Genomic DNA, 53913 nt, shown 5'->3' with positions numbered 1-53913 from the left:
CTTGGGGGTACCGCCGCAGCGGCGCCGGTGACCTGTGTGTCGCCTCCTTCTGCCAACGACATCCTGGTGTCCGATACCGCCAGCTGCGGCGCCACCGCCGAGGACGCCTTCGCTCGCGCGTATGCCGCCGACAGCGGCACCGCGGTGTCGGTCGCCGAGTCGACCGGTGCCGCCGAAGCCCACGCGACGGGCTTCGGCACGGCGCTCAGTGCAGCCCGTGACGGCGGCCGGTCGTTCGCCTACGCGCTCGGCGGCGGACTGAGCCACTCGTGGGCTCAGGGTCCGGCGACGACCCTGTCGGTGGCCGGCTACGGGTCGGGCGCCACGGCCGACACCACCGGCGTCACGTGCGTCGGAGCCCAGTCGTTCGCGGTCAACACCGCGACGGGACAGTGGTGCGCCGTGGGGGTCGGCTCGACGCCGCGTTGAGCGAGCGCGGCACCGATGATCCGGACGACCGTGTAGTCGGTCTTTCGCGGATTTCGTGACGGGGGTGGCAGGTGCCGGTAGTCTTGCACTCGCCACCCCCGAGTGCTAAAAATGCACTTAGCACTCGCAACACGTGAGTGCCAGGTCGGTAGGGTGAGACCGGGTTTTCGACACCCCTGGTCGTCCGTCGCGGGCACTGCTTCCGGCCGAAGGCGTACATGGAGCGATCCGACGAGCGATCGCTCCGGTGTCACCCCCATACCCGGAGGATCACTTCGCAATGGCCAAGATCATCGCGTTCGACGAAGAGGCCCGTCGCGGCCTCGAGCGGGGCCTCAACAGCCTCGCCGACGCAGTCAAGGTGACGTTGGGCCCCAAGGGTCGCAACGTCGTTCTCGAGAAGAAGTGGGGCGCCCCCACGATCACCAACGATGGTGTGTCCATCGCCAAGGAGATCGAGCTCGAGGATCCGTACGAGAAGATCGGCGCCGAGCTGGTCAAGGAAGTTGCCAAGAAGACCGACGACGTCGCGGGTGACGGCACCACCACCGCTACCGTGCTCGCCCAGGCGCTCGTCCGCGAGGGTCTGCGCAACGTTGCTGCGGGCGCCAATCCCCTCGGCCTGAAGCGCGGCATCGAGAAGGCCGTCGAGGCCGTCACCGCCAAGCTGCTCGACACCGCCAAGGAGGTCGAGACCAAGGAGCAGATCGCCGCCACCGCAGGCATCTCCGCCGGCGACCCCGCGATCGGTGAGCTCATCGCCGAGGCCATCGACAAGGTGGGCAAGGAAGGCGTCATCACCGTCGAGGAGTCCAACACCTTCGGCCTCCAGCTCGAGCTGACCGAGGGCATGCGCTTCGACAAGGGCTACATCTCCCTCTACTTCGCCACCGACGCAGAGCGTCAGGAGGCCGTGCTCGAGGATCCCTACATCCTGCTCGTCAGCTCCAAGATCTCCACGGTCAAGGACCTGCTGCCGCTGCTCGAGAAGGTCATCCAGTCGGGCAAGCCGCTGCTGATCATCGCCGAGGACGTCGAGGGTGAGGCTCTGTCCACCCTGGTCCTCAACAAGATCCGCGGCACCTTCAAGTCGGTCGCCGTCAAGGCTCCGGGCTTCGGCGACCGCCGCAAGGCCCAGCTCGCCGACATCGCCATCCTCACCGGTGGCGAGGTCGTCAGCGAAGAGGTCGGCCTCTCCCTCGAGACCGCCGGCATCGAGCTGCTCGGCCAGGCCCGCAAGGTCGTCGTCACCAAGGACGAGACCACCATCGTCGAGGGCGCGGGCGATCCCGACGCCATCGCCGGTCGCGTCAACCAGATCCGCGCCGAGATCGAGGCGTCGGATTCGGACTACGACCGTGAGAAGCTGCAGGAGCGCCTCGCGAAGCTGGCCGGCGGCGTCGCCGTCATCAAGGCCGGTGCCGCGACCGAGGTCGAGCTCAAGGAGCGCAAGCACCGCATCGAGGACGCCGTCCGCAACGCGAAGGCTGCCGTCGAAGAGGGCATCGTCGCCGGTGGTGGCGTGGCCCTGCTGCAGGCCGCTCCGGTTCTCGACGACCTCAAGCTCGAGGGCGACGAGGCCACGGGTGCCAACATCGTCAAGGTCGCTCTCGAGGCGCCGCTGAAGCAGATCGCCTTCAACGCCGGCCTCGAGCCCGGCGTCGTCGCCGAGAAGGTCCGCAACCTCGAGGCCGGCCACGGCCTCAACGCTGCGACCGGCGACTACGAGGACCTGCTCGAAGCGGGCATCAACGACCCGGTCAAGGTCACCCGCTCGGCGCTGCAGAACGCTGCGTCGATCGCGGCTCTGTTCCTGACGACCGAGGCCGTCGTCGCCGACAAGCCGGAGAAGGCCGCCGCTCCCGTGGGCGACCCGACCGGCGGCATGGGCGGCATGGACTTCTGATCCGCCCCTGCGGGCGGAGAGGACTTCTGATCCGCCCCTGCGGGCGGAGAGGACTTCTGATCCGCCCCTGAGCCACACGAGGCCCGATCCCACTCCGGTGGGGTCGGGCCTCGTGCTGTTCCCCGACGATTCCGGCCTCCGGTACGGAACGATCACATATTCGTTACGAAAGGGGCTCCGCGGACGATGAATGTCACGAAAGTGTCACTTCATCCGGTTCCGGAGGTTCGTGCCGATCCGCAACCGGTCCGAGGTGCGCAGCCAGACGGATCGACGAGGGGAAGAGAATATGCGGTCGTCCTGGTTACGGCGGGTACTGCTCACGGTGGCGATGGGAACGTCGATGGTCCTCGCGGCTCCCGGAGGCGCTCTCGCGCAGTCGGTAGAAGCCGACGATCAGCGACCGGTGGGAGAGCTGACCTCTGTCGAGCACGAGAGCGACCGCACCGTCATCGCGAACGTCTACTCACCGTCGATGGACAAGGTGATCCCCCTCCGGATCCGGACGCCCGCCGACTCGAGTGAACCGCGTCCCACCCTCTACCTGATCAACGGCTCGGGAGGCGGGCAGGGGATCGCCACCTGGGAGAAGCAGACCGACGTCGAGGACTTCTTCTCGGACAAGAACATCAACGTCGTCACGCCGCTCCTCGGCGGCTACAGCTACTACACCGATTGGCGCAACGACGATCCCGCACTCGGCCGCAACATGTGGACGACCTTCCTGACGCACGAACTCCCGCCGGTCATCGACACGGAGTTCGGGACATCGGGACGCAACGCCATTGCGGGAGTGTCGATGTCGGGGACGTCGGTGCTCGGCCTCGCCACGACGGCCCCCGAGCTGTACGAGGCGGTCGGGGCGTACAGCGGATGCGCCGAGACGAGCACGCCGCTGGGGCAGTCCTACGTGCAGGCCGTCGTACGCGTCAAGGGTGGCGACCCCGAGAACATGTGGGGCCCGGTCGGTGATCCGGCCTGGATCGAGAACGATCCCTACCTCCAGGCCGAGAAGCTCCGCGGTATCGACCTGTACATCTCGTCGGGTTCGGGTCTGCCCGGGCAGTACGAGCGGCTCGGATCGCGGTCGGTGAACAACGACCCGATCGGGCTCGTCGGGCAGGTGGTCGTCGGCGGCAGCATCGAGGCGCCGGTCCACCACTGCACCCAGCGGATGGCCCAGCGACTCGAGGAGTTGGACATCCCCGCCCGGATCGACCTGCGTCCGGCGGGTACGCACTCCTGGGACTACTGGGAGGACGATCTGCGCAACTCGTGGCCGCTTCTGTCGCAGGCGGTCGGACTGTAGAGGTCCCGCACAATCCACCGGAAATGCCCGATTCGATCCCGGTCGAATCGGGCATCTTCTTTCGGTCGTTATTCAACCGATAGATCGGTCGATTCGCCGTAATCGGTCGGTGAACGGGATGAATCGGGCCGAACGGAAATATCGAATTCAAACAGAAATAAATGGGTACGGACGTTCCGTTTTCTTTCCTTGACGCTGTGAGCTGGTCATATGCGGGCTCGTCCTAGCTTCCCTGCGAGTGTGAATGTCATCACATCCTGATTTGCGCACTCTCGGGTCGCGCATACACGTCGAGTGTGTTGAGAATTGATGCGAGCCCGACGGAATTCCGATCGGAATTCCGGGTAGGCGAAAAGCAATCGGACGAGACCCGTCCGGTATGTGATCGGACGAAGGAGATTCACATGGACGTCATCGAACTCATCGGCTCTGCCCTCGAACTGCTCGGCGGCACCGAACTGCTCGGCACCCTGCTCGAGACCGGCAGTGCCGTTCTCGGCCTCGGCCAGTAGTTCCTGCTGAGCTGAACAGCTGTGCCGCTGCCTCGCAGCGGCATACGACACCCCCGGCGGATCTCCGCCGGGGGTGTCGTCGTCTCGGCCGACCCCGTGACCCGGATCAGTTCTCGGGGATCAGCATCCACAGGGCGAGGTAGAGCAACACGGCGGTGCCGCCCGTGACGAAGGCTGCGAGGACTGCGCCTGCACGCACGAGGTTGAGGTCGACGTTGAAGTACTCGGCCAGTCCGGCGCACACACCACCGAGCATGCGCTGGGACGAGGAGCGGGTGAAGGGACGGGGAGCCTGGTTCTCGAAGTTCATGTATTCATCCTGTCGCCGTAACGGTCTCGGCACATCCGGGAACGGCCCGGATCTTCACCCTGATCTTCGTCTCGGGGTCGGTCGGACGAGCCGGCCCGAACAACGCAGAAATCACGCTGAGGGCAATGCTCGGCGACCGGGGCGCGAGGAGGCAGACTCGACCGTCGGTACTGCCGATCAAAAGGAGATCTCCCGTCATGACCGACGTCGTCCTGGACGAACAGCTCGCCGCACTGCGCCGCAGGTACGGCACCCGGGCCGCCGAGCAGGTGGCCGGACGCGGTGGCTCCGGCGCGTGGAACGACGTCATCGCTCTCCAACTGGCGCATCGCTCCGTGCGAAAGTTCCTTCCCGAAGCGGTATCCGAGGATGATCTGTGCGCGATCGTGGCCGCGGCTTCGTCCGCCGCGAGCTCGAGCAACCTGCAGTTGTGGAGCGTCGTGGCCGTCACCGACCGCGACCGGCTCGCCCGGATCGCGACTTTCGCCGGCAACCAGCCGGCGGTGCGTGACGCTCCACTGCTGCTCGTGTGGGTGGCCGACCTCGCCCGGGCGGCGCGGGTCGCCGAGCAGCACGGCAAGGATCTCGTCAACGTCGACTACGTGGAGTCCGCGCTGCTCGGGGTGGTCGATGCCGCGCTCGCCGCACAGAATGCGGTGCTCGCCGCGGAATCGCTCGGCCTCGGCACCGTCTACATCGGGGCCATCCGCAACCATCCGCGTGACGTGGCCGCAGAACTGGCTCTGCCCGACCACAGTTTCGCTGTGGTCGGGCTGGTGGTGGGCCGTCCCGATCCCGAGGTGGAGTCGGAGGTCAAGCCGCGGTTGGGTCAGGACGTGGTGCTGCATCGCGAGCAGTACTCGACCGAGGAACGGGATGCCGGCCTCGCCGCCTATGAGGAGGAGATCTCCGGCTTCTACCGCGATCAGGGTCTGGCGGAGAGCTGGGTCGAACGTGTACTCGGGCGCTTCGCGTCGCCCGGCGCGCTCGGGAGCAGGGAACAGATGCGGGAAGCTCTGCGGGAGCGCGGTTTCGGTCTGGACTGACCGCAGGGAGGCGTCAGCGGCACACGACCGTCAGGCCGACCCCGCGCCACACCTGACGTTCGACACGATCGAACTCGTTGTCGTCACTGTCGTATTCGTACTCGACCTCGGTCCGGTATCCCCGGTCGCGCTGAGCGGTCACGGTGCAGTCGCCGCCGGCGGAACCGGACCGGTTGACGATCGAGTACGGCACACCCTCCGCGGCGAGCACGGCGACCGCGGCCTGCTCGCTCAAGCCGACCACACCGGGCGCGGGTTGTGCTGTGGCAGCTCCTGTTCCGAGCAGTACTGCGGCGGTGCCGAGCGACAGGACGGCGGCGGTCGCGAGACGGGAGCGGGTGACAAGAGTACGCATGGGTTCCTCCGAAAGGGTGCTGGACCGGACATTTCGATCGTCCGCCGCGACCCGGCCCGAGCACATCCGGGCACGACCCCCATCCCGACCCTGAATTCCGGACTCGGGGTGGCAGGGACACTGGGGAAACCGGCACCCGCCGCGTCCGGATCGGCCTAGTCTGGGCCGGTGGAGACCGTACCGATCCAGCTTCCCGGGGGCACCACGGCCCCGGTGCGCCTCTTCGCGGGACCCGACCACGAGCACGAGACACGCCGCGACGCCTCCCGCGCCGTCGTGGTGATCGTGCCGGGGCTCGGCATCCCTGCCGGTTACTACGAGCCGTTCGGGCAGGCGATCACCGAGCACGGATTCGACGCGGCGATCTGTGAACTGGCCGGCCAGGGCGACAGCCGTCCGAGGCCCGGACCCGACAGCACCTACGGCTACCACGAGATCGTCGCGACGCACTTCCCCGCTGTCTTCGAGGTGATGCGGGAGCGCTTCCCCGACTCGACGCCGTACCTTCTCGGCCACTCCATGGGCGGCCAACTCGGGGTGCTCTACGCCGCGCGCATCCGCGGCCGGCTCGGCGGACTGATCCTCGTCACCTCGGGCACGCCCTACTACCGCCAGCACGTGGGCATCCGCGGGCCGGGACTGTGGCTCGGGTCGACGGCGATGTCGCTGACCGCCGCGGTGGCCGGTTTCTGGCCCGGTGATCGCATCGACGTCGCCGGTTTCGGCCGGCAGTCGCGCGTGCTGATCTCCGACTGGGCGCGACTGGCCCGCACCGGCCGGTTCGAACCGGCCGGTGCGGACATCGACTACGAGGAACGGGTCGGGCGTCTCACGCTGCCCGTCCTGTCGATCACGATCGAAGACGACGACCTCACCCCGGTCGCGTCGGCGCAGCACCTGCTCGAGAAGCTGCCCTCCGCCGACGTCGCCCGGTGGCACAACCCGCGGGCACTGGGCCACAACGGATGGATCCGCGACAACAACGACACCGTAGCGAAGATCGTGGCCTGGCTACGCGACCGCTGATCCCGCGCGGGCAGCAGCGGCGAGCCGGACGTGCGCGTTGGGGGAGCCGTATCCGGTGTAGCCGCCGCGCCGTTCGAGGAGTTCGACCTGGAAATTGCCCTGCACCGGGAGCGTGTAGGCGTGCAGGAATTCGCCGCCGTCGTCGTTGCGATCGTAGAGCAGGCCGTTGTCCTGCAGGACGGCGAGCAGGGCGGGGTCGAGCACGAACCGCGCGTCGAGATCCGCGTAGTAGTTCGCGGGCGGCCGGAGGAACTCCACGCCGCGCGCACGTGCGTGGCGTACCGAGTCGACGACGTCGGCCGTGGCGAAGGCCAGCTGGGTCACACCGTGCAGCTGGGGCGCAGCACCGGTCTCGGAGACGTTCAGCGCGACCCGCAGGTCACCCTTCTCCGCGCGCAGTGCACGGATGCGCAGGCGGCCCTGCGGCTGGATGTACTCCTCGGGGTCTTCCGGCCGCAGTCCGAACAGGGTGCGGAAGAACGACAGCTCCTGGTTCAGGTCGTCCGCCGCGACCGTCACGTCGACATGGTCGAGACCGAGCCATCCCTCGTCGGCCGGGGGAGTGGCTGCCGCGTCGTCGGACACGAAGTCGTTGTGCCAGTCGTCGGTCTGCCCCGGCTCGGCACTGACGAAGATGTGCAGACCGGAGGGCGAGGTGATGCCCGGCAGGCCTGCTTCACCCTCCCCTCGGGTGCGGTCGACCGCGGGCCACAGCAGGTTCGCGGCGCGTTCGGCCACCGCGGCGACGTCGGGGGCGACGAGACCCAGCGCGGTCGCGGCGGGGCCCGGCGCGGGCTCCTCGTTCAGGACGACGTTCGCGCCGCCGTTGCGCCACCACACGACGGGCTTGCTGCGGTGCCGGCCGGCGACATGGAATCCGAGTCCGGTGAGCAGCGCCGGGTAGTCGGTGCGGTCGGGGTCGGCGAGTTCGACGAACGCCGCGTCGGTGTGCGCCGGAAGCGGCGGTGCGACCGTCACCTTCTCGCGTGCGGGCCCGGTGACCCGCGCACCGAGCCGGTCCTCGAGGAACAGCAGCGACCGCATCGCGTCGCGCGCGGTCACATGCGGATCCGCTTCGCGCACCACGTCGCTGAAGACCTCGAGCGAGAGCGGACCGTCGTAACCGGCGTCGAGCACGGCCGCGACCACCCCGGAGACGTCGAGCATGCCCTGCCCCGGGAAGCACCGGAAGTGGCGGCTCCATTCGAGGACGTTCATGTCGAGCACCGGGGCGTCGGCGACCTGCAGGAAGCCGATGCGTTCGCCGGGGATGCCGGCCAGGGCGCGTCCGTCGTCGCCGCGTGCGAGCATGTGGAAGGTGTCCACGGCCAGCGTCACGGCCGGGTGGTCGGCGCGTTCGACGAGATTCCACGCCTGCCCGACCCGGTTGACGTGGCGTCCCCAGGCGAGGGCCTCGTAGGCGAAGGTGACCCCGTGCGAGGCGGCGAGATCGCCGACGGCGCGCAGCTGTTCGGCGGACAGTTCTGGATCGTCGATCGCGGTCGGCAGCGCGTTCGAGCACGCCAGGAAGGTCGTTGCGCCGAGCTCGTTCATCACCTCGAGCTTGCGGCGGACGCGGTGCAGGACGTGGGGGAATCGCCGCGGGTCGACGCCCTCGATGTCGCGGATCGGCTGGAACAGGTCGATCGACAGACCGAGATCGGCGCAGCGCCGCGCTACCTCGGCGGGTGACAGCGGCGACGCGATGAGGTCGTTGTCGAAGATTTCGATCCCGTCGAATCCTGCAGCGGCGATCGCGTCGAGTTTGTCGGCGAGAACACCGGAGAGCGAGACGGTGGCGATTCCGCGGCGCATCAGCTGGTCAGCTCCTCGAAGTGTCGGACCATTCGTTCGGCGTCGGGTTCGACGCCCGTGAAGTACTCGAAGGCACCCACGGCCTGGAAGACGGCCATGCCGCCACCGGGCACCACGCGGCATCCGCGGGAGCGGGCGAGGTGGATCAGTTCGGTCTCGAGCGGGAAGTACACGACGTCGGAGACCCACAGGTCCTCGCGGACGAGCTCGGCGGGGACGGGCAGGCCGGGGTGGCCGGTCATTCCTGTGGGGGTCGCGTTGACCAGACCCTGCGCCGAGGCCAGAGCGCCGGCGAGATCGGTGGTCGCGCGGACCCGGTCGTCGCCGAAGCGTTTGGCCAGGCGGGTCGCGCAGGCCTGCGCCTTCTCGACGTCGACGTCGACGATGGACACGTGCGCGGAGCCCTGTTCGAGCAGCGCGTACCCGACGGCCGAACCGGCACCGCCGGCCCCGACCAGCACGGCGCGGTCGGAGACGGCCTCGGGCAGCCGGCGGCGGAACGCGCGCCCCCAGCCGGACCAGTCGGTATTGCGGCCGAGTGCGCGACCGTCCCGGAACACCACCGTGTTGACCGCGCCGAGATCGTGGGCGTCGTCGGACAACTCATCGAGCAGAGGGATGACGACCTGCTTGAAGGGGTGCGTGATGTTGAGCCCGTCGAAGCCGAAACGCTGTGCCCAGTCGAACATCTCGGCCAGGTTCTCGGCGCCGTAGCCGAGGCGCTCGGCGTCGACGAGGCGGTAGGTCAGGTTCAGTCCCGAGGCGAAGCCCTCCCGTTCCTGCATGGCCGGGGTGAGCGAACCGTTGATCCCGGCGCCGAACAGGCCCAGCAGGAAGGACGTACGTGCGGGCGCTGCGGTGGTCATCGGGAGCTTTCCTTCTTCTCGGTATCGAGTGCGAGTGCGGCCAGGTGACGGACGGCGAACTCGTATCCGTCGGGGCCGCATCCGGCGATCACGGCCTTTGCGACGGGAGCGACGAACGAACGGTGCCGGAACTCCTCGCGGGCGTGGACGTTGGTCAGGTGCACTTCCACGATCGGTGCCGCGACGGTCACGAGCGCGTCGTGCAGTGCGACCGAGGTGTGCGTGTAGGCCGCGGCGTTGACGACGAAACCGGCTGCCGATTCGCGGAGTTCGTGGACGGCGTCGATGAGTGCGCCCTCGTGGTTGCTCTGCCGGAAGTCGATGTCGAAGCCCAGGTCGTCGGCGGTGCGGCGGCACGACTTCTCGATGTCTGCCAGCGTCGCGGTGCCGTAGAGATGAGGTTCGCGCGTGCCGAGCAGGTTGAGATTGGGCCCGTTGAGCACGGCGATGATGGGACGCGCACTCACGATGCGGCTCCGGCGGGGACCGGCGTGGTGTTGCGGTCGTGGGGGAGCAGGCCGATCTCACGGGTGGGGACCTTGTGGGTTCCGGACGGTCCGGTGGCCACCGCGATCAACGAGATGACGACGGCGCCGACACAGAACAGGGCCACGCGGTACCAGTTGTCGGCGTTGCCGTCCATGAGCGACCCTGCGATGGCCGGGGTGAAGCCGGCGAGCGCGAAGCCGAACTGGGTGCCGATCGCCATGCCCGACAGTCGGACGCTGGTGGGGAAGTACTCGGCATAGGTCGCGGGCCACACCGCGTTCGGCATGCTGTAGATCACGCCGGCGAGAAGGATGCCGGTGACGAGGACGAGCGGCACGTCGCCCCGCGAGATCGACCACAGGAAGGCCGTCACCATCACGGCGCTGCCGATCAGGCCGGAGACGAAGACCGGTTTGCGGCCGATGCGGTCGGACAGCATGGCCCACAGTGGGATGGTGCCGACGGCGATGATGTTGGCGACGATTGCCAGCCACAGCATCGTGGTGTCGCTGATGCCGATGCCGTACTCGTCGGCTGTGGCGAAGTTGAGGGCGAACACCTGGAAGGCCGTGTTGACCATGGCGATGAAGGCCGCGAAGAAGACGCGCAGGACGCCGGTCCAATGGTGGCGGAAGAGCACGGCCAGCGGTGCCTTGGGGGCCTCGTCGTGCGCCTTCTCGGCGTGGAACTCGGGGGTCTCGTCGAGGCTGCGCCGGATGAGGAAACCGACCAGCACGATCACGGCGCTGATCCAGAAGGGCACTCGCCAGCCCCACGACTGCAACTGCTCCTCGGACAGCAGGGCGATCACCGGCAGGAACATCAGCGGTGCGAGCACCTGGCCGCCCTGCGTGCCGCTCAGCGTCCAGCTGGTGAAGAAACCACGCCTGTCGTCGGGGGCATGTTCGAACGACATGGAGTTCGCGCCGGCCTGCTCACCCGCGGCGGACAGTCCCTGGAGCAGTCGCAGCACGACCAGCAGGATCGGTGCGAGCATGCCGATCTGTCCGTAGGTCGGCAGGCAACCGATGAGGAATGTCGAGACACCCATCAGCAGCAGCGTGCCGACGAGGATCAGCTTGCGGCCGAAGCGGTCGCCGATGTGGCCCATCAGGATGGACCCGAACGGGCGCGCGACGTAGGCGATGCCGAAGGTGGCGAGCGACGCGACGGTCGCGACCGCCTGGTTCCCTTCGGGGAAGAAGATCTTGGGGAAGACGAGCGCAGCGGCGGTGCCGTAGATCGCCAGGTCGTAGTACTCCAGTGCGCTGCCGCTCCACGCGGCGAGGGCCGCCTTGCGGGGCGTGCGCTGCACCGTGGTGTTTTCAGTCATCGGATGCCTCGGGGGGTGGGTCTTCAGTATCGGATACACGGACGTTATGGGTGTGGCGCAGCCCACGACAATCGTTTGCCATTTTTTGCCATACTGTCCGTATGTCGGCCTCTCCGCGTTCACGGAAACGCGCCACCATCACCGATGTGGCCCGCGAGGCAGGGGTCGCGGCGTCGACGGTCTCGCGCACGTTCACCAAGCCCGGTCGCGTCAACGCCGCCACTCGCGACCACATCCTCGAGGTCGCCGACCGGCTCGGCTACGCACCCAACCCCGCGGCCCGCGCCCTCGAATCGGGACGCACCAACACCCTGGCGCTGCTGGTCCCCGACATCACGAACCCCTTCTTCTCGGGCGTGATCAAGGGGGCCGAACGCGCCGCCGTCGCCTCCGGCCGGACCCTCGTCCTCGCCGACACCCAGGAGAGCGCGACCACCGAAGCGCACATCATCCGGCGGCTGGGGCCGGCCGTCGACGGTTTCGTCCTGGCGGCCGCCCGTATGCCGGACGACGAGCTGCGGCGCGTCGCCGAATTCGACGCCGTGACCCTGGTGAACCGGGCGATCCGCGGAATCTCCTGCGTTGTCGCCGATTACGAGACGGGCACGCGGCAGATCGTCGACCACCTCGCGTCGCTCGGGCACCGCTCGTTGCTGTTCCTCGGCGGTCCGCCCGAGTCGTGGTCGGGAGCGCGGCGCTGGGCCGGTCTGCAGGCCGCGGCGCAGGCTCACGGCATCGCGATGCGTCGCTTCGGCCCCTACTCGCCGACGCTCGGTGGCGGTGCCGCCGCGGCCGACGCCGCCGTGGCGGCCGGTGCCACCGCGGTGGTGTGCCACAACGACATGCTCGCCATCGGGGTGCTGCGCCGGATGCGGGAACGCGGGGTGTCCGTCCCGGAGCACGTGAGCGTGGTCGGATTCGACAACATCTTCGGCTCCGACCTGTGCCGGCCGTCGCTCACCACGCTCGCCGAACGCACCGAGGACGCCGGGGCGCGCGCCATCGAGATGCTCGCCCGGCAGGCCTACGAGCGGGTCGCGGTGGCCGACGAACTCGTGCTCCCGACGCAGCTCGTCGTCCGCGAGTCCACCGGACCGGCGAGATGAGGGAGGTTGTGTGCGTCTTTCTCGACGAGAACGCACACAGCCTCCCCGAAGTTCACCGGTTCGCGAGCTTGTCCGCCAGGAAGGTGAACGTCAGCGCCGACTTGAACGCCGCCTGGGCGTTGTCGGCAGCGCCGCCGTGGCCGCCCTCGATGTTCTCGTAGTACCGGACCTCGTGACCCTGCTCTTCGAGCCGCGCCACCATCTTCCGCGCATGGCCGGGATGCACCCGGTCGTCGCGCGTCGACGTGGTGACGAGGATCGGCGGGTAGTCGGCATCCGGGTCGGTGTTCTGGTACGGCGAGTACTTCGACAGGAACTCCCACTCCGCGGGGTTGTCGGGGTCGCCGTACTCGGCCATCCACGACGCACCGGCGAGCAGCAGGTGGTAGCGCTTCATGTCGAGCAGCGGCACCTGGCACACGATCGCCCCGAACAGTTCGGGACAGCGGGTGAGCATCACGCCCATGAGCAGACCGCCGTTGCTGCCGCCCTGGGTGCCGAGCTGCTCGGCCGTCGTGATCCCGCGCGCGACGAGATCCTTCGCGACCGCGGCGAAGTCCTCGAAGACCTTGTGCCGGTTTTCCTTCAGGGCCTGCGTGTGCCAGCTGGGTCCGTACTCGCCGCCACCGCGGATGTTCGCGATGACGTAGGTGTAGCCCTTCTCGAGCCACGCCCGCCCGACGCCGCCGCTGTAGGCCGGCACCATCGAGTTCTCGAACCCGCCGTACCCGTACAACAGTGTGGGCGACGGGGTTCCGGTGTTGCTGCCGACCACGAAGTAGGGCACCTGCGTGCCGTCGTCGGACGTCGCGAAGAACTGCTCGACGGTGATGCCCTCGGCGTCGAAGAACGACGGGGCCTGCTTGATCGCCTCCACCGGGCCGCCGACCGTCCCCGACAGCAGGGTCGCAGGGATCGTGAAACCGCTGGAGTTGAGGAAGAAGTCGTCGCTGTTGAGCGGATCGACGTCGATGATCGAAGTCGACGTGGCATCGGGGACGTCGGGCAGTTCCTCGTCCGACCAACCGTCCTCACCCGGTGTGAGCACCCGCACGCGGGTCTGCACGTCGCGCAGTGTGACGACGAGCAGGTGATTCTGCGTCCACGCGTACTGCTCGAGCGAGGTGTGCTCGTCCGGGGCGAACAGCACCGTCACCTCACGCGAGCCGGCGAGGAAGGCCGGATAGTTCGCGGCGAGCAGCGTGCCGGCGGGATGGCCGAGCCATTCGGAGCGGGTGCGCACGAGCAGGTGGTCGCGGTACACGCTCACCCGCGCGTCGTCGGGAACATCCAGTTCGACGAGCTCGCCGTCCGCGGTGAGTTCGAAACGCTGCGCCCGGTAGAAGTCGATCGCGCGGTCGACGAAGCTGCGCTCGTATCCGGGGGTGTTGTCGTACCAGGCGGAGACAGCGACATCGGTGCGCTCACCTTCGAAGACCGTCTCGGCCTCATCGATCGGAGTGCCGCGCCGCCAACGCTTCGCGAGTCGCGGATAACCCGAGTCGGTGAGCGACCCGTCGCCGAAATCGCTTCCCACATAGACGGTGTCGGAGTCGATCCACCCGATGTCCGTCTTCGCCTCGGGTAGTTCGAAACTGTCCGGGCCCGAGACGAATCGTCGCTCGACGAGATCGAACTCGCGGATCACACTCGCGTCGGCACCACCGCGCGACAAGCTGATGAGCGCGCGGGTCTGATCGGGCCGCAGCACCTGGGCACCCGACCACACCCAGTTCTCGCCCTCTTCCTCGGCGACGGCGTCGAGGTCGACGAGGACGTCCCATTCGGGTTCGTCGCGCAGGTACTGCTCCATCGTCGTGCGACGCCACAGGCCGCGTACGTGCTCGGCGTCCCGCCAGTAGTTGTAGAGGTACTCGCCCCGCCGACGCGCATAGGGGATGCGGGCGTCGGTGTCGAGGATCTCGCGGATGCGGGATTCGAGGTCGGTGAAGCTCTCGGTGCGGGTGTACTCCTCGACCGTTCGGTCGTTCCGGGCACGCACCCAGTCGAGTTGTTCCTCGCCGGTGACGTCCTCGAGCCATAGGTACGGATCGGTCGTGTCGTCGCTCATGATCCATTCATACCCGCCCCGCACGTGCCTCCGGCGGCAGGCAGACTGTGACCTCGTGCAGATGCATCCGTCGGACGCGCGCCGGGAATGGCTCGGCGACCGCATCCCGGGCGACCTGTTCGCCCTCTACTGTTTCGACGCCCCCGCGACTCCGGTCGCCGACGTGCTCGACGAACTGCGGTCGCGGGCGGCGGTGATGGGGGAGCTGCAGGTACGGATGGTCGAGGTACCCGCGGGTCTCGACTATCCCTACTGGGCAGCGCACACCCCAGCAGAAGACCGGTTCGTCGTCCACGAATCCGGCAGCTACGAACAGATGCTCGTCGCGCTGTCCGGGCTCGTCGCGACCCGCGTCGACGTCACCGTCTCGCCGTGGCGACTGCACGTCTTCCCACATGTCACGGGTGCTCCGCGCGGGAACGGTCCCGCCCTCGTGGTCGTCCTGCAGATGTCGCACGCCTTCGCCGACGGGGTGCGCACCTCCGCGCTCGCCCGCGATCTGCTGGCGGGCACCGCGACACCCACGACACCGCCGCGCGCCCTCTCGCCCGCCGGGATGCTTACGCGTGCCGTCCTGCGGCTGCCGTTCTCGATTCCACGGGTGATCGCCGACGGGCGGCGGTCGGTGGATGCGGCGCGACAGCTCGCCGACCCCTCGGTGCCGCCACCCACCCCGGGGAGGCCGCTGGTCGCTGTGAACACCGCACCCGGGCCGCGGCGGACGGTCCGCACACTCGTGTTCGACTCCGCCGCCCTGCGCGGCGTCGGCACGGTCACCATCGGCGCGCTCACGGCCATCGGCGCCGCCCTGTCGCAGCTCCTCGGCGTCGACGAACTGTCCGCCGAGGTGCCGGTCGCGGTGGCGCCGGGCACGGCCCGCAACAGCTACCGCAACGTCGGCGTCGACCTGCACTGCGCGCTCCGCGAACCGCACGAACGTGCCGCGGCGATCGCCGCCGACCTGGCGTTGCAACGGATCCGTGCGCGGCACCCCGCCATGGCGATCCGGGTCCGCACCGACGACCACGTCCCCGCACCGTTGCTGCGGTTCGGTACCGACCGACTCGACCTGTCCGTCGTCCCACCCACCGTCACGGGCAACACCGTCGTGTCGAGCGTCTACCGAGGTCCGGCCGACCTGGAACTCGGTGGCGGGCGGGTGCGGTTCACCTCGGGCTTCCCGGGCCTGTCGCCCGTGCAGGCGCTCACCCACGGCGTGCACGGGATCGGCGACACCGTGACCCTGTCGGTGACGACCTCCCCGGATGTCCTCGACGCGGCAGGTCTCGCTCGGTACGTCGCCCTGCTGCACGAGGCGGTCGCCTCGCTGTAACGTGCCCCGAATCCAACGATGGAGGGGCACATGGCGGCTTATGCGGTGACGGGTGCCGCCTCGGGAATGGGCCGGGCGAGCGCGGAGCGGCTGCGGGCCGCCGGGCACACGGTGATCGGCATCGACCTGAAGGACACCGAGGTCACGGCGGACCTATCCACTCCGGAGGGTCGTTCCCACGCCGTCCGGGCCACGCTCGAGCTGGCGGGCAGCCGTCTCGACGGTGCCGTGCTCGCCGCGGGCCTGGGCCCCACCCCCGGCAAGGAGGAGATCATCGCGCAGGTCAACGTGCGCGGCGTGATCGACCTGCTTGTCGGATGGCGAGCAGCTCTGGCCGCCTCCGCGAACAGCAAGGTCGTGGTGTTCGGATCCAATTCGACGACCACGACTCCCGGCGTGCCGAACTCGGCGGTGAAGGCCTTCCTCGCCGGCGACATGGACAAGGGCGTCGTGCGCACCACCCGCATCTCGCAGGCGGGCCCGCCGTTCACCTATGCGGCGTCGAAGATCGCCGTGACCCGATGGGTGCGACGCGCCGCGGTCACCCCCGAGTGGGCGGGTGCCGGCATCCGCCTCAACATCCTCGCGCCCGGAGCGATCTCCACCCCGCTGCTCGACGCGCAACTCGAGAGCCCCCTCGGGAAGGTGGTGGAGAGCTTCCCCGTTCCGCTCGGGGGCTTCGGGAAGCCCGACGAGATCGCGCAGTGGGTCGAATTCATGCTGTCCCCGGCGGCGGACTTCATGACGGGCAGCGTCGTGGTGGTCGACGGCGGCACCGAGGCGTACTTCCGTCCCGACGACTGGCCGGTGCGGGTCCCGTTCCGGTCGATCCCGCGCTACCTGCTCGGCATGCGCAGGTTCGGGCGCCGCAAGTGAGGGTCCGCGCAGCGCGGACCCCCACCGCGCTCCCGTATCAGGCAAAGTAGTCGCCGAAACCGTAGATCGCGTCGAACGCGCTGGTGGGCAATACATCCACCGCGTTCACGCGGTAGGACGAGTACGAGTCCTGCATCAGGTCGCGCACGAACCGCAGGGCGTGGATCGCGTCGACGGCGTCGACGGTGATGATGAGCTGGGCGCGACCGTTGTCGCTGCGGCCCACCGCCCCGTGGTGCGGGACGATCGGTTCGATGAGGTCGACGGTCTCGTCGTCGGTCAGGAGATCGAGGTCGGCGTCGATTTCGATCATTGCGTTGTATTCCATGTGGGTTCTCCCGGTTCGAACACCCGAGCGGCCTCGCGCCGCGCGGGTTGATCTCGACGGGGAACACGCACGGCGACATCATGCCCGAACCGGATGACCCTCGCCATCATCCGATCGGGGGACATCCGATCGAGACGGACGGACGATGTGCGGGACCGGTGCTCCGCGCGACGCTCGATGCATGCCGATCGTCGAAGTGAACAATCTGCACAAGTCGTACGGAGGTCGCGCCGTCGTGGACGGCGTGAGCTTCGAGATCCACGAAGGTGAGATCTTCGGGGTCCTCGGTCCGAACGGGGCCGGGAAGACGACCTCCGTCGAACACATCTCGGGTCTGCGAAAACCCGATGAGGGCACCGTCCGCGTCGCCGGCCTCGACCCGGTCCGCGACCACCGGGCCGTCACCGAACTGCTCGGCACGCAGTTGCAGCAGAGTGAGCTGCAGCCGAAATTGACCGTGCGCGAGGCCCTCCGGTTGTACGCGGCCTTCTACGCCCGACCCGCGGACGGCGATGTGCTCGCCGAACGCCTCGGGCTCGGCCGCATGCTCGACACCCGGTTCACGAAACTGTCCGGGGGCCAGAAACAGCGGTTGTTCATCGCACTGGCACTCATCGGTTCACCGCGCGTCGTCGTCCTCGACGAACTCACCACCGGACTCGACCCGCGTGGGCGCCGTGACACCTGGGAACTGATCGAGGAGGTGCGTGATTCCGGCGTCACCGTCCTGCTCGTCACACATTTCATGGAAGAGGCACAACGCCTCTGCGACCGTGTCGCGGTCTTCGATTCCGGGCGCATCCGTGCGCTGGGGACGCCGGCCCAGCTGATCGGGCAGTCGTCCGCAGCGATCGTGGTCTCGTTCCACCCGTCCGGTCCGCTCGACCCCGCGCTCCTCGAAGCCCAGCCCGGCGTCGTCTCCGTGCACACCGCCCGGGAACGGGTGGCCGTCGAAGGCGGTGAGGAGTCGATCCACGCGGTACTCGGCCTGTTGGCACGCCTCGGCGTCACGGCCGAACGCCTCCGCATCGCCGAAGCGACCCTCGACGACGCCTACCTCGATCTCACCGACACCAGGAGCACGTCATGACCGACCCGACCGTCCGCACCAGGCTCGTCGAGACGTCGACGACGAGCACCCCGACGATGTCCGCATCGACCGCCGTTCTGCGTACCGAGGCACGACTGTTCACGCGGGAACCCGGGGCGCTCTTCTGGATCCTCGTCTTCCCCACGCTGTTGCTCGTGATCCTCGGCCTGATTCCCGGTTTCCGGGAACCGGATCCGGACCTCGGTGGTCTGCGGGTGATCGATCTGTACGTCCCCGTGGCGATCCTCCTCGCGATGATCGTGGCCGGTGTCCAGACGATGCCCGCGGTGTTGTCGTCGTACCGAGAACGGGGAATCCTCCGCAGGCTCGCCGTGACCCCGGCGAGTCCGTCGCACCTGCTGACCGCACAGATCGTGGTGCACGCGATCGCGGTCCTGGCGTCGGTCTTCCTCGCACTGATCGTCGGTCGGGCGGCCTTCGGAGTCGCCTTCCCCGCCCAGCCGTGGGGATACGCACTCGCGGTACTCGTCACTCTCGCTGCGGCACTGAGCGCGGGAGGGACACTGGCTGCGGTGGCACCTTCCGTGCGGATCGCTCAGACGCTGGGCACGATCGTGTTCTTCCCGTTGATGTTCAGTGCGGGCGTATGGCTTCCGGTGCAGGCGATGCCCGAGCTGCTGCGACGGATCGTGGAGCTGACACCCTTCGGTGCCGCAGCGCAACTGCTCGACGAGACCGCCGCGGGCGGCCTGCCGAATCTCGGTGGCATCGCGGTCGTGGTGGGTTGGACCGTCGTCCTGACCGGCGTGGCGATCCGGTGGTTCCGTTGGCAGTGACGGCGTCGACCGTCATCCTGGAAGCCATGACGGCACCGACGACCACCGACGATCCGTGGCTTCGGACCTACAGATGGGCGCCGGTGGGGATGCTCGCGACCGGCACCGTCCTGTCCGTCGGCACCGCGACGTTGTTGATGAGTCCCGCCGAGCGGTACACGGCAGCGGTGCTCACCGCGGTGGCGGTGGGTCTGGAACTGTGGCGCGGTCGCCGCCGCCGGTCGATGCCGGAGGGCGACGCGGTCTACTACCTGCTCCGGTCCGCCCTGGCGTTCGTCCTGAGCTGGCTCAACCCGTTCTTCGCGATCTACGCGGCCTCCGGCTACTTCGATGCCCACGCGATGCTGCCGGACCGCTGGATCCGGTTCGGGCTGATCGTCACCGCCGTGACGGTGGCGGGTTCGCAGGCGGGTGGTCTGCCGCCGGAGGACACGACGATGTGGATCGCGTTCGGGCTCCTCGTCGTGCTCAACGCCTCGATTTCCATGCTGATGATGAGGCTCGCCGAACGCGACGAGCAGCGAAGTCTCGAACGGCTCGCTGCGATCACCGAACTCGAACGCACCAACGTCCGACTCGAGAACGCGCTGTCCGAGAACCAGGCCCTGCACGCGCAGCTGCTGGTGCATGCCCGGGAAGCGGGGATCGACGACGAGCGCCGCCGGCTCGCCGCGGAGATCCACGACACCCTCGCCCAGGGCCTGGCCGGGATCGTCACGCAGTTGCAGGCGGCACAGGACACCGCCGATCCGGAGGCGGCGCGGCGCCACGTCGAGAGGGCCACGGACCTTGCGCGACGCAGCCTCGGCGATGCCCGCCGCTCGGTGCGCAATCTCGCTCCCGAGGCACTCGAGCACCGCACGCTCGACGACGCGCTGGCCCACGAGGTGGAGAGATGGTCGGCCGAACACGGGATCCGGGTCGATCTCACGGTCACGGGCACCACCGAACCGTTGCACGACGACATCGGCGTGACGTTGTTCCGCATCACCCAGGAGGCCCTCGCGAACGTCGCCAAGCATTCCTCCGCACACCGTGCCGGTGTCACGGTGTCCTATATGGACGACGAAGTGAGTGTGGACATCCGGGACGACGGATGCGGTTTCGATCCGTGCGCGACACCGGGCGACGGATTCGGGTTGCGGGGCATGCAGTCCCGTGCCGACCGGATCGCCGGCGTCGTGGACGTCGAGTCCGAACCGGGTGTGGGGACCGCGGTCTCGGTGCGGGTGCCGCTGATCAGGGCCGGGAGGATGTCGTGACCGACGCGGACGAGATCACCGTGCTGATCGTCGACGACCACCCCGTCGTGCGGGACGGCCTGCGCGGAATGTTCGCCGCATCCCCGGAATTCGACGTGGTCGGAGAGGCTGCCTCCGGTCCGGAGGCCGTGACCCTCACGCTCGAACTCGACCCCGACGTGGTGCTCATGGACCTGCGGATGCCGGGAGGCGGGGGAGTGCAGGCGATCACCGAACTCGTCGCGCGAGGTGCGCGCAGTCGCGTCCTGGTGCTGACGACCTACGACACGGACGCCGACACCGTGCCTGCGATCGAGGCCGGCGCGACCGGCTACCTGCTCAAGGACGCTCTGCGGGACGACCTGTTCGCCGGGGTGCGGGCCGCGGCGGAGGGACGGACCGTCTTGTCGCCGGTGGTCGCGTCGCGGTTGATGAACCACATGCGGACACCCACCGCCCCGCAGGCGCTCAGCGCCCGGGAGCGTGAGGTGCTGGCGCTCGTCGCGAAGGGCACCTCGAACCGGGCCATCGCCCAGGAGCTGTTCATCAGCGAGGCGACCGTGAAGACCCACCTGACCCACGTCTTCGCGAAGCTCGAGGTGAAGGACAGGGCGGCCGCGGTCGCAGTCGCCTACGACCGCGGGATCCTGGGTTAGCCGAACAGCAGGGTCAGCCGAACAGCAGGGTCAGCCGAACAGCAGGGTCAGCCGAACACCGCACGCTCGCGGCGTCGTTGCCGACGGGAGAAGACCGCGACCATCAGTCGCACCGGAAGGGGCAGTTCGCGGCGGACCCGCTCGGTCTCGTCCTCGGTCATCACGGCGAAGAAGCGGGTGAGGTCGAAGTCGGCCCGGCCACCGCGCTGGGCGTCCTTCTCGAACCGCTGCCACGCGTCGGCGGAGACGTGCCCGGTGATGAGCGGGAAGACCGTTCGCTCCTCGTCCGCGATGTGCTCGTGGAGGTGCTCACTCAGCGTGCGGAGGGTGCGTGCGAAGCCGGCCACTGCCGCGGGGTCGGGGAGCCCGCGGGTGAATTCGCCGAGTTCGTCGAGGAGCGGGTCGAGTTCGTCGTGGTCGTCGGTGAGTTCGGTGAAGTCGACGTGGGGTCCGGCCGACGCGGTGATCAGCGGCCAGAGTGCGAGGTCCTCCACGTTGTGATGGTGGTAGAGACTCGCGACGAACAGTCCGACATAGTCGGCGGTCGCCGCGTAGCGGGCCCTGTCGAAGCTCGACGGATCTGCGAGCATCCGGTCCGCCAGTTCGCGGAGCCGGGTGACGTCGCGGAGGATCACGCGGTACGCGAGCCGCATTCCGAGCAGGTCGTCGTCGGTGGTGAGGCGCGGGGTGAGGGATGCGGAAGTCATGTCGGTAGCGTGCGCGGCCGGACTTGGAACCGGCTTGGTGCCGAGCGGGCGCCGGAGATCGTCGCGCACCAAGTGGTCGCCAAGAATGTCTCCGCGCGCTCGGTCCGTGATCATCACTCCGGCACTTGCAGGGAGCCGACAGCTGATGTCAGCGGGTCGGCGCGATGCCGAACAGGAGCGCGTCGATGCCGGCGCGGAACGCACGGTCGTTCGCATCGGATCCGTCGTCCGCACCGCTGCGGCTGTCCGCATCTGCGACATCACCTGCGGATCCTCCGGCGGACGCGCCGGTCATCAGGGCGGTGAGATGCGGGTAGTCGCCGTGCTCGAGCATCGCGGCGATGTGCGCGGCTCCGCCGCCGGCCGCCCCTGCAGACATCCCGGCGGCCTCCTGCGCGGCGAAGTTGGTGACCCACCCCGACAGGAGGGCGACTCCGGTCATCGTCGCGGTCGGGTCGAGTCCGGCGGGGGCGAGGGCGCCGACGAGGTGGTCGAGATACCGCATCGAGTTCGGGCCGAGCGTCGATGCCGTGACCTGGCTCAGCCAGGGATGCCGGCGGTGGATTGCGCGGGACTGTTCGGCGACGTCGAGTACGTCGGCGCGCACGTCACCGGTCAGCGGAGCGAAGCGGTATTCGGCTCCGGCCCGGTCGACCATGAGGTCCACGAGATCGGTCTTGCCGGAGACGTAGCGGTAGAGCGACGCGGGGGCGGTGCCGAGGGCGTCGGCGAGCCTGCGCATGGACAGGGCGCGGATGCCGTCCTCGTCGGCGATCCGCACGCACGCGTCTGCGAGCTGATCGAGCGTGTAGGCCGGTCGCGGGCCGGGGCGCCCGGTGTCGGACCGCAGCCAGATCGAGTCGGAGACCGTCATGCAGGACAGCATGCCCCCTCGAACGGGTTGCGAACGATGTTCGCAGATGCGTACCCTCGAACTGCGAACGGTGTTCCCAATCGAGAGGTGGATCGTGATCGAGATGGCACTCGAGGCGGAAGGCCTCACCCGGGCGTTCGGCGATCGCATCGTCGTCGACGACGTCCACCTGCGCGTCCCGCCGGGGCGCGTCCATGCGCTCCTCGGTCCGAACGGATCGGGGAAGACCACCATCGTCCGGATGCTCGCCACCCTGCTGCGGCCCACGGCCGGACGTGCCCGCGTACGCGGCTTCGATGTGGTGCACGACGCGACCCGCGTGAAGCGCTGCATCGGCTTCGTCGGCCAGTACCACGCGGTGGATCTACGACTGACCGGTGTCGAGAACCTGATGATCGTCGCTCGCCTGCACGGTCTGGCCGGCCGCGCCGCCCACACCCGCACGGTCGAACTGCTCGACCGCTTCGGCCTCGCCGATGCTGCGAACCGGCAGGCGAGCACCTACTCCGGCGGCATGCGCCGGCGGCTGGATCTGCTCGCCGGGATGCTCGTGCGACCCGACGTGCTCTTCCTCGACGAACCGACCACCGGTCTCGACCCGAGCAGCCGCAACGAGATCTACGGGATGGTCGGCGAACTGGTCGCCGAGGGCACCGCGGTCCTGCTCACCACGCAGTATCTCGACGAGGCCGACCGGCTCGCCGACGACATCACCATCCTCGACGCGGGCCGGACGATCGCGACCGGCACTCCCGCCGAGATCAAGGAGGCGGTCGGCTCCGGACTCGACCTCGTCCTCCCCGGTGCCGCCCACATCGACGAGGCCGTCGCCGTCATCGGCGCATTCGGCTTGCGCCACAACGGCATCCAGGTGCCGGTCGAGAACGGCTCGGTCCGGCTGTCCTTCACGACCGACGCCCACTCGGTGCCACTGCTGCCCGTGCTGCGCGCCCTCGACGACGCGGGTGTCCCCGTCGACGACATCGGCCGTCGTCGAGTCGGTCTCGACGAGGCATTCCTGACCCTGACCGGACGCGAGCGAATCGAGGAGTCCGCATGACCACCATCCACGAGTCCGGCCACGGCAGTTCTGCCCTCACCGGCACCCGGACGTTGCTGCATCGCGTCCTGCTGACCTACCGGCACTCGCCGGCCCTGCTGTTCGTCACCCTCGCCGCACCGCTGGGCATGATGCTGCTCTTCGGATTCGTCTTCGCCGGCGCCCTGTCCGGTGGCGAGGGCGCCGCCTACCGCGCATACCTGATGCCGGGTGTGCTCGTCCTCGTGGCGGCCATGGGCCTCGCGACCACCGCCGCCACCGCGAACGCCGACATGCGCAGCGGACTGTCGGATCGCTTCCGGACCCTGCCCACCTCCCCGGTGGCCGCGCCCGCCGGACTCGCCTTCGCCGAGACCCTGACGTGTGCGGTCACGCTGGCGCCGATGGTCGGCATCGGATATCTCGTCGGCTGGCGGATCGAAGCGGGCGCCGGGGAGATCGCCCTCGCCGCGGTGGTGCTGCTGTTGTTCCGGTTCGCATTCTCGTGGGCAGGTGTGTGGCTCGGCGTCTCGATCCGGGACGAACAGGTCCTGCAGCAGTGCGCACCCATGATCTTCGGCACGATCATGTTCTCGAACATCTTCGTGCCCACCGACACGATGCCGGTGGTCGTCCGACAGATCGCCGAGTGGAATCCCGTCAGTGCCGTCGTAGGTGCGCTGCGCGAGCTGCTCTCGGCGTCCGCGCCGGTACCCGCGGATGCGGCGTGGCCGCTGCACCATCCGGTGTGGTCGGCGTTCGGCTGGTGCGTCGTGCTGCTCGCCGTGACGGTCCCGCTCGCCGTGCGCCGATACACGGCCGATCACCGGATCCGGTAGCTACCGGCCGGTAACCGGACCATCGGCAGACACCGGAATCGGGCGGGACTACCCTGTATATCCGTGACCTCACACTATGACGTCGTTGTCCTCGGAGCCGGTCCCGGTGGGTACGTCGCTGCTATCCGCGCGGCACAGCTGGGACTGAGCACCGCCATCATCGAGCAGAAGTACTGGGGTGGTGTCTGCCTGAACGTCGGCTGCATCCCCTCGAAGGCACTTCTCCGCAACGCCGAGCTGGCACATCTCTTCAACAAAGAGGCCAAGACCTTCGGCATCTCGGGAGACGTGTCCTTCGACTTCGGTGCCGCCTACGACCGCAGCCGCAAGGTCGCGGACGGGCGCACCAAGGGCGTGCACTTCCTCATGAAGAAGAACAAGATCACCGAATACGACGGTAAGGGCTCGTTCGTCGACGCCAAGACCATCGAGGTGACCCTCACCAAGGGCGGCACCGAACAGGTGACCTTCGACAACGTCATCATCGCCACCGGCTCCGTCACCAAGCTGCTGCCGGGCACCGAGCTCAGCGACAACGTCGTCACCTACGAGGAGCAGATCCTCACCCGCGACCTCCCCGAGTCCATCGTCATCGTCGGTGCCGGTGCCATCGGCATGGAGTTCGGCTACGTCCTGAAGAACTACGGGGTCGACGTCACCATCGTCGAGTTCCTCGACCGCGCACTGCCCAACGAGGACGCCGACGTCTCCAAGGAGATCGCCAAGGCGTACAAGAAGCTCGGCATCACCATCAAGACCGGTGCCGCGGTGCAGAAGATCTCGGACGACGGTTCGAAGGTGACCGTCGAGATCAAGGACAACAAGTCCGGCAACGTCGAGACCGTCACGGTCGACAAGGTGCTGCAGTCGGTCGGCTTCGCGCCGCGCGTCGAGGGCTACGGCCTCGAGAACACCGGCGTCGAGCTCACCGACCGCGGTGCCATCGCGATCGACGAGCGCATGCGCACCAACGTCAAGGGCATCTACGCCATCGGCGACGTCACCGCGAAGCTTCAGCTCGCGCACGTCGCGGAGGCGCAGGCCGTGGTCGCGGCCGAGACCATCGGCGGTGCCGAGACCCTCGAGCTCGGCGACTACCGCATGATGCCGCGTGCGACCTTCTGCCAGCCGCAGGTCGCCTCCTTCGGTCTCACCGAGGAGCAGGCGAAGGCCGAGGGCTACGACGTGAAGGTCGCGACCTTCCCGTTCACCGCCAACGGCAAGGCGCACGGTCTGGGCGATCCCAACGGCTTCGTCAAGCTCATCGCCGACAAGACCCACGGTGAGCTCATCGGCGGCCACCTCATCGGCCCCGACGTCTCGGAGCTGCTGCCCGAGCTGACCCTGGCCCAGAAGTGGGACCTCACGGTCAACGAGCTCGCGCGCAACGTCCACACGCACCCGACTCTGAGCGAGGCGCTGCAGGAGGCCATCCACGGTCTCGCAGGACACATGATCAACTTCTGAGGATGCGGGGCCGACCCGAGGCCCCGCGTTCACCCTTCTTCCGTGTGGGCGGATCCCCGCTCGGATGTACCGGCTCAGCCCGTGACGACTCGACCGTCGTCGCGGGCTGACGTCGTTCCGCCCTTCTCCGGGCGCAGCACCAGCTGCACGAGACAGTTACCGTCCTGCGGGTCGGGCCGGACGTCGACGGCGTAGCGGCTGCGCAGCAGGTCGGCGTGGTCGTCGAGGACACGCTGGATCAATCCGCGTTGGATGCCGCGCACCACTTCGGGATTCGTGCGGGCGATCTCCGCGAGCGGGCACGTGCACAACGTGAGGCTGTGGGTGCCGAAGGCGTTCGTCGCGCTCTGCGTCTCGAAACCCAACTGCTGCAGGGCGTCGATGACGAGCGTGCCGGCGTCGACGGTCGGCGCGGGTGCGAGGGCGAGCATGCCCGCCCAGTCCGAGCCCACCTCGAACGCCTTGTCCTCGCGCTCGGTGGGGGTGCCCCCGATCCGCGCGGCGAGCAGCGCGACGAGATCGGTGTAGGACGGTTCCTTCACCGCGACGTAGCCGAGGCGCGGGCGCCCGACCCGCTCGATCGGAAGTTGCCGGGTGCGGACGAGACCTTCCTCCCCGAGGCCCGCGAGATGGAAGCGGACGGTCGTGACGTGCAGGTCGAGCGTGGCGGCGAGATGATGGGCGTCGACCGGGCCCGAGGACTCCCGCAACAGGCCGAGAATCCGCTCGCGTTGCTTCACCCGCCGTGCCAAGTCCGCTCTCCCGTCGCGCCCGCGGTGACTCTCAGGTGAGGGTCACCTTATTAAAAGGAGGAAAATCCTCTATAGTCGGCGCCATGGAGGCGACAACCGACGCACCGTCCACGTTACGACCGGTCCGGAGAGCCTCGGAACCGTAGCCACCCTTGCCCTCGCGAGAAGGAGTGCAGAACATGGCGGACAAGCGCGCATCGGAAGACGCTCTCCCCCTTGCGGGTAGGGACACCGCCCACCTGCCGGGACACTGGCTGCTCGCCCGCCTGGGCAAGCGTGTGCTGCGGCCCGGCGGTAAGGAACTGACGGCACGCGTGCTCGCCGACGCGAGGTTGCGTGGCGCGGACGTCGTCGAGTTCGCGCCCGGCCTCGGCCGGACGGCGCAAGAGATCCTCGCGTACTCGCCCGGCAGCTACACCGGAGTCGAATCCGACGAGACGGCAGCCGAACTGACGCGCAAGGCCATCGCCGGCGGAGGCAGTGTGGTCAGCGGCGAGGCATCGAAGACCGGACTCGACGACGAGGTCGCCGACGTCGTGGTCGGCGAGGCGATGCTGACCATGCAGACCGACAGGCACAAGGCGGAGATCGTGCAGGAGGCCCGCCGGGTGCTCCGTGTGGGCGGCCGGTACGCCATCCACGAACTCGCGATCGAACCCGACGAGGTCGATGACGAGGTCAAGACCGAGATCCGCACGTCGCTCGCGCGCTCGATCAAGGTCAACGCCCGCCCGCTCACCGCGGCGGAATGGCGGACCCTGTTCGAGGAGAACGGATTCGAGGTCGAGAAGATCGGCTTCGCTCCCATGGCGCTGCTCGAACCCAAGCGCATCCTCGCCGACGAGGGCCTGCCCGGCACCCTGAAGTTCGTTCGCAACGTCCTTCGCGACTCCGACGCCCGCAGCCGGGTGCTCCAGATGCGGTCGACGTTCACAAAGTACAAGAAGCATCTGGTCGCGATCGAGATCGTCGCCACGAAGAAGGAAGCGTGATGAGTACACAGCAGGTCGAGGGCAAGCTCACCCGTATCGAGGGGCTCGCGGAGCTCAACGCGGGCGAGGGGAGCGGGCCACGCATCGAGAAGCTCGCGGCGGTCACCGGTGCCACCGTGGTACGTCTGTCCTTCGTCGCCGGGCAGACGATGGACGACCACAAGGCCGGCGCTCCGATCCTCGTGCAGGCCGTCACCGGCGACATCTCGTTCAGCACCGCCGACGAGACCGTGTCGCTCGTACCGGGTACCGCCGTCCACGTCGACGCCGGCATCGTGCACCGCCTCGTCGCGAACGCCGATTCCGTGGTGCAGCTGACGATCCTGCGCTGAGCTGTCACCGATCCCACATCGGCGACGAATGTGCATGTGAGGTGTGCGCGCCCGCGTAGTGTTGCGCCATGGCGGAACGCGGCGCTCGCCCACACGTGCACCCGGTTCGGAGATGGTTGCTGCGCACGGTGCGGCACCTGTTCACACCTCTGCGGCCCGACGACTATCTCGAGATGATCAACCCGCTCTGGACGACCCGCGAACTGCGCGGCCGTGTGGAGCGGGTCGTCCCCGAGGGCGGCGACGCCGCATCGGTGCTCATCCGCCCGGCCTACGAGTGGCGCGGTCACGAGCCGGGCCAGTACGTGCGGCTCGGGGTGGTCATCGACGGGGTCTACCACTGGCGCGCGTACTCGCTCACCTCCGACCCCGATCCGGTCGACGGGCTCATCAGCATCACACCCAAACTCGTCGAGAATGGCGTGGTCTCGCCGTACCTGGTCCGCAAACTCGAGCCCGGCGACATCGTCCGCCTCGGTGAGGTCGAGGGCGTGTTCACCCTGCCCGACCCGCTGCCCGCGAAGATGCTGTTCATCAGCGCGGGCAGCGGGATCACCCCGATCATGAGCATGCTGCGCAGCCTCGACCACCGCGACCGCATCGACGACGTCGTCGTCGTGCATTCCGCCCACACCGAGGACGAGGTGATCTTCGGCTCGACCCTGCGCGACCTCGACGAGCGGCATCCCGGAATGCGTCTCGAGCTGTGGCTCAGCGGCGACCGCGGCCGCATCACCCCCGACGACCTCGGCGATCTGTGCCCCGACTGGCGCGAACGCGACGCTTTCTGCTCGGGCCCGCGCGACCTGCTCGACGCCCTCGAAGAACACTGGGACGAACACGGTGATCCCGAAAGATTCCACCTCGAACGTTTCCAGCCGATCATCGGTGGGAATGCCGGGAGCGGCGAGGGCGGCACCATCCACTTCCTCGACAGCGAGAAAGAGGTGGAGTGCGACGGGGGAACACCCATCCTGGTCGCAGGCGAGAACGCCGGCCTGAAGTTGCCATACGGCTGCCGTATCGGCATCTGCCACACGTGCGTCGGAACGCTGAAATCCGGGCAACTCCGGGACCTGCGGACCGACGAGGTGAGCGAGCCCACCGGGGCTGCGGTGCGTACCTGTATCCACACCGCGGAGGGTGACATCGAAATAGAACTGTGAAGCAACCGGCTTCGAAGCAGGGGGCGTCGTGACGAGAAGCATCGACAGGACCGACACCGGGACACGGGAACCACAGAGTCCGCTCGCGCATCTGAGCGACGACGATCTCGAGCAGATCGCCAAGGAGTTCGACGCCATCCACGACGAGGTGTACTCGAGTCTCGGCGACAAGGACCGGCAGTACATCAAGAACGTCATCGCCGCGCAACGGCAGTTGGTCGTCGCGGGGCGGTTACTGCTCTTCGCGTCGTCGTACAAGCCCGCCTGGGTGGCCGGGACAGCCTGTCTCGGAGTGGCGAAGATCCTCGAGAACATGGAGATCGGCCACAACGTCATGCACGGCCAGTGGGACTGGATGAACGATCCGGACATCCACTCGTCGGTGTGGGACTGGGACACCGCCTCCACCGCGGAGGCGTGGAAGCACTCGCACAACTACATCCACCACACGTTCACGAACATCCGCGGCCTCGACAAGGATCTCGGCTACGAGATCATGCGGATCGACCCGCACCAGAAGTGGCACCCCGTCTACCTGGCGCAACCTCTCTACAACGCGCTGCTCACCGTGCTCTTCGAATGGGGTGTGGCGCTGCACGACCTCGACCTCGAGGCGTTGTGGGCCGGCGAGAAGTCGACCGGTCAGGTAATCGAGGAGCTGAAGGGCATCTTCGGCAAGGCCCGCGCGCAGTTCGTCAAGGACTACGTCGGCTGGCCGCTGGTGAGCGCCGCGCTGTTCGGTCTCGCGCAGGTCGCGCTGCAGGGCCGGTTGCCCCAGCCGAAGACCTCTCGTCTGGGCCGGCGACTGCGGTCGATGAGCAAGGGACCGATGGGCAAGGGCCGGTCCGGAAAGTTTCGTACCGCAGCCCATCTCGCCGACCGGTATCTACCCGGTGTCGAGAAGACCTTCCTCGCGACGGTTCTCGCCGACATCACGGCCAACATCATTCGCAACGTGTGGGCGCACGCGATCATCTTCTGCGGGCACTTCCCGGACCAGACCTATACCTTCTCGAAGAAGGAGGTCGAGAACGAGTCGCGTGGAGGGTGGTACGTGCGGCAGCTCGTCGGCGCCGCGAACATCGAAGGCACCCCGCTGTTCCACATCCTCAGCGGCAATCTCGGCTACCAGGTGGAGCATCACCTGTTCCCCGACATGCCGAGCACCCGTTACGCGGAGGTCGCGCCGAAGGTCAAGGACATCTGCGAGCGTTACGAACTGCCCTACAACTCGGGGCGATTGGGCAAGCAGTGGTTCATGGTGCACCGCACCATCGCCCGGCTCGCCTTCCCGGGCGGCAAGCCCCGTCCGAAGCCCGGACCGTATCGTCGTTCGCAGGATCCCACCGGCGGTCCCGTTCCCAGCGAGGCCGCACGGTTCCGCGACCGTCTGCCGGCCGACCATCCCGACGCCGGACCGGAACACGCCGGTGGCGGTGTGAAGGTCGATCCGCCGCCCCGCTGACCGGTTCGTCCGGTGCACTCCGGAGCCGGGGTCAGGACGCCCGGTAGGCCTTCCAGCCGCCGAACTCGGTGATGTCCACCGCGTCGGCGGCTGCGTCCTGGGTGCACCCGAAACCGACGACCCACCGCCCGTCCGCCAGTTCGACGCTCGTCAACGTCATCGGGGCGGGCAGCGCAGCGAGGAACCGGCCCAGTCCGGCCTCCGACAACCGGAACAGTTCACCGACGATCGCGGCGCCCTCGCCCGGTGCGTGACGCACCAGTCCCGGCTTCGGCGGCGTCGTGTTCAGTGCGGCGAGACGGTACGCGTCGGAGGTGTGCACCTCCTCGACGAAGCGCGCCCCGAGTTCCTCGAGCTGGAAGTGCAGCGGCTGACCGCGCAGGTGTGCTCCGAAGACCGCGAGTTCGACGCCGGATTCGACGACGCGCGGTGCATCCACACCGTTCAGCGCGGCCGCGACGTCCACCGCCACCTGGTCGCCGAAAGCCGGGACCACGACCATGACCCCGAACGGCTCACCGGCCGCCGTGGGCGCGCCGGGCACCGCCACCGCTGCCATGTCCAGCAGGTTGCAGAAGTTCGTGTAGGTGCCCATCCGCCGATTGATCGCGATCGGATCGGCCTGCACCGCGGCGATCGTCGGGTGTTCCGTCGTCGTCGGGAGCAGCAACCCGTCGAACCCGGCCAGCAGTTCAGCGGCGAACGCCTTCACGTGGGTGAGCGTGTCGATGTCCTCGACGAGTTCGTAGGCGGCGGGCTTCTTCGCCCCGGCGACGATCGCGGCGACGGTGGGATCGGCGCCCTCCGGTGCCGTCGACAGGAACTCGCCGACGGCCGCGTAGCGCTGGGCCACGACGGCACCGTCGTAGAGAAGCAGGGCAGCATCGAGCAGCGGTGAGATGACCACCTCCGCGATCTCGATGCCGGATTCGCGTGCCGCGGTCACCGTGCGGGCGAAGGCGTCGCGGTACTCCTCACACAACGCTTCGAGATCCTCGGCGCGCGGCACCGCGACGCGCAGAGTGTTCGGCGCGGCGAGTCGTACATCCGCGGGCCAGGTCCTGCTGCGCGGGTCGCGGGGTTCGGGTCCGGCCATGATCCGGACCGCGGTCGCCGCCAGGTCGAGCGACGTCGCGAAGACCGTGAGGCAGTCGTAGTCGACGCAGGCCGGGACCACGCCGTGCGCCGGGATGACGCCGAGAGTGGCCTTGATGCCGACGATTCCGTGCAGCGCGGCGGGTACCCGTCCCGAACCGGCCGTGTCGGTGCCCAGCCCGATGTCGGCGATGCCGAGCGCCACCGCGGCCGCCGAACCGGAACTCGAACCGCCCGAGACCTTCTCGGGATCCCACGCGCACCGCACCGCCCCGTACGGGCTGCGGGTGCCGACGAGACCGGTGGCGAACTGGTCGAGGTTGGTCTTACCCAGCACGACGGCGCCGGCGGCGACCAGACGCTCGACACCCGAAGCGGTTTCCTCCGGGACGTACGCGAACTCGGGACATGCCGCAGTGGTCGGGATTCCCGCGACGTCCACGTTGTCCTTGACCGCCACGACCAGACCGGCGAAGGGAAGGGACTCACCGGCGGCGACCCGTGCGTCCACTTCGGCGGCGTCGGCGAGAAGATCGTCGGCGCTGCGCAGCGTGATCCACACCTCGGGTCGATCCACCTCGTCGATGCGGCCCAGTGCGGCACGAACGCGATCGGTGGCGGACACCCTCACCGGGGAGACGGGCGCCGCAGCTGTATACATCTTTGTGGACATGGCTGTATACGCTATGGACCAGCAATGACGCTTCTGTGACGTTGTGTAACAGCCTTGTTAGGGATCGCGCCGAACCGATGCCGGCCGGTGCGGACGGATCAGAAGTCGCGTTCGATCCGCAGCACACCGATGGTTGTGGCAAGGGCGTCGTACTGCGTGACCAGCAGACAGAACTCGATGAGCCTGCGGTCGTCGTAGAACTGCGCGAGCGACGCCCACGTCTCGTCGGACAGATTCTTCGTCGCCACGAGTTCGTCGACGGCGGCGAGAAGAGCGCAGTGCCTTGCCTGCCAGCCGGGAGCGTCGGGTCCGGCGACGATACGCTCGCGCACCTCGTCGGTGATGCCGGCACGGCGACCCAGGCGGGTGTGGTGGTCGAATTCGTAACCGCACTCGCGCAGATGCGCGACGCGCAGGATGACCATCTCCGATTCGAACCGACCGAGACGGCCGAACGGCATGAGCATGCCGGCGTAGTGCAACCACCCGCGGAACAGCCGTCCGGTGCGGCCGAGGGTGCTGAACAGGTGGGCGTCCGAGGTGCCGCCGGCGGCGGACAGGGCCTTCCATGTCACCCAGTTGATCGGGCCGAGTTCCTTGAATCGTCCGGGCGGGATGCGGGGTGTCATGAGCGCCAGTGTGCCGCACCGGACCCGTCCGGTCACGTGACACGACCGGAAGTGTCAGTCTCGGACGGCCCGGGCCATCCGCGCGAAGGCGCGTGCCTCCTCGGCCCGGCGCACGACCACCGATCGCGAGGTGTCGATGTGGGCGAGCAGCAGGTCGTGGGCGTCGTCGAGCTTGTCGGCGAGAACCAGCTCGGCGACCTCGATGTGCTCGTCGACGGTCGCGACGATGCGGCCGGGGGTCAGATAGTCGAACATCCGCACCGGGCGCACCTTGGCGTTCACCGAGGCCAGCGCGTCGCACAGGGCACGGTTGCCGGAGGCGGCGAGCAACGTCATGTGGAAGCGCTCGTCGAGCGTGACGAAGCCGGCGTCGGGCTCGGGCGGATCCTCGCGGATCTCATACCAGCGGTCGAGCTCGGGACCGAGGACGTCGGGATCGTGCCGCACCGAGTCGCTGTCGAGTGCGCGGCGAATCCCGCGCAGCTCCAGGGTGGTCCGCAGTTCGTACAGGTCCGCGAGGTCGTCGAAGCGCGGACGGTAGGGGTACAACCCCTGGTCGCGGCGTTCGACGAGCCCGTCGGAGACCAGTCGGGCGAGGGCCTCGCGTACCGGCGTGCGCGACACCTCGTACTGTTCGGCGAGGCGTTCTTCACTGAGTCGTTCGTCAGGGGAGGGGGTCCCGGACATCAGACGATCGCGCAGGGCCTTGTAGACCCACTCGCGCCGTGTGTCGGCGGCCATCAGATCGCCATCGCCGCACGGACGGTGGAGGCGGCGTCGACACCACCGTCACCCGTCGAGGTGATGCGCCCGGATTCGAGGACGTAGTAGTGCAGGGCGTTGTCGAGGGCGAAACCGATGTGCTGTTCGACGAGCAGCACCCCGAGGTCGCCGCTGCGGCCGAGTTCGACGATGGTGTTCTCGATCTCGGTGACCACCGACGGCTGGATGCCTTCGGTGGGCTCGTCGAGGATGAGCATGCGCGGCTCGGTGATCAGCGCGCGGGCGATGGCGAGTTGCTGGCGCTGACCGCCGGAGAGCAGGCCGGCGCGGCGGTCGAGTAGCGGGACGAGGGCGGGGAACAGGTCGAGCATGTCGGTGATCAACTGACGGCCGTTGCGGCGCGTGTCGGCGACGACCTGCAGGTTTTCCCGGCAGGTGAGCTGACCGAAGGACTGTTGCCCCTGCGGGACGTAGGCCAGGCCGCGGGTGACGCGGGCAGATGGTCGCAGCGAGGTGATGTCGTCACCGTCGAAGAGGATCTTTCCCTTGGTGACGGGCAGCAGGCCGACGGCGGCACGCAGCAGTGTGGTCTTGCCGGCACCGTTGTGGCCCATGACCGCGACGGTCTTGCCGGTCGGCACGGTCAGGGAGATGCCGTGCAGGATCTCGGTGCGACCGTAACCGGCGCGGACGTCGACGAGTTCGAGCATCATGCCTCCTGAGCAGTGGTGGCGGTCCCGAGGTAGACCTGCTGGACCTGCGGGTCGTTCTGGACCTGGTCGACGGTGCCCTCGGCGATGACCTTGCCGCGGGCGAGGACGGTGACGGAGGTGGCGAAGGCGCGCATGAAGTCCATGTCGTGCTCGACGACGACCACCGTGCGCTGCGCGCCGATGCGGCGCAGCAGCTGCCCGGTCTCCTCGCGTTCGTCGCCGCTCATTCCGGCGACGGGTTCGTCGAGGAGCAGCACGTCGGCGTTCTGCACGAGCAGCATGCCGATCTCGAGCCACTGCTTCTGCCCGTGGGCGAGGATGCCCGCGGGGGTGTCGCGGTGGGCGGTCAGGCCGATCGTCTCGAGTGTTTCCTCGATCTCGGGCAGAACGTTGTTGCGGCGGCGCAGCAACTGCCACGGGGAGCGGCTCGCGCCGGCGGCGATGTCGAGGTTCTGCAGAACGGACAGTTCCTCGAAGACCGAGGCGGTCTGGAAGGTGCGGCCGACACCGAGGCGCGCGATCTTGTGGGTCTTCTTGCCGAGCAGTTCGACGCCGGATTTGGTGATCGAGCCGGTCGCCGGAACCAGGCCGGTGACGGCGTCGACGAGGGTGGTCTTGCCGGCGCCGTTGGGGCCGATGAGGAACCGCAGGTCGCCTTGGAGGAGGGTGAGGTCGACGCCGTCGACGGCGGTGAAGCCGTCGAAGGTGACACGCAGGTCGCGGATCTCGAGGTAGTCGCTGCTCATTCCGGCGTTGCCGCCGTAGACGGGTTTGCTCATCGCACGGGCTCCATCTCGGGAAGGTCGGCGGGCTCGGGTTCGGTCGGGGGTGTGGGTTCGGTCGGGGTGGTGCGGCGGCGCCGGCGGAGCAGGGTGATGACTCCGGCGAGGCCGGCGGGGAAGAAGCCGACGACGACGATGAACAGCAGGCCCTGCGCGTAGGTCCAGGCCGACGGGAAGTTCTCCGACAGGGTGGTCTGTGCCCACGCCACGCCCACCGCGCCGAGGACCGGGCCGAGCAGGGTGGTGCGTCCGCCGATGGCGACACCGATGAGGAACGCAATCGACGGGACGATGCCGACGTCGGCGGGGGAGATGATGCCGACGATGGGCACGAACATCGCCCCGGCGATGCCGGCGAAGAAGGCCGCGACGGTGTAGGCGGCCACCTTGATCAGCGCGGGGTCGTAGCCCAGAAAGCGGACCCGCTCCTCCTGGTCGCGGACCGCGACGAGCAGTTCGCCGTAGCGGGACTGCATGAGCTGGCGGGTCGCGGCGACGACGAGCAGCAGGATCGCGGCGACGATGAAGAACAGCATCCGCTTGTTGACCGGATCGGACAGGTCGTAGCCGAAGAAGGTGCGGAAACGGTTGAGGCCGTTGGATCCTCCGGTGGACTGCTGGCCGATGAGCAGGATCGCGAAGGCGGCGGCCAGTGCCTGGGAGAGGATGGCGAAGTAGGCGCCCTTGACGCGGCGGGCGAACACACCGAAGCCGAGCAGGGCGGCGAGCAGGGCCGGCACGATCAGGATCGCCAGCAGCGTGACGGCGGGGGAGGCGAACGGGGTCCAGTAGGCGGGTAGTTCCCGGATGCCCGCGATCTGCATGAAGTCCGGGACGGTGTCGCCGCGGAGCTGCGCGTCGGAGATCTTCAGGTGCATGGCCATGATGTAGGCGCCGAGGCCGAAGAAGACACCCTGGCCGAGGGTGAGCATGCCACCGCGGCCCCAGGCCAGGCCGATGCCGACGGCGACGATCGCGAAGCACAGGAACTTGCCGAGCAGGCCGAGCCGGAAATCGGAGAGGACGGCGGGGGCGAGACCGAACAGGACGATCGCGGCGATCGCGAATCCGCCTGCTGTGCGTACGGGTCCGGGTCGGGTGAAGGTGCGGGTCGAGAAGGTCGCGGGCATCAGACCAGGCTCCTCGTCTTGACGGCGAACAGGCCCTGCGGACGGACCTGCAGGAAGATCACGATGAGCACGAACACGATGACCTTCGCGATCGACGCGGTCGTGGAGTACTCGATGAACGAATTGAGCAGGCCCAGTGCGACGGCCGCGAGCACGGCGCCCTCGATGCGGCCGAGACCGCCGATGACGACCACGAGGAAGGCGTCGATGAGGTACGACTGGCCGATGGTCGGGCTGGTCGAGCCGATGAGTGTCAGGGCCACACCGGCGAGGCCGGCCAGGCCCGAGCCGAGGAAGAAGGTCGTGATGTCGGTGCGGCGCGACGAGATGCCCACCGTCTCGGCGAGATCGCGGTTCTGCACCACGGCCCGGATCCGTCGTCCCATCGGGGTGTACTTCATCGACGCGATCAGGGCGACCACGCAGACCACGGCGAGGGCGAGGATGAACAGGCGGGTCTTCGGGACCACCGCCCCGAAGATCTCCACACCACCGGAGAGCCAGGACGGTGCGACGACGTTGACGGCGGGGGCGCCGAAGATGTCGCGGGCGGCCTGCTGCAGCAGCAGGCCCACACCGAAGGTCACCAGCAGGGTGTCGAGCGGGCGGTGGTACATGCGGCGGATGAGGGTGACCTCGAGGATCACACCCATCACGCCGCCCACCAGGAAGCCGACGAGCAACAGGGACATCCCGGCCGAGGAGATCACCTGCTGCACGACGAAGGCGGTGTAGCTGCCGGCCATGATGAATTCGCCGTGGGCCATGTTGATCACGCCCATCTGGCCGAACGTCAGCGACAGCCCCAGTGCTGCCAGCAACAGGATCGATCCGATACTCAATCCTGTGAAGAGCTGTCCTACAAGGACATCCATGTCGTCTCCCTCTTCGGCTTCCGTGCTCAGTTACCGGACAGGCCCGACGCCCAGTCGTAGGACTCGAGGTACGGGTCGGGCTCGATGGCGCCGTCGGACTCCCAGACGGTGTAGATCAGGCCGTCGCCGCGGATCTCACCGATGCGAGCGGTCTTGGTGATGTGGTGGTTGTCGCCATCGATCGTGACGGTGCCCTCGGGGGCGTCGAAGGTCACGCCGTCGGCGGCTTCGACGACGTCGTCGACCTCGAAGGACTCGGCCTTCTCGACGGTGTTCTTCCACAGGTAGACCGAGGTGTAGGCGGCCTCCATGGGATCGGAGGTCGGCTTGTTCGCGCCGTACTTCGCCTTGTACGCCTCGACGAACGAGGTGTTCTCGGGGGAGTCGACGGTCTGGTAGTAGTTCCACGCGGTGAGCTGGCCCTCGATGTTCTGCGCGCCGATGCCGCCCACCTCCTCCTCGGCGATGGACACCGACACGACCGGCATGTCCTTCGCGTTGAGGCCGGCGTTGGTGTACTCGCGGAAGAACGCGACGTTGGAGTCGCCGTTGAGTGTGTTGAACACCGCGTCGGCGTCGGCGGTGCGCACCTTGTTGACGATGGTGGAGAAGTCGGTGGAGCCGAGCGGGGTGTAGTCCTCACCCTTGATCTCGATGTCGTTGGCCTCGGCGTACGCCTTGATGATGCGGTTGGCGGTCTGCGGGAAGACGTAGTCGCTACCGACGAGGTAGAGCGACTTCACGCCCTGTTCCTTCAGGTAGTCCAGGGCCGGCACGATCTGCTGGTTGGTGGTCGCGCCGGTGTAGAAGATGTTCGATGACGACTCGAGGCCCTCGTACTGGACGGGGTAGTACAGCAGCGCGTTGCGGTCCTCGAAGACCGGCAGCATCGCCTTGCGACTCGACGATGTCCAGCCACCGAACACCGCTGCGACGCAGTCGGATCCGATGAGCTTTTCGGCCTTCTCCGCGAACACCGCCGGCTCGGATGCGCCGTCCTCGGAGACGATCTCGATCTGCTTGCCGAGCACACCGCCGTCGGCGTTGATCTCCTCGACGGCCAGCGCGATCGAGTCGCGGACGGTGACCTCGGAGATCGCCATCGTGCCCGACAGGGAGTTGAGCGAGCCGACCTTGACGGTGTCGCCCGAGGTGTCGACGCACGACGCAGCACCGGAGGCGGCCGTGCTGCCCTCGTCACCTGCGCGGCTTCCGCAGGCGGACAGCACGAGTCCGACTGCGACGAGTGCTGCGGGGGCCGCGATGGCGCGGGTGGCGAGCCTGGACCTGACAACAGACATGTAGAGCCCTTCCTTCGAAGGTGTGGCCTGAGGGGACCCCGGTGTATCCGGGAGGCGTATACAGCGCTGTATCCGTGAGGCCACACAGTAGAAGGGAGTTGTTGCGCGGGAATATCTTCCGGTCACGGTCTCGTGACACAGATTTCGTGGGCGTTACAAAGCGCGCACAAGCATCAGCTACGACCTTCGCTATCCGCTACGGCAATCGCTGCGGCGGATAGCTGACGGTGTAGCGAACTGTCTGTCCACAGGTGGCGGGATCATCCACAGGCGACGCGAATACCGGTGTTCGCACCGCGTCTGCACCACGACGATCGGGCACGGTTGTCCGCATGCGACCGACACCTTTCCTGCGGACCACCGCTCTCGCTTCCGGGATGACCGACTCCGAGATCCGTCGTGCGGTACGCGCCGGTGAACTCGAGCGACTCGAACCCGGCGTCTACCTCCACCGCGACGACTCCCTCGACGAACTCGATCGCTATCGCGTGCGCGTGCGATCCGTCGGGGCAGTGCTCGCGCCCGGCACGGTGATCAGCCACGAGTCCGCCGCCGTCCTGCACGGGCTCGCCCTGTGGAAGCCGGATCTCACGCGGGTCCACGTCACCCGCGGCAGATCGGGTGGTGGTCGGAGGAACGCGAACCGTCACCTGCACGTCGCCCCTCTGCGTCCTCACGACCTGTCGGAGGTCGCGGGCATAGCGTGCACCTCGCTCGCCCGGACCGTCGTGGATCTCGCCTGCACACTCGACTTCGACGAAGCCGTGATCGCGGGCGATTGTGCTGCGGCTCGTGATGCCGAGTTCGGCTCCGCGTTGCTCTGTTGTCTCGACGAGTCCGGGCCGCGTAGGGGTATCGCCGCGGCGCGACGCGTGGCTGCATTTCTCGACGGTCGCAGCGAGAGTCCGGGAGAATCGCTGAGTCGCATCCGGATGCATCAGGCCGGCATGCCCGCACCGACGCTCCAGAAGGAGATACGAACACCCGACGGGCAGTTCGTCGCCCGGGTCGACTTCCTCTGGGAGGACGAAGGAGTCGTCGGTGAGTTCGACGGGATGGGCAAGTACGACGAGGGAGGCGTCGAGGCCCTACGGAACGAGAAGCGACGGAAGGGCGCCCTGCGCGACCTCGGCTTCGAAGTGGTCAGGTGGACGTGGCCCGAACTGTCCCGGTTCGACGTCGTCCTCGCTCGCTTCGACCGTGCCGTCGCCCGTGCGTGGCGGTAACCGCTACCGTCCCAGCTATGTGCCGCATCTGCTTCCGCTGCGGATGGCAAACAAGCGAGCGGATGCGTCAGATGGGGTCGAGGACCGAGCCCATCACGCGCTCGACTGCGATCTCGATGACGACGCGGCGGGGGTTGGGGCGGGGTTCGCGGTAGCGGGCGGCGTAGCGACGCTCGCCCTCGCGGACGTCGGCCGGCTCGCGCGTAACGCGGGCCGGGCCCTCCAGGGTGAGCCAGCGACCGCCGTCGACCTGGCTCACCACCGCGTAACCCCCGCGCTCGACGTTGAGGGTCTTCTGGGAGCCCTCGAAGGTGATGACGCGGGCGAGGCCGGCCTCGCCGTCCCACGTGAACCCGACGGCGACGACGTGCGGCGAGCCGTCCTTGCGGAGGGTCGTGAGCGTCGCGAGGTGGTACTCGGACAGGAACTCGAGTGCCTTCGCGCCTATCGAGTCGGGGGTGCGTGCCATGCGACGAGCCTACCGACGCTCAGCGCACCAGATACGGCGAGACCGACGAGCGGTGCTCGTTGATGTCGATCTCCTTGCCCAGGGGAGGGAAGGCGCGCTGCGGGCAGTTCATCCGCTCGCACACGCGGCAACCCGAGCCGATCGGCGTGCCGGGATTGGACTCGTCGAGGTCGAGACCGTCGGCATAGACGAGGCGATGCGCGTGCCGCAGTTCGCAGCCGAGACCGATCGCGAACGTCTTCGACGGCTGGCCGTAACGCGCGGCGCGACGCTCGACCGTGCGCGCGACCCACAGATAGCGACGACCGTCGGGCATCTGCGCGATCTGCGTCATGATCTTGCCGGGATAGGCGAAGGTCTCGTATACGTTCCACAACGGGCACGTGCCACCGCTGGTGGAGAAGTGGAAACCGGTGGCGGACTGACGCTTCGACATGTTGCCCGCGCGGTCGACGCGCACGAACGAGAACGGGACGCCCCGCAGCTTCGGACGTTGGAGTGTCGACAGCCGGTGCGCGATCGTCTCGTAGCTGACGCCGTAGAAGGCCGACAGGCGTTCGACGTCGTAGCGGAAGTCCTCTGCGATCTCGTGGAACTGCGTGTACGGCAGGATCAGTGCGGCCGCCCAGTAGTTGGCGAGCCCGAGCCGGGCCAGCGCGCGTGAGGCATCGCTCGTGAACGAACCCTCCGCGACGAGGCGGTCGATGAGCTCTCCACACTCCAGGTACGCGAGTTCGATGGCCAGCTTGAAGACCTGCTGCCCGCCGGACAGCTGCGGCGCGACCTCCAGGACACGGGTCTCGGGGTCGTAGCGGTGAAGGATGTTCTCGCCGAGGTCGATGCGCTTGACGATCTGCACATCGTGGACCGTGGTCATGCGGCGAGCGATCTCGCCCCCCACGTCGCCGCGGTGGAACCGGATGCGGTTGGCCAGCTCCTCGGCCGCGGTGTCGAGATCGTGCAGGTAGTTCTGCCGCTGGTAGAAGTAGTCGCGGACCTCCTCGTGGGGCATGGTGATCGCACCGCTGCCGCTGCCGTCGCTGTACCTCTCCTCGGTCGCGACGGCGAGCTGCGCGGTGGTGTTGCGGAAGCGCCGGTGGAGATTGACCATCGCGCGCGCCAGAGTGGGGTGGGCTGCGACCATCTCGGCGATCTCCTGGGCGTCGGCCTCGATGCCCATCTCCCGGTCGAGCGCGACCTCCCGCATCTCCGCGATCAGACGGGTGTCGTCCTGCGAGGAGAAGAAGGTGGCGTCGACCCCGAAGACCTCGCTGATCCGGAGCAGGACGGGCACCGTCAGCGGCCTGACGTCGTGCTCGATCTGGTTGAGATAACTCGCCGAGATCTCGAGGGTCTTGGCGAGCGCGGCCTGGCTGAGTCCTCGCTCGGTGCGTAGCTGCCGCAGCCGGGCGCCTACATAGGTCTTGGCCATTCGCCCAGGGTAGAACTGCCTCGCAGCCTTCGCAAGGCAGCGTTCGCAGCGTGTTAATCGACAGATACCGGTGGGGCCTCGAGGCCGAACCACGAGCCCGGCGCGAACGCCTCGAAGTGAATCGACCCGGGGGATACCCCCGACGCGACGAGATCCGAGCGGATGGCACGCATGAACGTGATCGGACCGCACACATAGGTGCGGGCATCGCCCGGAATCGTCAGCCCGGACAGTGGAGTTCGTCCGTCGCTGCGAATCTCGTCGTACTCGGTGTAGCGCACGTGCAGCCGGGCGTCCGGCAACGAGTCGACCAGGACGGCGAGTTCGGTCCGGTGCGGTTGCTCGTAGGGGGTGCGGTCGACGTGGACGACGTCGACGCTCCGGCTGTCGCCCCGGGACTGCATGTCGCGCAGCGCCGCGATCGTCATCGTCACGCCCACGCCCGCCGAGGCGAGCAGCAACGGTTCGCTGCCCCTGTCGACGACGACGCTGCCGAACGGCGGCGACACGAGGAGGTGATCGTCGACGCCCAGGCCGTCGCACAGCACGGGGGAGACGAGTCCGCCCGGCACGCGCTTGACGGTGACGGCCCACTCGCCGCTCGTCCTGCCCGGGAAGACGGTGTACTGGCGGATCTGCTCGGAGCCGTCCGGCAGCGCGACCCGCACGGAGATGTACTGGCCGGGAAGGAAGGCCGGCAGCGGCCGACCGTCGACGGAGCGGAGGTGGAAGGTGGCCGCGTGCGCGCCGTCGTACTCGTGTTCGGTGACGACAACCCGACGCCAGATGTCACCGGGGGCCACACCGGCCCGCCGGTACAGCTCCGTCTCCTGCTCGACGAGCGAGTTCGCCATCAGCGTGTACACCTCGTGCCAGGCCACGGCGACCTGCGGTGTGATGGCGTCGCCGAGCACCTCGGCGATCGCGGCGAACAGGTGGGTCCGCACGATCCCGTAGTGCGCGGCCTGTACACCGAGGGACGCATGTTTGGCGGCGATCCGCTCCATGATCGGGTCGATGTCGGTCGGTGCGTGGGTGACCAGCAGTGATGCGAAAGCGGCGACCGAGTCGGCGAGCGCCCGTTGCTGGGCCCCGTTGGCCTGGTTGGTGCGGTTGAAGGTGTCCCGCAGGGACGGGACGGCCCGGAAGAGCCGGTTGTAGAAGACACGTGAGATCGTGCCGATCTCGGCGCCGACCACCGGCAGGGTCGCTTCGACGATCGACCGCGACGTACTCGAGAGAATGTCGACTCCTCGTGTTCGGGGGCTGTTCGGCCGGGGCCCTGAGACACGAAGGCACTACGATGCACCGGCCCCGATCCGGCCCGAGACATGTTACGGATGGGATTCCAGGGGTCAATGGGGATCACAAACCACGATCACCGTTTGTGAAGGCAGTCACAGGCAGGTGTCCGATCCGTCCCGAGGTGGGGGAGTCGGCGGGACGAGGCGTCCCGGCGGTGTGGGCCGGACGGCAGCGGCAAAAGCCGAGGTAGTTACTACTCGCGGGTAATAAACCCGTGCCCGATTCGGGTAGTTGGACCGACCATCGATTGGCAATCTTCGCAATGGCTGCGACGAAAATAGCCGAGATTGGCATTAGCAACAGGTAGACGGGCTTTTTGGACTGTGTCATTGTCGTTCTTGTACATCCGAACGGCACGCAAAGGATGTGAAGTCGTACACGCGTACTGCTTCATCCCGAGCGGGGCAGATCTAGAGAGTGGAGATTTGATGTCGACCACCGGCACCCCGAGGACTGCAGAAGAGATCCAGAAGGATTGGGACACCAATCCGCGCTGGAAGGGGATCACCCGCAACTACACCGCCGAGCAGGTCGCCAAGCTGCAGGGCAACGTCGTCGAGGAAGCCACCCTCGCTCGCCGCGGTTCCGAGATCCTGTGGGACCTCGTCAACAACGAGGACTACATCAACTCGCTCGGCGCCCTCACCGGTAACCAGGCGGTCCAGCAGGTCCGCGCCGGCCTGAAGGCCATCTACCTCTCCGGTTGGCAGGTCGCCGGCGACGCCAACCTGTCCGGCCACACCTACCCGGACCAGTCGCTGTACCCGGCGAACTCGGTTCCGCAGGTCGTCCGCCGTATCAACAACGCGCTGCTGCGCGCCGACGAGATCGCCAAGGTCGAGGGCGACACTTCCGTCGACAACTGGCTCGCTCCGATCGTCGCCGACGGTGAGGCCGGCTTCGGTGGCGCCCTCAACGTCTACGAGCTGCAGAAGGCCATGATCGCGGCCGGCGTCGCCGGTTCCCACTGGGAGGACCAGCTCGCGTCGGAGAAGAAGTGCGGTCACCTCGGTGGCAAGGTGCTCATCCCCACGCAGCAGCACATCCGCACCCTGACCTCGGCTCGCCTCGCGGCCGACGTCGCGGACGTCCCGACCGTGGTCATCGCCCGCACCGACGCCGAGGCCGCGACCCTCATCACCTCCGATGTCGACGAGCGTGACCGCCCGTTCATCACCGGTGAGCGCACCGCCGAGGGCTTCTACCACGTCAAGAACGGCATCGAGCCCTGCATCGCCCGTGCGAAGGCCTACGCTCCGTACTCCGACCTCATCTGGATGGAGACCGGTGTTCCGGACCTCGAGGTCGCCAAGAAGTTCGCCGAGGGCGTCCGCAGCGAGTTCCCGGACCAGCTGCTGGCCTACAACTGCTCGCCCTCCTTCAACTGGAAGGCTCACCTGGACGACGCGACCATCGCGAAGTTCCAGAAGGAGCTCGGCGCGATGGGCTTCAAGTTCCAGTTCATCACCCTCGCCGGCTTCCACTCGCTCAACTACGGCATGTTCGACCTGGCGCACGGCTACGCCCGCGAGGGCATGACGGCCTTCGTCGACCTGCAGGAGCGCGAGTTCAAGGCGGCCAAGGAGCGCGGCTTCACCGCCATCAAGCACCAGCGTGAGGTCGGTGCCGGCTACTTCGACACCATCGCCACCACCGTCGATCCCAACACCTCCACGGCTGCCCTGAAGGGCTCCACCGAGGAAGGCCAGTTCCACTAGGAACCAGCGCCACCCCGAGGTCCACCACCCCGCGGCGGGATCCACAGGTCCCCATGTCCTGCCGCGGGGTGCGTGCGTATCCGGAGCAGTTCGAAACGCGCGCACCCGACGGGTCCTCGCTTGTACTTCCGGCCTCGGCCACGACCCCCACAACGAGAAGGAGCTGACGTGACCAGCGAAAAGATTCAGCGCGTCGGCGTGATCGGCGCCGGCATCATGGGCGCAGGTATCGCCGAGGTGTGCGCACGCGCTCATGTCGACGTACTGGTGTTCGAGCAGACCCGCGAACTCGCGGCTGCCGGACGTGCCCGGATCCTCCGGTCGCTGGACCGGGGCGTGAGCAGCGGAAAGATCACCGAACGGGAGCGTGAGCAGGCCGCATGGCGTCTGCGCTTCACCTCCGATCTCGGTGACTTCGCCGATCGGCAGCTCGTGGTGGAGGCCGTCGTCGAGGACGAGAAGGTCAAGAGCGAGATCCTCGCGGAGCTCGACAAGATCGTCACCGATCCCAACGCGGTGCTCGCCTCGAACACCTCGTCGATCCCGATCATGAAGCTCGGTATCGCGACCGGTGCGCCCGAGCGTGTCATCGGCATGCACTTCTTCAACCCTGTTCCGGTGCTCCCGCTCGTCGAGCTCGTCACCACCCTGAAGACCAGCCCCACCGTCGCCGAGCGCGCCGAGGCGTTCGCAGCCGACGTACTGGGCAAGCAGGTCGTGCGGTCCTCCGACCGTGCAGGTTTCATCGCCAACGCACTGCTGGTGCCGTACCTGCTCTCGGCGATCCGGATGGTCGAGTCCGGCTTCGCCACCAAGGAGGACATCGACAAGACGATGGTCCTGGGTTGCGCCCACCCGATGGGTCCGCTCGCCCTGACCGACCTGGTCGGTCTGGACACCGTCAAGTCGATCGCCGACTCCATGTACGAGGAGTTCAAAGAGCCCCTGTACTCGGCCCCGCCGCTGCTGCAGCGCATGGTCGAGGCGGGACTCGTCGGCAAGAAGTCGGGCGCCGGCTTCTACGAGTACGCCGACAACGGTCGCACGGTCAAGAAGGCCGGCTAGCCAGGTAGCACCACCGCACACGGCGCCCGTGCCCGGCGACAGTGTTCCGAACACTGGTCACCGGTGCACGGGCGCGACGTGCATGAGGGAAAGGTCGACGCCGACATGGCAACTCTCGCCGACGGATACGGATCGAGCATCCTCGGGTACCCGCGCATCGGGCCCCGCCGCGAGCTCAAGTTCGCCCTCGAGGCCTACTGGCACGGTGAGGGCACGCGCGACGAACTTGTCGCGGTCGCTCGCGAGCTCCAGGAGAACACCTGGCGCGAGCTCGCAGCCACGGGTCTGACCCAGGTACCCGGCAACACGTTCTCCTACTACGATCACGTCCTGGACAACGCGCTGTTGTTCGGCGCGCTGCCCGAGCGGTTCCGTCCACTGGCCGATGAGCTCGACCCGCTCGATCTGTACTTCACGCTGTGCCGTGGCCGCGAGGACTTCCCGCCGCTCGAGCTGGTGCGCTGGTTCGGCAGCAACTACCACTACCGCCAGCCCGAACTCGACGAGAACACCGTCTTCGAGCTGAATTCGGCGGCCGTACTCGACGAGTTCGAGCGTGCGAAGGCCGAGGGTATCGAGCTGCGGCCGGTGGTGCTCGGCCCGGTCTCGCTGCTGCTGCTGTCGAAGGTCGCACCGACGTCGACGAAGGAGGGTTTCCGCACCCTCGACCTGCTCGACGCGCTGCTCCCCGAATACGAGAAGCTCTTCGAGCAGCTCGCCCGTGCCGGTGCCACCTGCGTGCAGCTCGACGAGCCGTCGTTCACCGAGGACCGCAGCGAGGAGGAGCTCGCAGCCCTCGCGCGTACCTACGACGCGCTCTCGCACGCTCCGCTGCGTCCGCGTCTGCTCGTGACCGGCCCGTACGGGCATCTCGGTGAGGCACTGCCGATCCTGGCCGCGTCGAAGATCGAGGCGATCGGCCTGGACCTGGTCAACGGCCGCATGAGCGCGGACGAACTGGCCGCAGTGCCCGGACTCAAGCGCAAGCGCATCTACGCCGGTGTCGTCGACGGCCGCAACGTGTGGAAGGTCGACCGCCACCGCACCCTCGACTACCTGAAGTCGCTCGCCGCGGTCGCACCGGATCTCGTCGTGTCGACCTCGTCCTCGCTGCTGCACGTGCCCTACGACCTGCTCGTCGAGTACGACATCCCCGGCGACGTCGCCGACCGTCTCGCGTTCGCGAAGCAGAAGGTGGGGGAGGTGGTCTCCCTTGCCAAGGCGCTCACGACCGGAGCCGAGGAGCGGTGGCGCAAGCCGCCCGTGTCGGTGCACTTCAAGCAGAAGCACACCGTCCGTGCACGTCTGAACGCGGTCACGCCCGCCCATCGGGTGCGCGAGCCGTACGAGGAGCGCCGCGCCGCGCAGCAGAAGCGACTGGATCTGCCGCCGGTGCCGGTGACAACCCTGGGGTCGTTCCCGCAGACCGCGGAGATCCGCAGGGCACGAGCGGAACTCGGTCGTGGCCGGATGTCGTACGGCGAGTACGTCAAGCGGATCCAGGAGGAGATCGAGTCCACCATCCGTCTGCAGGAGGACATCGGTCTCGACGTCCTCGCCCACGGCGAGCACGAACGCAACGACATGGTGCAGTACTTCGCCGAGCTGATGGAGGGCTTTGCCACCACCCACTTCGGCTGGGTGCAGGCCTACGGTTCGCGCTGCACGCGTCCGCCGATCCTCTACGGCGACATCGTGCGGCCGAAGCCGATGACGGTCGAGTGGATCTCGTTCGCGCAGTCGCTGACCGACAAGCCGGTCAAGGGCATGCTCACCGGTCCGGTGACGATGCTGGCGCGTTCCTACGTGCGTCAGGATCAGCCGCTCCACGAGACGGCCGACCAGCTCGCGCTGGCCATCCGCGACGAGATCGCCGATCTCGAGCGGGCGGGCATCGCGATCATCCAGGTCGACGAACCGGCCATCCGGGAACTGTTGCCGCTGCGGCAGGACGGGCGCTCCGAGTACCTCGACTGGGCCGTTGACGCCTTCCGTCTCGCCACCGGTGGCGCGAAGCCGGAGACGCAGATCCACACGCACCTGACCTATTCGGGTCAGGTGTCGGTGGTCGACGCGATCGAGCGGCTCGACGCCGACGTCACGGCGATCGTGGCGACACGCTCGATCCGCTGGGTGCTCGAGGCGATCAAGGACCGCGCGCTGTCCCACGGTGTCGGTCCCGGTGTCTACGAGTCCCGCTCGGCCCGGATCCCGGACATCGACGAGCTCGACGAGTTGCTCAGCGAGGCGGCGGAATCGGTGGAACTCGACCGCTTGTGGGCCAATCCGGACGGTGGTCTCAAGACCCGTCACCACTGGCAGCTCGAGCCGTCGCTGCGCAACCTCGTCGCTGCGGCGCGACGACTGCGCCGCCGGGCGACACACCGGTCCGACCAGGCCGGATAGTCGAACCGTCTCCACGACGTGCACCTGCGGGAGTCCCCCGCGGGTGCACGTCGTCGCGAGGCGGAGTAGTTGTGGAGGAATGACGTCCACAACCGGTACGACCACCGTCGCCGCATACGCCGCCACCGCGCCCGACGCGCCCCTGTCGAAGACCACCGTCGAACGACGTGCCCTCGGCCCGCTCGACGTGCTCATCGCCATCGAATTCGCCGGCATCTGCCATTCCGACATCCACACCGCCCGGAACGAGTGGGGCGGAACCAAGTACCCGATCGTGCCGGGCCACGAGATCGTCGGCACCGTCGCCGCCGTCGGTTCCGGTGTCACGAAGCACGCCGTCGGAGACCGCGTCGGCGTGGGTTGCTTCGTGAACTCCTGTGGTGAATGTGAGCCCTGCCGAACAGGATTCGAGCAGCACTGCACCAGTCGGGTGACGGGAACCTACAACTCCGTCGACCGCGACGGCTCCGTCACCCAGGGCGGCTACTCGACACACATCGTCGTCACCGAACACTTCGTCCTGAGGATTCCCGACGGACTCGACCCGGCCGCCGCGGCGCCTCTGCTGTGCGCGGGAATCACCCTGTACTCGCCGCTGAAGCGGTGGAATGCCGGGCCGGGGAGCAAGGTCGCGATCATCGGCATGGGCGGTCTCGGGCATGTCGGAGTGAAGATCGCGGCAGCGATGGGTGCGGAGGTGACCGTGCTCGGTCACTCGCTGTCGAAGCGGGACGACGGCCTGCGCTTCGGTGCGGTCGACTACCGGTCCACCGAGGACGAGTCGACCTTCAAGGAGTTGCGCGGGAAGTTCGATCTGATCCTCAACACCGTCTCGGTCAACCTCGACCTCGACCGCTACCTGTCGTTGCTGCGGCTGCACGGCACCCTCGTCGGCCTCGGCCTGCCCGAGAAGCCGCTGTCGGTGCGGGCGTTCTCGCTCGCGATGAACGATCGTGCGATGGCCGGATCGAATGTCGGCGGAATCCCCGACACGCAGGCGATGCTCGACTTCTGCGCAGAGCACGGCATCGGTGCGGAGATCGAGCTGATCTCCGCGGACCGTATCAACGAGGCATACGACCGTGTGGTCGCCAGTGATGTGCGCTATCGCTTCGTGATCGACGCCTCGACGTTCTGACCGCGTCGACGTCCCGGGCACGGGAGCCCGGGACGTCGACGCGGTCAGAAGTTGTCGCCGAGCTGATCGCGGAGCTGCGCGAGGGTCTTCGTGAGCAGACGCGACACGTGCATCTGCGAGACACCCACGCGCTCGGCGATCTGCGTCTGCGTCATGTTGCCGAAGAAGCGCAGCAGCACGACCGTGCGTTCGCGGGCCGGAAGGGCCTCGAGCAGCGGACGCAGCGCCTCGTGGTTCTCGACCTCGTCGAGCGCGGCGTCGTAGTCGCCGAGCGTGTCGGCGAGGGTGAGCCCGTCGTCGCCGGACGGGGACGACCGGTCGACCGACACGGTCTGGTAGGCGTTGCCGGCCACGAGACCCTGCAGCACCTCCTCCTGATCGATGCCGAGTACCTCGGCGAGCTCGGAGGCGGTGGGTGCACGTCCGAGCTGCTGGGAGAGCTCGGACGTGGCCTTGCTCAGGGACAGATGCAGTTCCTTCATGCGTCGCGGCACACGAACCGCCCAGCCGGCGTCACGGAAGTGCCGGCGCACCTCGCCCATGATCGTGGGGACCGCGAAGGAGACGAAATCCGAACCGCGTTCGGGGTCGAAACGGTCGACCGCGTTCACCAGGCCCAGGCGCGCGACCTGCAGCAGATCTTCGAAGGCCTCACCACGGCCGTCGAAGCGCCGGGCGATGTGCTCGGCGAGCGGCAGGCACCGCTCGACCACTGCGTCGCGGATGCGGATGCGACCGGGGTCGCCCTCCTCGAGTGCGAGGAGTGTTCTCAACGTTTCGGTGACGTCGGCGTACTCGTCGCTCGACCTACCCGTGTTGCGCGTCACCGATCGGCGCTGCCTTCGGCGATGGACATGTCGATCGTGGCGCGCGAGTCGTCGCTCGTCACCGAGATGGACTCGGTCAGCGAGTTGAGCACGTGCCATCCGAAGGAGCGCGGCTGCCCGATCTCGGAGGCGTCGTTCGTGGGCGCCGACAGGCTGATCTGCAGCAGCGGGAGAGCCGCCCGGAACGAGCACGCCAGGATCGCGTCCTCGGGTGCGCCCATGATCAGCCGCGTGGCCGCTTCGTCGACGGCGAGCTTCACATCCGCAACGGTATCGAGGTCGAAGTCGTGCTGCAGCGCGATCGCGGCGGCTACCGCTCGGAGCACTGCGAGCTGGTCGGGATGGGCCTCTACTCGAAGTTCGACTACCGGGGGATTGTGGTCGCGTGCCGATTCGATCGACGCGGATTTTGCCATGAGCCTGATGTCTCCAGTACGGGGAGTGGGGGTACGACGGGTCGTGTCTGTCTGGTCGTCGGAGAGATTACCCAGATACCGCGAATTCAATCCATCCACCGTGACCTGGGCAGGGGGCCGCAACATTCCCGAAATGCACGATCGGCGTGTTGAGTGCCCGTGGTTCGTGGACTACTGTGGCGGCAGAAGGTTGAGCACACAGCCGAGAACACGGAAGCACCCCTGTTTCGGGAGGGTTCCGATCGGTCACCGGTTGTGCCTGTCTCGTAGGTCGTGCTTCCTGCAATTTTCGATGTTGGGAAGTGCTATGACAGTTCCTCAGCGAATTGCCGCACAGGTAGATTCCGTCCCATCCGGGTGGTCGGCTCGGCCGATCAGGTCCGACGTTCCCGCAGAACGGGTCGTCGGCGCAGAATTCAGCGCGCAGAAGATCGAACCGGACCTCGTCTGGATCGACGTGCGAGGCGAGATCGACATCCGCAACGCACACGCTCTACACGCGTTCACCCATCGGCAGCTCGAAGAATCGATCCGTATGGTCGTCGATCTCGGAGCAGTCGAATTCTTCGGTGCGGCCGGGTTGTCGGTCTTCGACGATCTCGACGAACGTGCGCGTGCCCTGAACGTCCGCTGGGCACTTCTGAGTGGGCGACCGGTGGAACGGTTGCTCCGGGTCGCCGACGCGACCATCGCTTCCAAGGCATGCAGAACACGTGAAGCAGCGCTTGCTGCGCTCGCTCGCGTGAAGTAACAGGCCGGGAGAGCCGACCATACGGCGTGGCCGCAATCCGCCACGCCCCTCCATGCCGTTGCCGTTCGGGTTTCCCGGGCGGCAACGGTTCTGTTCGGAGGGCATCTCCGATCCGCCGCTCGGCCCGAGGTGCCCGTTTCGTCACTTCGACCCGGGGGAACCCGCTGGTGAACCCGAGGAGGTCGAGATGAGCACGAACGACTGGATTCTGCTGGTGATAGCGGTGGTCGTCGCGTTGGTGGTAGTGGCGGTGCTGGGGTGGACGCTCCGCAACCGGCGTGCTGAGCGCCGGCGTGCCGAAGCCGAACGTCTGCGTCGCAGCGTCGAGGAGAACAGGCCGGGAGTCGAACAGCGGGCGGCGTCGGCCGAACGCACCGAAGCGGAGGCCCGTCGCGCCGCGGCGGACGCCGAAGCGAAGGCGGCCGAGGCGGAGCGGCTGCGCGCCCGCTCCGAGGAGGAACGTCGTACCGCCGAAGCGGCACGAGCCGAACTCGACGAGCGTCGTCGCCGGGCGGAAGAGCTGGATCCCCGTTCGGCGGAACACGCCGAGCGCGGTGATCACCGCGCGGATCCGGTTCCGCGGACGGCAGGTTCGTCGGATCAGGTCCCGAACACCGTGCCGGGCGACGAGGCCGGCCCAGCGGGCGCACACCGGAACGATCAGGACTTCCGTCGCTGATCGTTCCGGCGTCTGTAGAGGTTCGACGGGCGCTACTGCACGCCGGTCCGTGCGGTCCGGTGTGCAGTACGCCGGACCGGCACGCAGCGTTCGTAGGCGCGAAGGGTGTCCTCCGCCACGCGATCCCAGGTGTACCGGGCGAGAACGCGGTCGCGTCCGGCGATACCGAAGGTGGCGCGTGTCGTCGCATCGGAGAGAAGCCGGCGCGCGGCGGCCGCGACGGCCTCGGGGGAGCGGGTGGGCACGAGAAGGCCGGTCGCCTCGTCGAGCACGGTGTCGAGCATTCCACCGGAAGCAGTTGCGATGACCGGGCGACCGCACGACATCGCCTGCAGGGCGAGCATCCCCGACGGATCGTGCCAGGGAGTGGAGACCACGGCGTCGGCGGACAGGAGCAGACCGGGCATCTCGTCCCGCCCGACATCGCGGCGGATCCGGACGCGTCCCTGCACACCGCGTACGCGTGCGAGCTTCACGAGACGGGACTTCTCCTGCTCGTCCGCTCGGCGCGACAAGTACGGGGGAGCGGGATGCGCGGCGATGATCAACTCGGTGTCGGGAATGCCCGCCAGCGCTTCGATGGCGATGTCGAATCCGGAGCCCAGTTCGAGAGGGCCGGCTGCGAGCAGACGATGCTTGCGGGTCCTCGTGGTGTCGGGAGCGGCAGCGGTGCTGTAGTGCACGGCGTCCACGCCGCTCGGCACCACCGTGGTCCGCGTGCGGGGAAGTCCCATGCGCGCCAGCTCGAACACCTCGTCGGAACTCGTCGCGATCATGCGTGTCGCGCCCCGGGCGAGGAGCCGCTCCAAGCGGATTCGGTCGCGCGCGGACGCGTCCATCGCAGTCTTCTCCCGGATCCGGTGCTCGACCGTGCCGAGGGAATGGAAGGTCTGAACCGTGGGGATGCCCAGCGAACGGGTGGCGAGCTGCGTGGCCAGTCCGGACAGCCAGTAGTGGGCGTGGGTGATGTCCGGTGGCCGCTGGCGCCACTCCCGATCCAGGAAACTCCCGAATTCCCCCATCGCAGAGGCGGTTTCGTCGGGACGCAGCGGGGACGGTGGTCCTGCCGCTACCTGCACCACCTCGTATCCACCGGGGGCGGAGATCCGGTCGGGGTCGTCGCGGTCCTCGCGGCGTGTGTAGACCACCACCTCGTGACCGGCCCCGGCGAGGGCGGACGACAGTTCGGCCAGGTGGACGTGAAGTCCTTGCGGCGGCGCATCTGCGTGCGCGCCGTGACCGAGCAGGGGATTCACTTGTCCGGCAACCATCGCGATCTTCACCACAGCGGTATTCCCGTGTGTGGTGGGGGATAAACCGGTCACGGCGCGCCGGTACGAACCGGAATACGCTGCTGCCCCACCTGTTCGTTCGTGTGGGTCGGTGGCTCCGGCCGCACCGGGCCGGGACGACCGGTCCCGGATCAGATGATGGCGCGGGCGGAGATGGTGGCGTAGACGACCATCAGCACCAGCAGTACCCATCCCGCACCCTGCCAGATCGGCCAGCGACCGCCGCGGTTCCACGTGCGGTAGGCCGTCAGCAGTGCGCCGAGTCCGCCGAGCAGGAGCACGAGTGTGGGTCCGAAGACCAGGATCTGGCGGGCGGGATCGGTGCACACCGCGAATGCGGCGTCGCTGCAGTCCTGTCCGGAGTTCGTGCCCCAGAGGATGGCGACGCCCATCACCACGAGCGCAGCGACGATCACGCCCCCCGCGTACATCGTGGCCTTACGGGCCGTCCGGGGGTCGTTCCAGCGTTTCTCCACATCCTGGGTCATGGCTCTCCTTCTCGTGGCCGAACGGTGCACGCGCGATGGCGGCGCACGCGCGTAACGGCCGGCGTGACTCGCTCTCCGAGTACCCCCGGCTAGGTCGCCCAATCCGGATGTGCGGTGGTCGCCCCACGGGAGGTGGGGTGAGCCGGGCGTCAGGCGTGCTGGTGCACGGTCATGAAGACGTGGTCGAAGTGGCTCCGATGCTGTTCGGCGAGGGCCGGCAAGGACGTGATCTCGTGTACGAGTCGTTCGGCCA

The 53913-nt window shown here is 67.9% G+C and carries 52 protein-coding genes; 26 read left to right on the top strand and 26 right to left on the bottom strand.

Features of this window, described 5'->3' with window-relative positions; all coding sequences use genetic code 11:
• The 3 genes from AC6CID_RS23030 to AC6CID_RS23020 form a co-directional block, all read left to right on the top strand.
• Positions 1-429: DUF6764 family protein (locus tag AC6CID_RS23030; RefSeq protein WP_498354550.1), on the top strand; the 429-nt coding region annotated here is incomplete at its 5' end.
• Positions 430-709: 280 nt separating this feature from the next.
• Positions 710-2335 (top strand): chaperonin GroEL, encoded by a 1626-nt coding sequence (gene groL, locus AC6CID_RS23025; RefSeq protein WP_024101799.1) that lies wholly within the window; start codon positions 710-712, stop codon positions 2333-2335.
• A 289-nt stretch (positions 2336-2624) separates the two neighbouring features.
• The gene (locus AC6CID_RS23020) at positions 2625-3644 is read left to right on the top strand and encodes an alpha/beta hydrolase (RefSeq protein WP_498354549.1); all 1020 of its coding nucleotides are present in this window, start codon (positions 2625-2627) and stop codon (positions 3642-3644) included.
• Between the two features lie 618 nt (positions 3645-4262).
• Here the strand turns inward: AC6CID_RS23020 and AC6CID_RS23015 are convergent.
• The gene (locus tag AC6CID_RS23015) at positions 4263-4466 is read right to left on the bottom strand and encodes a PspC domain-containing protein (RefSeq protein WP_006553621.1); all 204 of its coding nucleotides are present in this window, start codon (positions 4464-4466) and stop codon (positions 4263-4265) included.
• A 197-nt stretch (positions 4467-4663) separates the two neighbouring features.
• Here AC6CID_RS23015 and AC6CID_RS23010 point away from each other — a divergent pair, with 197 nt between their 5' ends.
• Entirely contained in the window at positions 4664-5512 is an 849-nt protein-coding gene (locus AC6CID_RS23010) for an NADPH-dependent oxidoreductase (protein ID WP_121208853.1), read from the top strand.
• A gap of 13 nt (positions 5513-5525) precedes the next feature.
• Here AC6CID_RS23010 and AC6CID_RS23005 read toward each other — a convergent pair whose 3' ends face one another.
• Positions 5526-5867: a hypothetical protein gene (locus AC6CID_RS23005; protein ID WP_064061554.1), complete on the bottom strand. Its 342-nt coding sequence runs from the start codon at positions 5865-5867 to the stop codon at positions 5526-5528.
• Between the two features lie 168 nt (positions 5868-6035).
• Here AC6CID_RS23005 and AC6CID_RS23000 point away from each other — a divergent pair, with 168 nt between their 5' ends.
• Complete coding sequence (locus AC6CID_RS23000) at positions 6036-6893, top strand: alpha/beta hydrolase family protein (RefSeq protein WP_498354548.1); 858 nt, start codon at positions 6036-6038, stop codon at positions 6891-6893.
• Here AC6CID_RS23000 and AC6CID_RS22995 read toward each other — a convergent pair.
• From AC6CID_RS22995 to AC6CID_RS22980, 4 genes are read right to left on the bottom strand one after another with little or no spacing between them, the layout of a single operon-like run.
• Positions 6879-8708, bottom strand: coding sequence for a sugar phosphate isomerase/epimerase and 4-hydroxyphenylpyruvate domain-containing protein (locus AC6CID_RS22995; RefSeq protein WP_064061553.1), 1830 nt, complete (start codon positions 8706-8708; stop codon positions 6879-6881). The two genes, AC6CID_RS23000 and AC6CID_RS22995, sit on opposite strands and share 15 nt — an antisense overlap.
• A complete protein-coding gene (locus AC6CID_RS22990; protein WP_217579541.1) occupies positions 8708-9574 on the bottom strand; it encodes a shikimate dehydrogenase in 867 nt (288 codons plus the stop codon). The genes AC6CID_RS22995 and AC6CID_RS22990 overlap by 1 nt, the downstream gene beginning before the upstream one ends.
• Positions 9571-10041: a type II 3-dehydroquinate dehydratase gene (gene aroQ, locus AC6CID_RS22985; RefSeq protein WP_217579542.1), complete on the bottom strand. Its 471-nt coding sequence runs from the start codon at positions 10039-10041 to the stop codon at positions 9571-9573. Before aroQ ends, AC6CID_RS22990 begins: the two co-directional genes overlap by 4 nt.
• Complete coding sequence (locus tag AC6CID_RS22980; RefSeq protein WP_217579543.1) at positions 10038-11396, bottom strand: MFS transporter; 1359 nt, start codon at positions 11394-11396, stop codon at positions 10038-10040. Before AC6CID_RS22980 ends, aroQ begins: the two co-directional genes overlap by 4 nt.
• A gap of 101 nt (positions 11397-11497) precedes the next feature.
• Here AC6CID_RS22980 and AC6CID_RS22975 point away from each other — a divergent pair, with 101 nt between their 5' ends.
• Positions 11498-12502 carry a LacI family DNA-binding transcriptional regulator gene (locus AC6CID_RS22975; RefSeq protein WP_064061550.1) on the top strand — a complete coding sequence of 335 codons (1005 nt, stop codon included), beginning with the start codon at positions 11498-11500 and terminating at the stop codon, positions 12500-12502.
• 52 nt (positions 12503-12554) lie between these two features.
• Here AC6CID_RS22975 and AC6CID_RS22970 read toward each other — a convergent pair whose 3' ends face one another.
• A complete protein-coding gene (locus tag AC6CID_RS22970) occupies positions 12555-14573 on the bottom strand; it encodes a prolyl oligopeptidase family serine peptidase (RefSeq protein ID WP_019291130.1) in 2019 nt (672 codons plus the stop codon).
• Here AC6CID_RS22970 and AC6CID_RS22965 point away from each other — a divergent pair.
• Both AC6CID_RS22965 and AC6CID_RS22960 read left to right on the top strand, forming a co-directional pair.
• The gene (locus AC6CID_RS22965) at positions 14572-15906 is read left to right on the top strand and encodes a wax ester/triacylglycerol synthase domain-containing protein (protein WP_081263517.1); all 1335 of its coding nucleotides are present in this window, start codon (positions 14572-14574) and stop codon (positions 15904-15906) included. The genes AC6CID_RS22970 and AC6CID_RS22965 overlap by 2 nt on opposite strands.
• 30 nt (positions 15907-15936) lie before the next feature.
• Positions 15937-16782 carry an SDR family oxidoreductase gene (locus AC6CID_RS22960; protein ID WP_498354547.1) on the top strand — a complete coding sequence of 282 codons (846 nt, stop codon included), beginning with the start codon at positions 15937-15939 and terminating at the stop codon, positions 16780-16782.
• 37 nt (positions 16783-16819) lie between these two features.
• Here AC6CID_RS22960 and AC6CID_RS22955 read toward each other — a convergent pair whose 3' ends face one another.
• Complete coding sequence (locus AC6CID_RS22955) at positions 16820-17110, bottom strand: hypothetical protein (RefSeq protein ID WP_019291132.1); 291 nt, start codon at positions 17108-17110, stop codon at positions 16820-16822.
• Positions 17111-17291: 181 nt separating this feature from the next.
• Between AC6CID_RS22955 and AC6CID_RS22950 the strand changes: the two genes are divergently transcribed.
• Genes AC6CID_RS22950 through AC6CID_RS22935 form a run of 4 tightly spaced genes read left to right on the top strand, consistent with a single transcriptional unit; the run spans position 17292 to position 20894 of the window.
• Positions 17292-18200, top strand: coding sequence for an ABC transporter ATP-binding protein (locus AC6CID_RS22950; RefSeq protein WP_498354546.1), 909 nt, complete (start codon positions 17292-17294; stop codon positions 18198-18200).
• Positions 18197-18997 (top strand): ABC transporter permease, encoded by an 801-nt coding sequence (locus AC6CID_RS22945; RefSeq protein ID WP_019291134.1) that lies wholly within the window; start codon positions 18197-18199, stop codon positions 18995-18997. The genes AC6CID_RS22950 and AC6CID_RS22945 overlap by 4 nt, the downstream gene beginning before the upstream one ends.
• 26 nt (positions 18998-19023) lie before the next feature.
• A complete protein-coding gene (locus tag AC6CID_RS22940) occupies positions 19024-20259 on the top strand; it encodes a sensor histidine kinase (protein WP_064852243.1) in 1236 nt (411 codons plus the stop codon).
• Positions 20256-20894, top strand: a complete 639-nt coding sequence (locus AC6CID_RS22935; protein ID WP_006553604.1) for a response regulator — start codon at positions 20256-20258, stop codon at positions 20892-20894. The genes AC6CID_RS22940 and AC6CID_RS22935 overlap by 4 nt, the downstream gene beginning before the upstream one ends.
• A 47-nt stretch (positions 20895-20941) precedes the next feature.
• Here AC6CID_RS22935 and AC6CID_RS22930 read toward each other — a convergent pair whose 3' ends face one another.
• On the bottom strand, positions 20942-21601 hold the full coding sequence (locus AC6CID_RS22930; protein WP_498354545.1) for a hemerythrin domain-containing protein: 660 nt from the start codon (positions 21599-21601) through the stop codon (positions 20942-20944).
• 148 nt (positions 21602-21749) lie between these two features.
• Positions 21750-22475, bottom strand: a complete 726-nt coding sequence (locus AC6CID_RS22925; RefSeq protein WP_230809933.1) for a TetR/AcrR family transcriptional regulator — start codon at positions 22473-22475, stop codon at positions 21750-21752.
• A gap of 103 nt (positions 22476-22578) precedes the next feature.
• On the opposite strand from AC6CID_RS22925, the gene AC6CID_RS22920 reads away from it, so the two are divergent.
• The 3 genes from AC6CID_RS22920 (at position 22579) to lpdA (ending at position 25820) form a co-directional block, all read left to right on the top strand.
• Positions 22579-23535: an ABC transporter ATP-binding protein gene (locus AC6CID_RS22920; protein WP_230810012.1), complete on the top strand. Its 957-nt coding sequence runs from the start codon at positions 22579-22581 to the stop codon at positions 23533-23535.
• The gene (locus AC6CID_RS22915) at positions 23532-24353 is read left to right on the top strand and encodes an ABC transporter permease (RefSeq protein ID WP_072740477.1); all 822 of its coding nucleotides are present in this window, start codon (positions 23532-23534) and stop codon (positions 24351-24353) included. Before AC6CID_RS22920 ends, AC6CID_RS22915 begins: the two co-directional genes overlap by 4 nt.
• Positions 24354-24416: 63 nt before the next feature.
• Positions 24417-25820 (top strand): dihydrolipoyl dehydrogenase, encoded by a 1404-nt coding sequence (gene lpdA / locus AC6CID_RS22910; RefSeq protein ID WP_006553599.1) that lies wholly within the window; start codon positions 24417-24419, stop codon positions 25818-25820.
• A 74-nt stretch (positions 25821-25894) separates the two neighbouring features.
• Here the strand turns inward: lpdA and AC6CID_RS22905 are convergent, their stop codons facing one another.
• A complete protein-coding gene (locus AC6CID_RS22905) occupies positions 25895-26572 on the bottom strand; it encodes a helix-turn-helix transcriptional regulator (RefSeq protein ID WP_248846324.1) in 678 nt (225 codons plus the stop codon).
• A gap of 179 nt (positions 26573-26751) precedes the next feature.
• Here AC6CID_RS22905 and AC6CID_RS22900 point away from each other — a divergent pair, with 179 nt between their 5' ends.
• The 4 genes from AC6CID_RS22900 to AC6CID_RS22885 all read left to right on the top strand — a co-directional run bounded on the left by AC6CID_RS22900 (position 26752) and on the right by AC6CID_RS22885 (position 30527).
• Positions 26752-27564, top strand: coding sequence for a class I SAM-dependent methyltransferase (locus AC6CID_RS22900; protein ID WP_064062060.1), 813 nt, complete (start codon positions 26752-26754; stop codon positions 27562-27564).
• The gene (locus tag AC6CID_RS22895; protein ID WP_006553595.1) at positions 27564-27896 is read left to right on the top strand and encodes a cupin domain-containing protein; all 333 of its coding nucleotides are present in this window, start codon (positions 27564-27566) and stop codon (positions 27894-27896) included. The genes AC6CID_RS22900 and AC6CID_RS22895 overlap by 1 nt, the downstream gene beginning before the upstream one ends.
• A gap of 68 nt (positions 27897-27964) precedes the next feature.
• Positions 27965-29062 (top strand): ferredoxin reductase, encoded by a 1098-nt coding sequence (locus AC6CID_RS22890; protein ID WP_064062055.1) that lies wholly within the window; start codon positions 27965-27967, stop codon positions 29060-29062.
• A 28-nt stretch (positions 29063-29090) separates the two neighbouring features.
• Positions 29091-30527 (top strand): fatty acid desaturase family protein, encoded by a 1437-nt coding sequence (locus tag AC6CID_RS22885; protein WP_498354544.1) that lies wholly within the window; start codon positions 29091-29093, stop codon positions 30525-30527.
• A gap of 31 nt (positions 30528-30558) precedes the next feature.
• On the opposite strand, the gene atzF is transcribed toward AC6CID_RS22885, so the two are convergent.
• The 8 genes from atzF to urtA form a co-directional block, all read right to left on the bottom strand.
• Complete coding sequence (atzF, locus tag AC6CID_RS22880; protein ID WP_217580290.1) at positions 30559-32283, bottom strand: allophanate hydrolase; 1725 nt, start codon at positions 32281-32283, stop codon at positions 30559-30561.
• A 110-nt stretch (positions 32284-32393) separates the two neighbouring features.
• Positions 32394-32924 (bottom strand): carboxymuconolactone decarboxylase family protein, encoded by a 531-nt coding sequence (locus tag AC6CID_RS22875; RefSeq protein ID WP_024101778.1) that lies wholly within the window; start codon positions 32922-32924, stop codon positions 32394-32396.
• A gap of 54 nt (positions 32925-32978) precedes the next feature.
• Entirely contained in the window at positions 32979-33665 is a 687-nt protein-coding gene (locus tag AC6CID_RS22870; RefSeq protein ID WP_498354543.1) for a GntR family transcriptional regulator, read from the bottom strand.
• Positions 33665-34357 (bottom strand): urea ABC transporter ATP-binding subunit UrtE, encoded by a 693-nt coding sequence (gene urtE / locus AC6CID_RS22865; protein ID WP_033096359.1) that lies wholly within the window; start codon positions 34355-34357, stop codon positions 33665-33667. The genes AC6CID_RS22870 and urtE overlap by 1 nt, the downstream gene beginning before the upstream one ends.
• On the bottom strand, positions 34357-35139 hold the full coding sequence (urtD, locus tag AC6CID_RS22860; protein ID WP_498354542.1) for an urea ABC transporter ATP-binding protein UrtD: 783 nt from the start codon (positions 35137-35139) through the stop codon (positions 34357-34359). The genes urtE and urtD overlap by 1 nt, the downstream gene beginning before the upstream one ends.
• Complete coding sequence (gene urtC, locus AC6CID_RS22855; protein ID WP_071935562.1) at positions 35136-36272, bottom strand: urea ABC transporter permease subunit UrtC; 1137 nt, start codon at positions 36270-36272, stop codon at positions 35136-35138. The genes urtD and urtC overlap by 4 nt, the downstream gene beginning before the upstream one ends.
• Entirely contained in the window at positions 36272-37147 is an 876-nt protein-coding gene (urtB, locus tag AC6CID_RS22850; protein ID WP_498354541.1) for an urea ABC transporter permease subunit UrtB, read from the bottom strand. Before urtB ends, urtC begins: the two co-directional genes overlap by 1 nt.
• A 26-nt stretch (positions 37148-37173) precedes the next feature.
• Positions 37174-38448 carry an urea ABC transporter substrate-binding protein gene (gene urtA / locus AC6CID_RS22845; protein WP_064255556.1) on the bottom strand — a complete coding sequence of 425 codons (1275 nt, stop codon included), beginning with the start codon at positions 38446-38448 and terminating at the stop codon, positions 37174-37176.
• A gap of 332 nt (positions 38449-38780) precedes the next feature.
• On the opposite strand from urtA, the gene AC6CID_RS22840 reads away from it, so the two are divergent.
• Positions 38781-39674: a type IV toxin-antitoxin system AbiEi family antitoxin domain-containing protein gene (locus AC6CID_RS22840; RefSeq protein WP_064061828.1), complete on the top strand. Its 894-nt coding sequence runs from the start codon at positions 38781-38783 to the stop codon at positions 39672-39674.
• Positions 39675-39741: 67 nt separating this feature from the next.
• Here the strand turns inward: AC6CID_RS22840 and AC6CID_RS22835 are convergent, their stop codons facing one another.
• The 3 genes from AC6CID_RS22835 to AC6CID_RS22825 are packed head-to-tail and all read right to left on the bottom strand — an operon-like array spanning position 39742 to position 42774.
• Entirely contained in the window at positions 39742-40143 is a 402-nt protein-coding gene (locus AC6CID_RS22835) for a PPOX class F420-dependent oxidoreductase (protein ID WP_024101771.1), read from the bottom strand.
• 19 nt (positions 40144-40162) lie between these two features.
• The gene (ramB, locus tag AC6CID_RS22830) at positions 40163-41575 is read right to left on the bottom strand and encodes an acetate metabolism transcriptional regulator RamB (RefSeq protein WP_006553582.1); all 1413 of its coding nucleotides are present in this window, start codon (positions 41573-41575) and stop codon (positions 40163-40165) included.
• A 53-nt stretch (positions 41576-41628) separates the two neighbouring features.
• A complete protein-coding gene (locus tag AC6CID_RS22825) occupies positions 41629-42774 on the bottom strand; it encodes a globin domain-containing protein (protein ID WP_482127143.1) in 1146 nt (381 codons plus the stop codon).
• Positions 42775-43308: 534 nt separating this feature from the next.
• Between AC6CID_RS22825 and aceA the strand changes: the two genes are divergently transcribed.
• The 4 genes from aceA to AC6CID_RS22805 all read left to right on the top strand — a co-directional run bounded on the left by aceA (position 43309) and on the right by AC6CID_RS22805 (position 49207).
• A complete protein-coding gene (gene aceA / locus AC6CID_RS22820; protein ID WP_006553580.1) occupies positions 43309-44598 on the top strand; it encodes an isocitrate lyase in 1290 nt (429 codons plus the stop codon).
• Between the two features lie 168 nt (positions 44599-44766).
• Positions 44767-45663: a 3-hydroxybutyryl-CoA dehydrogenase gene (locus tag AC6CID_RS22815; RefSeq protein WP_019291147.1), complete on the top strand. Its 897-nt coding sequence runs from the start codon at positions 44767-44769 to the stop codon at positions 45661-45663.
• Positions 45664-45768: 105 nt separating this feature from the next.
• Positions 45769-48069, top strand: a complete 2301-nt coding sequence (gene metE, locus AC6CID_RS22810; RefSeq protein WP_498354540.1) for a 5-methyltetrahydropteroyltriglutamate--homocysteine S-methyltransferase — start codon at positions 45769-45771, stop codon at positions 48067-48069.
• A 79-nt stretch (positions 48070-48148) separates the two neighbouring features.
• Positions 48149-49207: an NAD(P)-dependent alcohol dehydrogenase gene (locus AC6CID_RS22805; protein ID WP_039585432.1), complete on the top strand. Its 1059-nt coding sequence runs from the start codon at positions 48149-48151 to the stop codon at positions 49205-49207.
• 44 nt (positions 49208-49251) lie between these two features.
• Here the strand turns inward: AC6CID_RS22805 and AC6CID_RS22800 are convergent, their stop codons facing one another.
• Both AC6CID_RS22800 and AC6CID_RS22795 read right to left on the bottom strand, forming a co-directional pair.
• Positions 49252-50034, bottom strand: a complete 783-nt coding sequence (locus AC6CID_RS22800; RefSeq protein ID WP_006553576.1) for a SigB/SigF/SigG family RNA polymerase sigma factor — start codon at positions 50032-50034, stop codon at positions 49252-49254.
• On the bottom strand, positions 50031-50450 hold the full coding sequence (locus AC6CID_RS22795) for an ATP-binding protein (RefSeq protein WP_064061982.1): 420 nt from the start codon (positions 50448-50450) through the stop codon (positions 50031-50033). The genes AC6CID_RS22800 and AC6CID_RS22795 overlap by 4 nt, the downstream gene beginning before the upstream one ends.
• Before the next feature lie 307 nt (positions 50451-50757).
• Between AC6CID_RS22795 and AC6CID_RS22790 the strand changes: the two genes are divergently transcribed.
• Together AC6CID_RS22790 and AC6CID_RS22785 are read left to right on the top strand one after the other, a co-directional pair.
• A complete protein-coding gene (locus AC6CID_RS22790) occupies positions 50758-51201 on the top strand; it encodes an STAS domain-containing protein (RefSeq protein ID WP_498354539.1) in 444 nt (147 codons plus the stop codon).
• Between the two features lie 187 nt (positions 51202-51388).
• A complete protein-coding gene (locus tag AC6CID_RS22785; protein ID WP_006553573.1) occupies positions 51389-51880 on the top strand; it encodes a hypothetical protein in 492 nt (163 codons plus the stop codon).
• A 32-nt stretch (positions 51881-51912) separates the two neighbouring features.
• Here the strand turns inward: AC6CID_RS22785 and AC6CID_RS22780 are convergent, their stop codons facing one another.
• Together AC6CID_RS22780 and AC6CID_RS22775 are read right to left on the bottom strand one after the other, a co-directional pair.
• Positions 51913-53166 carry a glycosyltransferase gene (locus AC6CID_RS22780; RefSeq protein WP_498354538.1) on the bottom strand — a complete coding sequence of 418 codons (1254 nt, stop codon included), beginning with the start codon at positions 53164-53166 and terminating at the stop codon, positions 51913-51915.
• A 137-nt stretch (positions 53167-53303) separates the two neighbouring features.
• A complete protein-coding gene (locus tag AC6CID_RS22775) occupies positions 53304-53660 on the bottom strand; it encodes a hypothetical protein (RefSeq protein WP_498354537.1) in 357 nt (118 codons plus the stop codon).
• Positions 53661-53913: the final 253 nt, after the last annotated feature.

It is taken from the genome of Rhodococcus sp. GQ147 (assembly GCF_059759155.1).
The sequence above is the reverse complement of the archived record's forward strand: the minus strand, read 5'-3'. Positions and strand labels throughout refer to the sequence as shown.

Bases quoted from the DNA above. Each gene is read 5' to 3' on its own strand.
- groL (WP_024101799.1), top strand. From the start codon at position 710: ATGGCCAAGATCATCGCGTTCGACGAAGAGGCCCGTCGCGGCCTCGAG.
- AC6CID_RS23020 (WP_498354549.1), top strand. From the start codon at position 2,625: ATGCGGTCGTCCTGGTTACGGCGGGTACTGCTCACGGTGGCGATGGGA.
- AC6CID_RS23015 (WP_006553621.1), bottom strand. From the start codon at position 4,466: ATGAACTTCGAGAACCAGGCTCCCCGTCCCTTCACCCGCTCCTCGTCC.
- AC6CID_RS23010 (WP_121208853.1), top strand. From the start codon at position 4,664: ATGACCGACGTCGTCCTGGACGAACAGCTCGCCGCACTGCGCCGCAGG.
- AC6CID_RS23005 (WP_064061554.1), bottom strand. From the start codon at position 5,867: ATGCGTACTCTTGTCACCCGCTCCCGTCTCGCGACCGCCGCCGTCCTG.
- AC6CID_RS22995 (WP_064061553.1), bottom strand. From the start codon at position 8,708: ATGCGCCGCGGAATCGCCACCGTCTCGCTCTCCGGTGTTCTCGCCGAC.
- AC6CID_RS22990 (WP_217579541.1), bottom strand. From the start codon at position 9,574: ATGACCACCGCAGCGCCCGCACGTACGTCCTTCCTGCTGGGCCTGTTC.
- AC6CID_RS22980 (WP_217579543.1), bottom strand. From the start codon at position 11,396: ATGACTGAAAACACCACGGTGCAGCGCACGCCCCGCAAGGCGGCCCTC.
- AC6CID_RS22975 (WP_064061550.1), top strand. From the start codon at position 11,498: ATGTCGGCCTCTCCGCGTTCACGGAAACGCGCCACCATCACCGATGTG.
- AC6CID_RS22965 (WP_081263517.1), top strand. From the start codon at position 14,572: ATGATCCATTCATACCCGCCCCGCACGTGCCTCCGGCGGCAGGCAGAC.
- AC6CID_RS22970 (WP_019291130.1), bottom strand. From the start codon at position 14,573: ATGAGCGACGACACGACCGATCCGTACCTATGGCTCGAGGACGTCACC.
- AC6CID_RS22960 (WP_498354547.1), top strand. From the start codon at position 15,937: ATGGCGGCTTATGCGGTGACGGGTGCCGCCTCGGGAATGGGCCGGGCG.
- AC6CID_RS22955 (WP_019291132.1), bottom strand. From the start codon at position 17,110: ATGGAATACAACGCAATGATCGAAATCGACGCCGACCTCGATCTCCTG.
- AC6CID_RS22950 (WP_498354546.1), top strand. From the start codon at position 17,292: ATGCCGATCGTCGAAGTGAACAATCTGCACAAGTCGTACGGAGGTCGC.
- AC6CID_RS22945 (WP_019291134.1), top strand. From the start codon at position 18,197: ATGACCGACCCGACCGTCCGCACCAGGCTCGTCGAGACGTCGACGACG.
- AC6CID_RS22940 (WP_064852243.1), top strand. From the start codon at position 19,024: ATGACGGCACCGACGACCACCGACGATCCGTGGCTTCGGACCTACAGA.
- AC6CID_RS22930 (WP_498354545.1), bottom strand. From the start codon at position 21,601: ATGACTTCCGCATCCCTCACCCCGCGCCTCACCACCGACGACGACCTG.
- AC6CID_RS22925 (WP_230809933.1), bottom strand. From the start codon at position 22,475: ATGACGGTCTCCGACTCGATCTGGCTGCGGTCCGACACCGGGCGCCCC.
- AC6CID_RS22920 (WP_230810012.1), top strand. From the start codon at position 22,579: ATGGCACTCGAGGCGGAAGGCCTCACCCGGGCGTTCGGCGATCGCATC.
- AC6CID_RS22915 (WP_072740477.1), top strand. From the start codon at position 23,532: ATGACCACCATCCACGAGTCCGGCCACGGCAGTTCTGCCCTCACCGGC.
- AC6CID_RS22900 (WP_064062060.1), top strand. From the start codon at position 26,752: ATGGCGGACAAGCGCGCATCGGAAGACGCTCTCCCCCTTGCGGGTAGG.
- AC6CID_RS22895 (WP_006553595.1), top strand. From the start codon at position 27,564: ATGAGTACACAGCAGGTCGAGGGCAAGCTCACCCGTATCGAGGGGCTC.
- AC6CID_RS22890 (WP_064062055.1), top strand. From the start codon at position 27,965: ATGGCGGAACGCGGCGCTCGCCCACACGTGCACCCGGTTCGGAGATGG.
- atzF (WP_217580290.1), bottom strand. From the start codon at position 32,283: ATGTATACAGCTGCGGCGCCCGTCTCCCCGGTGAGGGTGTCCGCCACC.
- AC6CID_RS22875 (WP_024101778.1), bottom strand. From the start codon at position 32,924: ATGACACCCCGCATCCCGCCCGGACGATTCAAGGAACTCGGCCCGATC.
- AC6CID_RS22870 (WP_498354543.1), bottom strand. From the start codon at position 33,665: ATGGCCGCCGACACACGGCGCGAGTGGGTCTACAAGGCCCTGCGCGAT.
- urtE (WP_033096359.1), bottom strand. From the start codon at position 34,357: ATGCTCGAACTCGTCGACGTCCGCGCCGGTTACGGTCGCACCGAGATC.
- urtD (WP_498354542.1), bottom strand. From the start codon at position 35,139: ATGAGCAAACCCGTCTACGGCGGCAACGCCGGAATGAGCAGCGACTAC.
- urtC (WP_071935562.1), bottom strand. From the start codon at position 36,272: ATGCCCGCGACCTTCTCGACCCGCACCTTCACCCGACCCGGACCCGTA.
- urtB (WP_498354541.1), bottom strand. From the start codon at position 37,147: ATGGATGTCCTTGTAGGACAGCTCTTCACAGGATTGAGTATCGGATCG.
- urtA (WP_064255556.1), bottom strand. From the start codon at position 38,448: ATGTCTGTTGTCAGGTCCAGGCTCGCCACCCGCGCCATCGCGGCCCCC.
- AC6CID_RS22840 (WP_064061828.1), top strand. From the start codon at position 38,781: ATGCGACCGACACCTTTCCTGCGGACCACCGCTCTCGCTTCCGGGATG.
- AC6CID_RS22835 (WP_024101771.1), bottom strand. From the start codon at position 40,143: ATGGCACGCACCCCCGACTCGATAGGCGCGAAGGCACTCGAGTTCCTG.
- ramB (WP_006553582.1), bottom strand. From the start codon at position 41,575: ATGGCCAAGACCTATGTAGGCGCCCGGCTGCGGCAGCTACGCACCGAG.
- aceA (WP_006553580.1), top strand. From the start codon at position 43,309: ATGTCGACCACCGGCACCCCGAGGACTGCAGAAGAGATCCAGAAGGAT.
- metE (WP_498354540.1), top strand. From the start codon at position 45,769: ATGGCAACTCTCGCCGACGGATACGGATCGAGCATCCTCGGGTACCCG.
- AC6CID_RS22805 (WP_039585432.1), top strand. From the start codon at position 48,149: ATGACGTCCACAACCGGTACGACCACCGTCGCCGCATACGCCGCCACC.
- AC6CID_RS22795 (WP_064061982.1), bottom strand. From the start codon at position 50,450: ATGGCAAAATCCGCGTCGATCGAATCGGCACGCGACCACAATCCCCCG.
- AC6CID_RS22790 (WP_498354539.1), top strand. From the start codon at position 50,758: ATGACAGTTCCTCAGCGAATTGCCGCACAGGTAGATTCCGTCCCATCC.
- AC6CID_RS22785 (WP_006553573.1), top strand. From the start codon at position 51,389: ATGAGCACGAACGACTGGATTCTGCTGGTGATAGCGGTGGTCGTCGCG.
- AC6CID_RS22775 (WP_498354537.1), bottom strand. From the start codon at position 53,660: ATGACCCAGGATGTGGAGAAACGCTGGAACGACCCCCGGACGGCCCGT.